Source organism: Pseudomonas paeninsulae (genome assembly GCF_035621475.1).
Lineage (GTDB): Bacteria > Pseudomonadota > Gammaproteobacteria > Pseudomonadales > Pseudomonadaceae > Aquipseudomonas > Aquipseudomonas paeninsulae.
The window spans coordinates 4,052,608-4,107,818 of sequence record NZ_CP141799.1 but is presented as its reverse complement, the minus strand read 5'-3'; the positions used below and the strand labels follow the sequence as shown (position 1 = coordinate 4,107,818).

56 protein-coding genes and 1 tRNA gene (2 of these 57 only partly in view) are annotated in these 55,211 nt (G+C 60.2%); 28 read left to right on the top strand and 29 right to left on the bottom strand.

The annotated features are described in order from the left end of the window. Positions 1 to 1,114, bottom strand: the 5' portion of a protein-coding gene (gene yjeH / locus VCJ09_RS18935) for an L-methionine/branched-chain amino acid transporter (protein WP_324731620.1). The gene continues 149 nt to the left of window position 1, outside the view; 1,114 of the gene's 1,263 nt are visible here — the first part of the coding sequence; the start codon lies at positions 1,112 to 1,114; its stop codon lies beyond the left edge, outside the window. Positions 1,115 to 1,243: 129 nt separating this feature from the next. Between yjeH and VCJ09_RS18930 the strand changes: the two genes are divergently transcribed. From VCJ09_RS18930 to VCJ09_RS18905, 6 genes are all read left to right on the top strand, one after another. Beyond that, positions 1,244 to 1,663, top strand: coding sequence for an Lrp/AsnC family transcriptional regulator (locus tag VCJ09_RS18930; protein ID WP_324731619.1), 420 nt, complete (start codon positions 1,244 to 1,246; stop codon positions 1,661 to 1,663). An 8-nt stretch (positions 1,664 to 1,671) separates the two neighbouring features. Continuing rightward, positions 1,672 to 2,892, top strand: a complete 1,221-nt coding sequence (gene sbcD, locus VCJ09_RS18925) for an exonuclease subunit SbcD (RefSeq protein ID WP_324734691.1) — start codon at positions 1,672 to 1,674, stop codon at positions 2,890 to 2,892. Positions 2,893 to 3,291: 399 nt separating this feature from the next. Further along, positions 3,292 to 3,603 carry a hypothetical protein gene (locus VCJ09_RS18920; protein ID WP_324731618.1) on the top strand — a complete coding sequence of 104 codons (312 nt, stop codon included), beginning with the start codon at positions 3,292 to 3,294 and terminating at the stop codon, positions 3,601 to 3,603. 564 nt (positions 3,604 to 4,167) lie between these two features. Then, complete coding sequence (locus VCJ09_RS18915; RefSeq protein ID WP_324730628.1) at positions 4,168 to 5,196, top strand: IS30 family transposase; 1,029 nt, start codon at positions 4,168 to 4,170, stop codon at positions 5,194 to 5,196. Positions 5,197 to 5,214: 18 nt separating this feature from the next. Beyond that, the gene (locus VCJ09_RS18910; RefSeq protein ID WP_324734690.1) at positions 5,215 to 5,616 is read left to right on the top strand and encodes a DUF4145 domain-containing protein; all 402 of its coding nucleotides are present in this window, start codon (positions 5,215 to 5,217) and stop codon (positions 5,614 to 5,616) included. Between the two features lie 298 nt (positions 5,617 to 5,914). Next, entirely contained in the window at positions 5,915 to 7,186 is a 1,272-nt protein-coding gene (locus tag VCJ09_RS18905; protein ID WP_324734608.1) for an IS4 family transposase, read from the top strand. Between the two features lie 253 nt (positions 7,187 to 7,439). On the opposite strand, the gene VCJ09_RS18900 is transcribed toward VCJ09_RS18905, so the two are convergent. Together VCJ09_RS18900 and VCJ09_RS18895 are read right to left on the bottom strand one after the other, a co-directional pair. Next, positions 7,440 to 8,992, bottom strand: a protein-coding gene (locus tag VCJ09_RS18900) for an IS3 family transposase (protein WP_324731617.1) whose coding sequence is annotated in 2 segments (ribosomal slippage) — positions 7,440 to 8,530 and positions 8,530 to 8,992 — 1,554 coding nt in all. Because the reading frame shifts where the segments join, the coding sequence is not laid out codon by codon here. A 376-nt stretch (positions 8,993 to 9,368) separates the two neighbouring features. Beyond that, positions 9,369 to 9,653 carry a hypothetical protein gene (locus tag VCJ09_RS18895; protein WP_324731616.1) on the bottom strand — a complete coding sequence of 95 codons (285 nt, stop codon included), beginning with the start codon at positions 9,651 to 9,653 and terminating at the stop codon, positions 9,369 to 9,371. Between the two features lie 195 nt (positions 9,654 to 9,848). Here VCJ09_RS18895 and VCJ09_RS18890 point away from each other — a divergent pair, with 195 nt between their 5' ends. The 7 genes from VCJ09_RS18890 to VCJ09_RS18860 all read left to right on the top strand — a co-directional run bounded on the left by VCJ09_RS18890 (position 9,849) and on the right by VCJ09_RS18860 (position 17,161). After that, on the top strand, positions 9,849 to 10,082 hold the full coding sequence (locus VCJ09_RS18890; protein ID WP_324731615.1) for a hypothetical protein: 234 nt from the start codon (positions 9,849 to 9,851) through the stop codon (positions 10,080 to 10,082). Positions 10,083 to 10,237: 155 nt separating this feature from the next. Continuing rightward, positions 10,238 to 10,648 carry an IS1096 element passenger TnpR family protein gene (locus tag VCJ09_RS18885; RefSeq protein WP_324731614.1) on the top strand — a complete coding sequence of 137 codons (411 nt, stop codon included), beginning with the start codon at positions 10,238 to 10,240 and terminating at the stop codon, positions 10,646 to 10,648. Positions 10,649 to 10,743: 95 nt separating this feature from the next. Continuing rightward, positions 10,744 to 11,010 (top strand): hypothetical protein, encoded by a 267-nt coding sequence (locus tag VCJ09_RS18880; RefSeq protein ID WP_324731613.1) that lies wholly within the window; start codon positions 10,744 to 10,746, stop codon positions 11,008 to 11,010. Between the two features lie 323 nt (positions 11,011 to 11,333). Further along, positions 11,334 to 12,362 (top strand): IS30 family transposase, encoded by a 1,029-nt coding sequence (locus VCJ09_RS18875; RefSeq protein ID WP_324731612.1) that lies wholly within the window; start codon positions 11,334 to 11,336, stop codon positions 12,360 to 12,362. A gap of 464 nt (positions 12,363 to 12,826) precedes the next feature. Beyond that, positions 12,827 to 16,246, top strand: a complete 3,420-nt coding sequence (locus VCJ09_RS18870; protein ID WP_324731611.1) for an AAA family ATPase — start codon at positions 12,827 to 12,829, stop codon at positions 16,244 to 16,246. Between the two features lie 177 nt (positions 16,247 to 16,423). Further along, positions 16,424 to 16,609 (top strand): hypothetical protein, encoded by a 186-nt coding sequence (locus VCJ09_RS18865; RefSeq protein ID WP_324731610.1) that lies wholly within the window; start codon positions 16,424 to 16,426, stop codon positions 16,607 to 16,609. 45 nt (positions 16,610 to 16,654) lie between these two features. Further along, positions 16,655 to 17,161: a hypothetical protein gene (locus tag VCJ09_RS18860; protein WP_324731609.1), complete on the top strand. Its 507-nt coding sequence runs from the start codon at positions 16,655 to 16,657 to the stop codon at positions 17,159 to 17,161. Positions 17,162 to 17,204: 43 nt separating this feature from the next. On the opposite strand, the gene VCJ09_RS18855 is transcribed toward VCJ09_RS18860, so the two are convergent. After that, entirely contained in the window at positions 17,205 to 18,113 is a 909-nt protein-coding gene (locus tag VCJ09_RS18855) for a haloalkane dehalogenase (RefSeq protein WP_324731608.1), read from the bottom strand. Between the two features lie 309 nt (positions 18,114 to 18,422). On the opposite strand from VCJ09_RS18855, the gene VCJ09_RS18850 reads away from it, so the two are divergent. Beyond that, positions 18,423 to 18,848 (top strand): potassium channel family protein, encoded by a 426-nt coding sequence (locus tag VCJ09_RS18850; protein WP_324731607.1) that lies wholly within the window; start codon positions 18,423 to 18,425, stop codon positions 18,846 to 18,848. Positions 18,849 to 18,949: 101 nt separating this feature from the next. Then, complete coding sequence (locus tag VCJ09_RS18845; RefSeq protein WP_324731606.1) at positions 18,950 to 20,245, top strand: ABC1 kinase family protein; 1,296 nt, start codon at positions 18,950 to 18,952, stop codon at positions 20,243 to 20,245. A 56-nt stretch (positions 20,246 to 20,301) separates the two neighbouring features. Here the strand turns inward: VCJ09_RS18845 and VCJ09_RS18840 are convergent, their stop codons facing one another. Further along, positions 20,302 to 21,114 carry a substrate-binding periplasmic protein gene (locus VCJ09_RS18840; protein ID WP_324731605.1) on the bottom strand — a complete coding sequence of 271 codons (813 nt, stop codon included), beginning with the start codon at positions 21,112 to 21,114 and terminating at the stop codon, positions 20,302 to 20,304. Positions 21,115 to 21,380: 266 nt separating this feature from the next. Here VCJ09_RS18840 and osmF point away from each other — a divergent pair, with 266 nt between their 5' ends. Genes osmF through VCJ09_RS18820 form a run of 4 tightly spaced genes read left to right on the top strand, consistent with a single transcriptional unit; the run spans position 21,381 to position 25,156 of the window. After that, positions 21,381 to 22,301, top strand: coding sequence for a glycine betaine ABC transporter substrate-binding protein OsmF (gene osmF, locus VCJ09_RS18835; protein ID WP_324731604.1), 921 nt, complete (start codon positions 21,381 to 21,383; stop codon positions 22,299 to 22,301). Between the two features lie 7 nt (positions 22,302 to 22,308). After that, on the top strand, positions 22,309 to 23,475 hold the full coding sequence (locus VCJ09_RS18830) for an ABC transporter permease (RefSeq protein ID WP_324731603.1): 1,167 nt from the start codon (positions 22,309 to 22,311) through the stop codon (positions 23,473 to 23,475). Beyond that, positions 23,472 to 24,416 (top strand): ABC transporter ATP-binding protein, encoded by a 945-nt coding sequence (locus VCJ09_RS18825; protein ID WP_324731602.1) that lies wholly within the window; start codon positions 23,472 to 23,474, stop codon positions 24,414 to 24,416. The genes VCJ09_RS18830 and VCJ09_RS18825 overlap by 4 nt, the downstream gene beginning before the upstream one ends. Further along, positions 24,413 to 25,156, top strand: coding sequence for an ABC transporter permease (locus VCJ09_RS18820; RefSeq protein ID WP_324731601.1), 744 nt, complete (start codon positions 24,413 to 24,415; stop codon positions 25,154 to 25,156). Before VCJ09_RS18825 ends, VCJ09_RS18820 begins: the two co-directional genes overlap by 4 nt. 210 nt (positions 25,157 to 25,366) lie before the next feature. On the opposite strand, the gene rlmF is transcribed toward VCJ09_RS18820, so the two are convergent. The 8 genes from rlmF to VCJ09_RS18780 all read right to left on the bottom strand — a co-directional run bounded on the left by rlmF (position 25,367) and on the right by VCJ09_RS18780 (position 34,546). Beyond that, entirely contained in the window at positions 25,367 to 26,401 is a 1,035-nt protein-coding gene (rlmF, locus tag VCJ09_RS18815) for a 23S rRNA (adenine(1618)-N(6))-methyltransferase RlmF (protein ID WP_324731600.1), read from the bottom strand. Positions 26,402 to 26,515: 114 nt separating this feature from the next. Further along, the gene (locus VCJ09_RS18810; RefSeq protein ID WP_324731599.1) at positions 26,516 to 27,076 is read right to left on the bottom strand and encodes a VTT domain-containing protein; all 561 of its coding nucleotides are present in this window, start codon (positions 27,074 to 27,076) and stop codon (positions 26,516 to 26,518) included. Between the two features lie 14 nt (positions 27,077 to 27,090). Further along, positions 27,091 to 27,387: a winged helix-turn-helix domain-containing protein gene (locus VCJ09_RS18805; RefSeq protein ID WP_324731598.1), complete on the bottom strand. Its 297-nt coding sequence runs from the start codon at positions 27,385 to 27,387 to the stop codon at positions 27,091 to 27,093. A 78-nt stretch (positions 27,388 to 27,465) separates the two neighbouring features. Then, a complete protein-coding gene (nhaD, locus tag VCJ09_RS18800; protein WP_324731597.1) occupies positions 27,466 to 28,830 on the bottom strand; it encodes a sodium:proton antiporter NhaD in 1,365 nt (454 codons plus the stop codon). Positions 28,831 to 29,150: 320 nt separating this feature from the next. Then, a complete protein-coding gene (locus VCJ09_RS18795) occupies positions 29,151 to 32,015 on the bottom strand; it encodes a valine--tRNA ligase (RefSeq protein ID WP_324731596.1) in 2,865 nt (954 codons plus the stop codon). Positions 32,016 to 32,159: 144 nt separating this feature from the next. Then, positions 32,160 to 32,549, bottom strand: coding sequence for a DNA polymerase III subunit chi (locus VCJ09_RS18790; protein ID WP_324731595.1), 390 nt, complete (start codon positions 32,547 to 32,549; stop codon positions 32,160 to 32,162). A gap of 10 nt (positions 32,550 to 32,559) precedes the next feature. Next, on the bottom strand, positions 32,560 to 32,979 hold the full coding sequence (locus VCJ09_RS18785; protein ID WP_324731594.1) for a DNA polymerase III subunit chi: 420 nt from the start codon (positions 32,977 to 32,979) through the stop codon (positions 32,560 to 32,562). A gap of 76 nt (positions 32,980 to 33,055) precedes the next feature. Next, positions 33,056 to 34,546: a leucyl aminopeptidase gene (locus tag VCJ09_RS18780; RefSeq protein ID WP_324731593.1), complete on the bottom strand. Its 1,491-nt coding sequence runs from the start codon at positions 34,544 to 34,546 to the stop codon at positions 33,056 to 33,058. Positions 34,547 to 34,689: 143 nt separating this feature from the next. Here VCJ09_RS18780 and lptF point away from each other — a divergent pair, with 143 nt between their 5' ends. Continuing rightward, entirely contained in the window at positions 34,690 to 35,811 is a 1,122-nt protein-coding gene (lptF, locus tag VCJ09_RS18775; RefSeq protein WP_324731592.1) for an LPS export ABC transporter permease LptF, read from the top strand. Continuing rightward, positions 35,804 to 36,865, top strand: coding sequence for an LPS export ABC transporter permease LptG (gene lptG, locus VCJ09_RS18770; protein WP_324731591.1), 1,062 nt, complete (start codon positions 35,804 to 35,806; stop codon positions 36,863 to 36,865). Before lptF ends, lptG begins: the two co-directional genes overlap by 8 nt. 47 nt (positions 36,866 to 36,912) lie before the next feature. On the opposite strand, the gene VCJ09_RS18765 is transcribed toward lptG, so the two are convergent. From VCJ09_RS18765 to VCJ09_RS18700, 14 genes are all read right to left on the bottom strand, one after another. Then, positions 36,913 to 37,413: an RDD family protein gene (locus VCJ09_RS18765; RefSeq protein WP_324731590.1), complete on the bottom strand. Its 501-nt coding sequence runs from the start codon at positions 37,411 to 37,413 to the stop codon at positions 36,913 to 36,915. A gap of 110 nt (positions 37,414 to 37,523) precedes the next feature. Next, positions 37,524 to 37,736 (bottom strand): cold-shock protein, encoded by a 213-nt coding sequence (locus tag VCJ09_RS18760; protein ID WP_324731589.1) that lies wholly within the window; start codon positions 37,734 to 37,736, stop codon positions 37,524 to 37,526. A gap of 1,796 nt (positions 37,737 to 39,532) precedes the next feature. After that, positions 39,533 to 40,135 carry a hypothetical protein gene (locus tag VCJ09_RS18755; RefSeq protein WP_324731588.1) on the bottom strand — a complete coding sequence of 201 codons (603 nt, stop codon included), beginning with the start codon at positions 40,133 to 40,135 and terminating at the stop codon, positions 39,533 to 39,535. Then, positions 40,132 to 40,506: a hypothetical protein gene (locus VCJ09_RS18750; RefSeq protein ID WP_324731587.1), complete on the bottom strand. Its 375-nt coding sequence runs from the start codon at positions 40,504 to 40,506 to the stop codon at positions 40,132 to 40,134. The genes VCJ09_RS18755 and VCJ09_RS18750 overlap by 4 nt, the downstream gene beginning before the upstream one ends. Further along, the gene (locus VCJ09_RS18745) at positions 40,503 to 42,221 is read right to left on the bottom strand and encodes a DUF3987 domain-containing protein (RefSeq protein ID WP_324731586.1); all 1,719 of its coding nucleotides are present in this window, start codon (positions 42,219 to 42,221) and stop codon (positions 40,503 to 40,505) included. The genes VCJ09_RS18750 and VCJ09_RS18745 overlap by 4 nt, the downstream gene beginning before the upstream one ends. After that, entirely contained in the window at positions 42,218 to 42,436 is a 219-nt protein-coding gene (locus VCJ09_RS18740) for a hypothetical protein (RefSeq protein ID WP_324731585.1), read from the bottom strand. The genes VCJ09_RS18745 and VCJ09_RS18740 overlap by 4 nt, the downstream gene beginning before the upstream one ends. Continuing rightward, positions 42,424 to 42,564, bottom strand: a complete 141-nt coding sequence (locus VCJ09_RS18735) for a hypothetical protein (protein WP_324731584.1) — start codon at positions 42,562 to 42,564, stop codon at positions 42,424 to 42,426. The genes VCJ09_RS18740 and VCJ09_RS18735 overlap by 13 nt, the downstream gene beginning before the upstream one ends. Before the next feature lie 2 nt (positions 42,565 to 42,566). Further along, positions 42,567 to 42,863 carry a hypothetical protein gene (locus VCJ09_RS18730; RefSeq protein WP_324731583.1) on the bottom strand — a complete coding sequence of 99 codons (297 nt, stop codon included), beginning with the start codon at positions 42,861 to 42,863 and terminating at the stop codon, positions 42,567 to 42,569. Further along, positions 42,860 to 43,030 (bottom strand): hypothetical protein, encoded by a 171-nt coding sequence (locus VCJ09_RS18725; RefSeq protein ID WP_324731582.1) that lies wholly within the window; start codon positions 43,028 to 43,030, stop codon positions 42,860 to 42,862. Before VCJ09_RS18725 ends, VCJ09_RS18730 begins: the two co-directional genes overlap by 4 nt. Continuing rightward, positions 43,027 to 43,359, bottom strand: a complete 333-nt coding sequence (locus VCJ09_RS18720) for a helix-turn-helix domain-containing protein (RefSeq protein ID WP_324731581.1) — start codon at positions 43,357 to 43,359, stop codon at positions 43,027 to 43,029. The genes VCJ09_RS18725 and VCJ09_RS18720 overlap by 4 nt, the downstream gene beginning before the upstream one ends. Before the next feature lies 1 nt (position 43,360). Next, positions 43,361 to 43,579 carry a helix-turn-helix transcriptional regulator gene (locus tag VCJ09_RS18715; RefSeq protein WP_324731580.1) on the bottom strand — a complete coding sequence of 73 codons (219 nt, stop codon included), beginning with the start codon at positions 43,577 to 43,579 and terminating at the stop codon, positions 43,361 to 43,363. Positions 43,580 to 43,693: 114 nt separating this feature from the next. Beyond that, on the bottom strand, positions 43,694 to 44,449 hold the full coding sequence (locus VCJ09_RS18710; RefSeq protein WP_324731579.1) for a hypothetical protein: 756 nt from the start codon (positions 44,447 to 44,449) through the stop codon (positions 43,694 to 43,696). A 99-nt stretch (positions 44,450 to 44,548) separates the two neighbouring features. After that, positions 44,549 to 45,757, bottom strand: coding sequence for a tyrosine-type recombinase/integrase (locus VCJ09_RS18705; protein WP_324731578.1), 1,209 nt, complete (start codon positions 45,755 to 45,757; stop codon positions 44,549 to 44,551). A gap of 207 nt (positions 45,758 to 45,964) precedes the next feature. Further along, positions 45,965 to 46,049, bottom strand: a tRNA-Leu gene (locus VCJ09_RS18700). 112 nt (positions 46,050 to 46,161) lie between these two features. Between VCJ09_RS18700 and queA the strand changes: the two genes are divergently transcribed. The 6 genes from queA (at position 46,162) to VCJ09_RS18670 (ending at position 52,208) form a co-directional block, all read left to right on the top strand. Further along, the gene (gene queA, locus VCJ09_RS18695) at positions 46,162 to 47,211 is read left to right on the top strand and encodes a tRNA preQ1(34) S-adenosylmethionine ribosyltransferase-isomerase QueA (protein ID WP_079203012.1); all 1,050 of its coding nucleotides are present in this window, start codon (positions 46,162 to 46,164) and stop codon (positions 47,209 to 47,211) included. Between the two features lie 14 nt (positions 47,212 to 47,225). Then, positions 47,226 to 48,341, top strand: coding sequence for a tRNA guanosine(34) transglycosylase Tgt (tgt, locus tag VCJ09_RS18690; protein ID WP_324734689.1), 1,116 nt, complete (start codon positions 47,226 to 47,228; stop codon positions 48,339 to 48,341). Positions 48,342 to 48,381: 40 nt separating this feature from the next. After that, positions 48,382 to 48,714, top strand: coding sequence for a preprotein translocase subunit YajC (gene yajC / locus VCJ09_RS18685; protein WP_324731577.1), 333 nt, complete (start codon positions 48,382 to 48,384; stop codon positions 48,712 to 48,714). A 62-nt stretch (positions 48,715 to 48,776) separates the two neighbouring features. After that, on the top strand, positions 48,777 to 50,645 hold the full coding sequence (gene secD / locus VCJ09_RS18680) for a protein translocase subunit SecD (protein WP_324731576.1): 1,869 nt from the start codon (positions 48,777 to 48,779) through the stop codon (positions 50,643 to 50,645). A 10-nt stretch (positions 50,646 to 50,655) separates the two neighbouring features. Further along, positions 50,656 to 51,561: a protein translocase subunit SecF gene (gene secF, locus VCJ09_RS18675; protein ID WP_079203008.1), complete on the top strand. Its 906-nt coding sequence runs from the start codon at positions 50,656 to 50,658 to the stop codon at positions 51,559 to 51,561. Between the two features lie 110 nt (positions 51,562 to 51,671). Beyond that, positions 51,672 to 52,208 carry a glycine zipper 2TM domain-containing protein gene (locus VCJ09_RS18670; protein WP_324731575.1) on the top strand — a complete coding sequence of 179 codons (537 nt, stop codon included), beginning with the start codon at positions 51,672 to 51,674 and terminating at the stop codon, positions 52,206 to 52,208. Between the two features lie 54 nt (positions 52,209 to 52,262). On the opposite strand, the gene VCJ09_RS18665 is transcribed toward VCJ09_RS18670, so the two are convergent. Further along, positions 52,263 to 53,228, bottom strand: a complete 966-nt coding sequence (locus VCJ09_RS18665) for an IS1595 family transposase (protein WP_324731573.1) — start codon at positions 53,226 to 53,228, stop codon at positions 52,263 to 52,265. 203 nt (positions 53,229 to 53,431) lie between these two features. Here VCJ09_RS18665 and VCJ09_RS18660 point away from each other — a divergent pair, with 203 nt between their 5' ends. After that, the gene (locus VCJ09_RS18660) at positions 53,432 to 54,826 is read left to right on the top strand and encodes an IS4 family transposase (protein ID WP_324731574.1); all 1,395 of its coding nucleotides are present in this window, start codon (positions 53,432 to 53,434) and stop codon (positions 54,824 to 54,826) included. A 71-nt stretch (positions 54,827 to 54,897) separates the two neighbouring features. Here VCJ09_RS18660 and VCJ09_RS18655 read toward each other — a convergent pair whose 3' ends face one another. Then, positions 54,898 to 55,211 carry the end of an IS1595 family transposase gene (locus VCJ09_RS18655; protein ID WP_324731573.1) on the bottom strand. Its footprint extends 652 nt past the window's final position, so only the last 314 of its 966 coding nucleotides appear in the window; the start codon falls outside the window, past its right edge; the stop codon is at positions 54,898 to 54,900.

The following is a 55,211-nucleotide window of genomic DNA, read 5'->3' as shown; positions in this document are numbered from 1 at the left end:
GCCAGACGCCGCGCAGCAGCACCCAGCCGGCGGCCATGCTCAGCAGGTAGATGACCACGAAGTTGCCGTTGGCGTAGCGGATCAAGTCGTCCACCGAGAGGTTGAACAGACCGGCCAGGCTGGCGCACAGGGCGCAGCTCAGAACCACCAGCAGCAGGGCGCGGGCCGGTACGCCGTGGTGATTGCGCTGGGCCAGGCGGGCTGGCAGCTTGCCTTCGTCGGCCAGGCTCCAGATCAGCCGGGAGAAGCCCTGGATATAGACGTTCATCGAGGCGAAGCAGGCCAGGTAGCCGACCAGCGCGATCAGCCAGCGCGCTTGCTCGCCCAGCAACAGGTCGAACAGGCGCGGCAGCGAGGCGGCGTCGCTGTGCACATTGCCGTACGCCTGAAAGCTCAGCACCGCGACCGAACAGGCCCAGTACACCAGGCCGGCGAGCAGTACGCCGAGCAGCAGGGCCAGGGGGAAGTCGCGCTCGGGGCGCTTGAATTCCTCGCCCATGTGGGTGAAAGCCTCGATGCCGACGAAACACCAGAACATCACCCCCAGCGCAGCGGGAAGCAGGTGCCAGGAGCCTTCGATGGGCGGCAGCAGCGGTTGGCTGGCACGCGGCAAGTCGCCGACCCACCAGATCAGGCCGACACTGCCGACGATAGCCACGGCGATCAGGCCTTGCACCAGCCCCGAGGCCTTGGCCGGACGCTGGCCGAGCAGCAGGATGGCGCCGAGGGTGGCGAGCTGGATCGCCAGCGCCTGGCCGCGATCCAAGTCGACCACCGCCTGCCAGAAACCGCTGGCGATATTCAGTGCCGCTGGCAAGCCGACTGGCAGCACGGCGAGGAACAGCCAGGCGCTGAGGCGCTCCATGCGCGGGCCGAAAGCGCGGCCGATCAGGTGCGGCGCACCGCCGGCATGGGGGTAGTGCCGGCCCAGTTGGGCGAAGGTGAAGGCGATCGGCAGGACCAGGGCGATGAGGATCATCCAGGCCCACAACGAAGCCTCGCCCGCCGCGGTGGCGGCCAGTGCCGGCACGACGAAAATACCGGTGCCCAGCAGCGAGGTGCTCAGCAGGCCAATGCCCTGCAGTAGGCCCAGTTCTTGGTTCAGGCGGCTCATGTTGTATGCTCTGAGGTTTTCTTCGCCATCATAATTCGCCCGCCTGCTGCTGGATGCTGGCGAAGCGTCGGTTTTGTCCGACGAACTGGCGGAATTGACCGTCAGATTGCCTTTTGCCCGAGAGCCCAAGTGGACAAGTTCGATCAGCAGATTCTCGCCCTGTTGCGCGCCGATGCGCGTGTGCCGGTGAGCCAGATTGCCCGTGAAGTCAACCTGTCGCGCTCCGCGGTGAGCGAGCGCATTCGCCAGCTGGAGCAAGGCGGCATCATCAGTGGCTATCACGCCCAGGTTGTCGCGCCGGGCGATGCCGGCATCAAGGCCTACCTGGAGTTGTTCTACCAGGGCGGGCGCTGCGAGCACTATGTCGAGCGCATGCGGGTATTTCCCGAGGTGCGCCGTTGCAGCGGCATCAGCGGCGAGACTGACATGCTGGTGTATATCGAGGCGCCGTCCATGCAGCGTTTCAGCGAGATCCGCGGCGAGATCGAAAACTTCCCCGGCATGCAAAAGGTCAAGACCCATATGGTGGTCAAGGATTGGATCCTGTGAGCCAGCCGATGCGCATCCTCCACACCTCCGACTGGCACCTTGGCCAGCACTTCATGGGCAAGACCCGCCAGGCCGAGCACCAGGCCTTCTGCGCCTGGCTGATCGAGCAGGTGCGCGCGCATGAGGTCGATGCGCTGCTGATCGCTGGCGATATCTTCGACACCGGGGCGCCGCCCAGCTACGCCCGCGAGCAGTACAACCGCTTTATCGCCGAGCTGCGCGGCAGCGGCTGCGAGCTGGTGGTGCTCGGTGGCAACCACGATTCGGTGGCCATGCTCGGCGAAAGCAAGACCCTGCTGGCGCAACTGGATACCCGGGTGATCCCTGGCGTGTGTGCGGATCTGCGCGAGCAACTGTTGGTGCTGCACCGGCGTAACGGCGCGCCCGGGGCGATTCTCTGCGGGATTCCCTTTATCCGCCCGCGCGATGTGCTGCAGAGCCAGGCCGGGCAGAGTGCGCAGGACAAGCAGTTGTCGTTGCAGCAGGCGATTCAGCAGCATTACCAGGATCTGTATGCCCTGGCCGAGGCCAGGCGCGATGAGCTGGGCGGCGAGTTGCCGATCATCGCCACGGGGCATTTGACCACGGTCGGCGCCAGCGCCAGCGAATCGGTGCGCGAGATCTACGTCGGCAGTCTGGAAGCCTTCCCCACCAGCGCCTTTCCGCCGGCCGCCTATATCGCCCTGGGGCATATCCATCGGCCGCAGAAGGTCGGCGGCCTGGAGCATATCCGCTACTGCGGTTCGCCGATCCCGTTGAGTTTCGACGAGGCCAGGCAGCAGAAGGAGGTGTTGCTGGTCGAACTCGATGGCAGTGGCTTGCGTGGTATCACGGCCTTGCCGGTGCCGCGTTTCCAGCCACTGCTGTCCGTACGCGGATCGCTCAAGGAGCTGGAGCAGGCGATTGTCGAGGCCGCACAGCAGGGCAGCCGCGAGTTACCGGTGTGGCTGGAAGTGCTGGTGAGCACCGATGACTACCTCAGCGACCTGCAACTGCGCATCGCCGCGCTGTGCGAGGGCCTGCCGGTCGAGGTGCTGCGCATCCGCCGTGAGCGCGGCAATGCCGTGGCCGCGTTGCAGGGTCGGGCCAGGGAAACCCTGGACGAACTGAGCGTCGAGGAGGTGTTCCTCCGGCGTCTGCAGCAAGAGCAACTGGACGAGGAAGACGCGCAGCGGCTACAGGGCGTTTATCGCCAAGTGCTGGAAGCTTTGCAGGCCGAGCGGGACTGAGCCGACAGGCTAGCCCAGCGGCGGCAAAGCTATGGCGGATGGTGCGATACGACTGCGAGAGGCGGGCGGATAAAGTCGCGAAGCCAGTGCCAACAGGGTTTCTCGGCGCAGATGCTGTAATGATGCAAGCGCATCACCGCCCTGATCTGCTCACACAGGCGGAGCTTGGCGGTTGGACTGTCCATATTGGCTGTTGGGTTCTGTTTTTTTATACAGGGCGTAATGGTCGGGCGAAATGCAGAAGCCAAGCGAATACGGATCTCGACTGACGCTACTGGTCTAACGCATTGATTGGTAGATGATTTTTATTTCAGAGCGGGTAGGGTGGTGCGGGATTATGCAGAATTCTCTACTATCGGATTAATGCAGCGGTCCATCTAATCACTGTTATAAGCACATATGAAAATTACAGTCACGCGCCAAGCCTGCTGCTCCCAAGATGACCAACTTGGGCCGCTAGAAATTTATATTGATCTACAAGAAGAATCTAAAATCTGGGAACTCGCGAGAGCAATAGGTGAGTCTAATTTTCTACAATTTAGTGGCTCTCACAATATTTTAAATGCTTTCTGTGCGGGCAAACTTCTTTTTAGTATTCCGCAAATTGGCTGCCACAAAAGCACTGTTGCATATGCAGTAGGAAGAGATGATCCTATCTCTATTCATCTAGCGGTACCGGAAATCGAGTTCATTTGGCCGAAGGGCTTATAACAATTGGTTCAAATCGTTCGCTGCGCTCACTGGGACGGGCTAAAGCCCGCCCCTTAACCAAACGTTAGATACCTACGAATAACACCAATTACACAAGGAATAAATGATGCCCAAAGAGGCCATCTGGAGTGACTGCAGATCATGCAAAAGAAATACAAAACACACTACTCTAGGGGAGGTTAGTCAACGCTCTGATCCAGATGGATATCACGATGAAACAAAATATTTTCTTTTAGAGTGCAATGGCTGCGAGACGATATAATTTCGAAAAGAATATCATGATTACGAGTCATGCTATCCAATTAGTCACGACGAGTACGAGCACGAAATCACAGTTGAAACTTTTCCTCATTACATAAAAGATCACAACCCAATTGAGTCTCTAACTGATATCCCAAGAATAGTAAAAAGGATTTATCAGGAGTCTGTTTTAGCAATACAAGAGGGAGCATTCACCCTAGCAGGGCTTGGGTTGAGAGCAACAATTGAAGCCATTTGTAATGATAAAGAGGCGGCCGCGGAAACTGAGTGCAACACCTGACCTTTCCGGTAAGGTGCGGCCCAATGGAATATCACGAACTCAGCATTGAAGAGCGCGCCACGATTCAAGTGGGTCGGTTGCATGGCATGAGCCAGCAAGCAATTGCCCAAGCACTTGGTCGCAACCGCTCCACGATCAGTCGTGAACTGCGACGTAACACCGGCTCCAACGGCATCTATCACGCACCTACGGCCCAGGGGCATATGCGTCAACGTCGAGAGGCGTGTCGCCCGCAAAAGAAGCTAGTGCCGGGCAGCGAACTGCTTGAGTTGGTGGTGGAGTTGCTGCGAAAAAACTTCTCTCCCGAACAGATTGCCGGCAAGCTGCGCAGCATGGATATTCCCAGTTTTGAAGATGCTTACGTTTGCCGCGAGACGATCTACAGCGCGGTCTATGCCCTGCCTGTGGGCGAGCTGCGCAAGGAGCTGATCCAGTGCCTGCGCCAGGGCAAGAGTACGCGTAGGCCGCGTGCAGGGGGCGTTGATCGGCGCAACCAGATCCCGGAGATGGTGAGCATCCATCTGCGTCCGCCAGAGATTGAAGACCGCTTGATGCCGGGGCACTGGGAAGGTGATCTGATCAAAGGCAAGGCCAACGCCTCTGCTGTGGGCACGCTGAACGAGCGCAGTAGCAATTACCTGATGCTGATCAAGATGAACGATGCAACGGCAACTTCGGCGGTTGAGGGTTTCAGTGCGGCCCTCAACCGGATGCCGCTGGCTGTGCGCAAGAGCATGACCTACGACCAGGGCAGGGAAATGACCCGGCATGCTGAGATCACCCAGAAAACAGGGGTGGCAATCTACTTCTGCGACCCGCACAGCCCCTGGCAGCGCGGCAGCAACGAGAACATCAATGGCCTGATTCGCCAGTATCTGCCCAAGGGCACGGACTTGTCTGTATGTAGCCAGGAACAGCTGGATGCCATCGCTTATGAGTTGAACATTCGTCCACGTAAGCGCTTCAACTGGAAGTGCCCAATTGAGGTGATGTCAGAGATGATGGAAAAAGCGATGACGATGCAACATGATGCGCCCGCTTCAATTCAATAACCGTGTTGCACTCAGCTCCTGCAACCGCCAGATGTTACCGGTAAAAATCTTCAAATTAGAATAAATGCAATGAGCCGCTCTGGCATGATCTCAAAGTCGGACGCAGAGCGCTTACACGCTATTGGATTTATGGGTAACGATGCAGCTCACGAAATAAAGAAGGCAAAAAAACAATCAGTTTTAATAGCCCTAAAAATAATCGAACATATACTACTCTCTGTTTATGTGTTTGAAGACGAAGTTAATCAATACCTAGAGAAACCTATCTCGACCCTTGACGACGCACTCCCAATACTCACGTCCAGCCTTAAGAAAATTGGCGACAACAGTACTTTTACTTATCAAATGGCTTGGTGCATCACGAAGAAGGGTACTGGAAAAAATAGAAGACATAGAAATAGAATTGAAAGCCAAAATTGAGAGCGGAAACTTTGAAGGTGTAGAGCTAATAGACACACCGGAAACAGAGGAGTCGTCTTCTCAGTGGTATAAAAAAACAGTAGCCACAGGTCCTGATGAAGACAAGTCCGAGGAGAACGGCATCTAACTAGTGGTTCAAATCGTTCGCTTCGCTCACTGGGACGGGCTAAAGCCCAATGTCATCAACTTAAGCAGTTTCTCTATAAATATCATATAATTAGCGCTCAAATTAGCGCATAGGAAAACTCCTTATGGCCTCTCATTCCACACCGTTTGACACCGCCCAGCAAACCCTGGCCTGAAAATTGTACAAAAAATAACCAGCTCGCTTGATTGTCCCGCTTTCATCGATACCCACCGCCAGCACCCTCAAGACTTTACCCGCCGACGTCAGCTGACCTTCAAGAACCTCGTCCTGTTCTTGCTCAATCAGCCGCGCACCGCCTTGCAGACCGAACTCGATCAGTTCTATCGCGTGCTAAATCAGGCCTCGGCCGAGACCCAGGTGGTTACCGCGCAAGCCTTCAGCAAGGCTCGCAGCAAGCTCAAGCCCGAGGTCTTCGAGAGCCTTAACCAAGTCCTTCAGCACCAGATCGACAGCCTCGGGCTGCGCCAGACGTGGTGCGGGCTACGCGTACTCGCCGTGGATGGCTCCACCGTACATTTACCACTGGAGCCGGCCATGACGCGCTTCTTTGGCAGCCACAGCGAGTTTCCCGTTGCCCGCCTGTCCATGCTCTACGACGTCACCGACGGTCAAACGCTGCACAGCCTGATCGTGCCATTCGAAGTCGGCGAGCGTGATTGCACCCACTTGCATCTCGCGCATCTGCCCCCTGACAGCCTGACGCTGTTTGATCGCGGCTATCCTGGGCACTGGTTGTTCGCGCTGTTCGAGCAGCAACGGCGGCATTTCCTGATGCGCCTGCCTTGTGGCTACAACGCGCAGGTCAAACAGTTTCTCCAGTCGGGTCAGGTCGAAGACACGCTGTTCTTCGCGGCCAGTCATCCAGAAGCGCGCTTGTTTTGTACCGAGGCCGGCGTCGATCCCGCAGGCCAGGTCGAATTACGCTTGGTTCGGGTCGAGCTGGCGAGCGGTGAAAGCGAAGTGTTGCTGACCTCTCTGCTGGACCGGCAGGCATTCCCGGCCGAGGTGTTTGCGGATCTCTACCACCGCCGATGGGGCATCGAGACGGACTACCGCCGCGTCAAGCAGACCCTGAGTCTGGACAACTTCAGCGGTCGCAGCGTGGTAGCGGTGAAGCAGGACTTTCATGCCGGGCAACTACTGAAGAATCTGGGGCTGCTGATGAACTACCTGCTGCAACCGGTCATCGAACAGCGCCACAAAGGCCGCAAGTTGCGCTGGAAGGTCAACTTCACCCAAGGGGTGTCGCGCCTCAAGAACACCTTGGTCGAGCTGCTGGTGCGCCCCTGTGCTCAGGGGCTGGCCAACGTGCTGGCGCTGATGACCAACAGTCTCAGCGCCGTGCGTCCAGGGCGCAGCTTCCCGCGTAAGTGTAAGCGCCCGGCCAGCCGCGGCTGCGAGGGGGCCAAACCGACGCGCTGAGAACCCGCACTACCGCCAAAACCGCCGTGCAAAAAAGCTGGCCAGAAGCGGTCGGTACGCGCTCGCCCGGAAAACGAGAAACCCGCTCGATAAAGCGAACCGGCGTCCATTAAGCTGCCGCCAAGATTAAATATGCGCTGAATCGGGGAGCAAAACCGGTGGCGGTGCTGCTGCAACCGAGCGCTCAAGCCCTGGATTTGCTTGCTCCAGACAGGCGGCGTTTTGCAAGGTAGTTGTCGCGTCAGCCGTGTTTTTAAGCTGCTATTTTCAGTGCCGGTTGCTCTCTGTCTGGATTGAGTGTGACAGCGCCGATAGGTTGCCAATTTCGAGTCGCGCCCGACCAGCGATGCGGGTGTTGATTGCGAGCATGCTGGTAAAGCGCATGACGCTTGGCCAGCACCTCTTGATCCTCGCCGCGATGCCGCTGCGCCGGGGTCACGAAGCGGATGCGGCTATGCCGGTGTTCGTGGTTGTACCAGCGGATAAAGTCGCGCACCCAGCTGCGTGCTGCATCCAAATCGGCAAAGCCATCCTGCGGCCATTGCGGGCAGTATTTCAGGGTTCTAAACAGCGATTCTGAGTAGGGGTTGTCGTTGCTCACCCGTGGTCTCCCGCGCGACGGCGTAATGCCCAGGTCGTACAGTTTGCTCAGCAGCGTCACTGATTTCATCGGTGCGCCGTTATCCGAGTGCAACACCAAGGGCCGGCCGGCGCAGCGCTCAGTCAGTACGGTGCGCTGCATCAGTTCGGCCGCCAGTTCGCCGCTTTCTTGTTCGTAGACTTCCCAGCCCACGCCCTTGCGGCTGTAGATATCCTCGATCAAATACAGGTAGTAATACTTCCCGCGCACCTTTGAAGCCAGGTAGGTGATGTCCCACGACCAGACCTGGTTGGCCTTCGTAGCGTTGTGCGTGGTCGGCGCGGCATGCTTGTGCGGTGTATGACTGCGGCCACGTCGATGCTGCTGATCGGCGGCTTTAAGGACGCGATAAAAGGTCGCCTCCGAGGCCAGGTAGCGGCCTTGATCGGCCAACCTTGGCACGACCTGGCTGGGCGGCAGGCTGGCGAATTCCGGGCTGTTGCAGGCAGCCAAGATCGCGCTGCGCTCGCACTCACTCAGGGCGTTCAACGGTCGTGGGCGTAGCGTGGTGGTGCGCACGTCAGCCTGCACCACCGGCGTAGACGCCCAGCGTTGCAGGCTGCGTAGCGACAGCCCGATCTCAGCGCAGGCAACCGCCTTGCGCGCACCCGAAACCACCGCATGGTTAAAACGCTCAACGAGTTGTTGCCGTTCTGGCAACGAGGTCAGACGTCCTCGCTGTCGTTTCCCCAGAAGGCATTCATCTTTTTTCGTAGCACCAAGATGGCGGCGGTCTCTGCCAGCGCCTTGTCCTTGCGCCGCAGTTCGCGCTCTAGCTCTGCGATGCGCTTCTTGTCGGCACGCGCTTGTTCGCGCTCGGCTTGACGCTGAGCCTGGGCCGACTGCTGGCCGCTGATGCACGCTTGGCGCCATGCGCTGATTTGCTCAGGGTACAAACCCTTGCTGCGGCAGTACTCACTGAGCTCAATCTCACTCAAGGACGCCGCGTGCAGCACCGCTGCAAACTTGGCTTCAGCCGGCCAATTATCGGTTTGTTTCTTGTCTCCAGGCACCACCGCACCTCCTGCTTTGAGCTTGGTTCGCCAAGCATACAGCGTCGCTTCGGGGATACCTTCTTGGCGCGACAACGCCGCCACAGACATGTTTTGTGGCGGGAGTAATTTGTTCAGCAGGGCAGCTTTACGCTCAGGTGAATAACTCGACATATCAGCTCTCTTTGACGCCCCCGATCTATCGTTTTGATAAATCAGCCGAGGCGACAACTAGCCTGACACCGGGGGCAGGGCTGGGAGCTTAAGTTGATGACATTGGGCTAAAGCCCGCCCTTTAACCAAGCGTTATGTTGTTGGGAAATATGATAGTCAGCTATGAAACTTGAAAGTATTGAGTTACTTATCGATGGCTCGGGCGAAATTTCTATCGGAAGGGCTGGGCCAGTTCGATGTGCTGCATGTGCGTCTGATGAGGATCAGTGTCTTGCAATGTTGGTCAGGCGGCCTGATGAGCCATTATCTGAGTTGCTAAAACGGCTTGATTCTGCAATAGAGGATGCGATTGAACGGCAAGTATTTGCGGATGAGATCAATGGATAGTGGCCAAGACGCTGTTCATGACTGTTACGGCATGCCAGATAACGGCGTGTCGATTAGGCTGGAAAAAAATTATGTAAGGCGCGAAAGTTTCGTATGGTGCCTGTTTATAGAAAGGCAAGCGACGGAAGGCGATTTGGAGGAGAACCATCATCTCGAGGAGGTTGGCGAGATGATTTGGACGACGGTTGTTGAAATTGGGTTCTGCCCATACTGCGGGCAAGAGCTTGCCGTTCCCGGCAGAAATAAGCCAGGTGATTTTGGTCGCTTTGCTCATTTTGACTGCTCAGCCTGGGCGAGCCGATGGTGCTGACCTCAACAAAACATAACCAGGCCATGCACCGGATGCCAAAACCTCCGCTTCACTGCGGTTTTGCCACCGTTGAGGCGGGCGTTAGGCGCAAAAGCAAAAACATCTGGAGCATGGAAGTTATGCAACCCAGTAACAAATGTCAGGCATAAACATTAAGATATGGCAAAGCCCAAGGAAAAGCTCACTCCAGCGCAAAAGCTAGCGAAGAAAGCCGCGAAGGCAGAGCGGAAAATGAAATATGAGTGGATATTTATGAACGGCAAACAAATAAGGATAAAGCGGCCACCAACCATGGATGGCATAGATGTAGGTCAGTTCGTTGCGGAAAACGCTGATTCAATCTGGCTTCATCAAAATGAACTGTGGGAATTGATTCCAGTTGAAGATCATTAGACAGTCGTTTTAGCTACTGTGTCGTATTCGGCCACAGCGTCCGGCTCAAGTTGCTGGCCTAGCAAACGGTTAAAATCGCTCGCAGAGACGTGCTAAAGTCCGCCCCTTAACCAGGCGTTACGCAATCAAGCAATGGTGATCGCATGATACTTGAGGTGAAAGTTGAATTAATATTCAATATTCATGAGGAAGTTGATCTATGGAAGGGAGTAATCGAAATAGACTCTTCGTCAACGCTAGAAGATTTTCATTTTGCGATTCAAGATGCTGTTGAGTTTGACGATGATCATCTTTACGAATTTTACGTGTCTAAGACGGTGCGAGGTCGTAATAGGGTAACTTTTGACGATGAAAATGAGAAAATATATGAAGTGACACTTGACGGTTTGTTCCCTCTTGATAAAGGGCATGGTCTTTACTATATGTTTGATTATGGGGATAGCTGGCTGTTCAAGATAACAAAGTCTAGAAAACATCCACGTCACTCAAGTGAAGGCATAGAGTACCCGAGACTTGTCAGTGAGTCAGGAAGAAGGCCGGAGCAATATCTGGTTGAGAATTGGTAGATTTCATAATAGCATGCCAGTCGGTCACAAAACCGCTGCGAGATTCCGCTCGGTTGAGCTTAAACGTTATATTTTTCATCGCGTACAGGTGCTAAATGAAAGATTCCGATATTAAGGCAGTTGCAGAAGTTTTGGAAAAATGGAACCCGTTGGGAGAGTACGCGGATTCGATCGCTGATTTAGAGGGTTACAAAACCGAGGCCATTGATATTGTTTCGATGCTGTCATTCTCGGCAGGAAAAATATCGACCGCGATGGCAATTGGCGAAGTTCTGTCTGAAGCATTTGAGTTGCCTCTGGATACGGCAGCCGTTCAAGCTGCGGCTAACGAAATTGATGGTATTTTAGGAACGAAACGCTGAGGCGATGAACCTAGCGGCTCGCTGCAGCACGGCTGGGGCATACGGCAGGCTACCCGCGCCTTCGGCCTCTTACCCAGAGCGTTATTAAGCTGATCGGTAACGATAAATGTCACATAGATACCACAAACAATTGCGTCGGTTCCTTGAGGATGTCAAAGATATTGAAGATGCTAAAAATGCAATATATGAGATGTCCGATGAAATAGATAATGCTGTAATAGTATCCGGTCAAATGGTCGGGGAAGATACCAATAAGATTATTATCGAGGGCGGCGGCAAGAACTGAGTGCAACACCTGACCTTTCCGGTACGGTGCTGCCCCTATGTCTTATTCCGAACTCAGCGTTGAAGAGCGCGCCACCATTCAAATCGGTCGTGCCCAAGGCTTCAGCCTGCGCAAGATTGCCTGCTTGATCACCCGATCCCCTTCGACCATCAGCCGTGAGCTGCGCCGCAATCGAGATGCCTGTGGCGGCTACTCGGCCCGCTTGGCCCAGCAGCAGATGCAGGACCGCCGTCAGGTTTGTCGACCGATGCGAAAACTGTTGCCGGGTAGCGAGCGCTTCGAGTTGGTGGCCCATATGCTGCGTGGGCGTTTGTCTCCAGAGCAGATTGCCGGCAAGCTGCGCAGCATGAACACTCCCAGCCTCAGAGATGCCTACGTCTGTCGCGAGACGATCTATAACGCGATCTATGCCTTGCCGGTCGGCGAGCTGCGTAAGGAGCTGATCATCTGCCTGCGCCAAAGCAAGACGACGCGCAGACCGCGTTCTGGCGGCGTGGATCGGCGCGGACAGATCCCCGAGATGGTCAGCATTCATGTGCGCCCGCCGGAGATCGAAGACCGGCTGATGCCGGGGCATTGGGAAGGCGACCTGATCAAGGGTAAGGCCAACGCCTCGTCTGTAGGCACGTTGGTGGAGCGCACCAGTGGCTACCTGATGCTGGTGAAGATGAATGACGCGACGGCAACCTCGGCGATGGAGGGCTTCAGTGCAGCGTTCAATGGCATGCCGTTGGCGATGCGCAAGAGCATGACCTACGACCAGGGTCGAGAAATGGCGCGGCATGCTGAAATCACCCAGCAGACCGGGGTGGCAATTTACTTCTGCGACCCACACAGTCCCTGGCAGCGCGGCAGCAACGAGAACATCAACGGCCTGATCCGGCAGTACCTGCCCAAAGGAACGGACTTGTCGGTGCATAGCCAGGAAACGTTGGATGCCATTGCCTTGCAAATGAATATGCGTCCCCGTAAACGCTTCGACTTTAAATGCCCGATCGAAGTTATTGGGGAAGTAATGCAAAAGGCCATGACAATGCAGCATGATGCTCCAGCCTCAATTCAATAACCCTGTTGCACTCAGCTCCTGCAACCGCCGAGATTGGGAAAAGGCATGGTCTTCTGGTTTTTTCATTTGGCTTGACTGTTTCATATCGAGCGCCATAAACATGTACTGAAATTATCGGTTGAACCGATGGTTATTCCGCTTTCAAAATAAGCGGCCGCCCTGTATTTACAGCGTCAAGGAACAGATTGATATTTGACCGTTCGGCGTAGCAGCCAGTTGTTGCGATTGTCGAAGTTTGGCGCAGAAGAAGCATAATCAGTGGCTGCACTGTGGCTATTTTTCCGTTGTTTAGCAGCGCCAAAGCGACGCGTGGGCCGGGCGACCGAAGCGCCTAACCAGCCGGATGCAGGCACCGGCCAATAGCGGCACTTGGTGGCCCTGCCAATTTCTCCGCTTATGAGTCGTCTGCACAACTCCGGCAACAATGTCAGAATGGCCGCTTCCCGACGACCACCGACCCTGATATGAAAATCCTCAGCCTGCGCCTGAAGAACCTCAATTCGCTGAAGGGCGAGTGGAAGATCGATTTCACCGCCGAGCCGTTCAAGGACAACGGCCTGTTCGCCATCACCGGGCCGACCGGCGCCGGCAAGACCACCTTGCTCGACGCCATCTGCCTGGCCCTGTACCACCGCACGCCGCGCATGAGCAGCGTGTCGGCCAGCGCCAACGAGCTGATGACCCGGCACACCGGCGATTGCCTGGCCGAGGTCGAATTCGAGGTCAAGGGCGCGCGGTACCGCGCGTTCTGGAGCCAGCGCCGCGCCCGCGACAAGGCCGGCGGCGCGCTGCAGGCGCCCAAGGTGGAGCTGGCTGCGGCCGACGGCACTATCCTCACCGACAAGATCAACGAGAAGCTGCGCGAGACCGAGCGCCTCACGGGCCTGGATTTCGAACGCTTCACCAAGTCCATGTTGCTGGCCCAGGGCGGTTTTGCCGCCTTCCTCGAAGCCAATGCCAACCAGCGCGCCGAGCTACTCGAAGAACTGACCGGCACCGACATCTACGGACAGATTTCCCAGCGCGTGTTCGAGCAGACCCGCGAGGTCAAGGGCGCACTCGATCAACTGCGTGCGCGCGCCGAAGGCGTCGAGTTGTTGGGCGACGAACAGCGTCGCGAGCTGCAGCTCGAAGCCGAACGCCTGGGCGCCGAAGACACCCGCCTGAATGCCGAGCAGGTCGAACTGCAACGCCAGCGCCAGTGGCGCGATGACCTGGGCAAAGCGCAGAGCCAGCAACACAGCACGGCGCTGGCCGAGCAGCGGGCCCAGGACGAATTGCAGGCCGCCCAGGCGCAGCTGGCGCAACTGGCCGCCAGCGAACCAGCGGCAAAGTTGCAGCCGATTTATCGCGACTGGCAGCAGGCGCAGCAGGCCGTGCACCAGGCTGAGCAGGCCTTGCAGCAGACCCGGATCGAGCAGCAGCAGGCCGCGCAGCGCAGCAGCGCCTGCCTGTGGCAGGCGCACCAGTTCAGCCAGCAACTGCTTGGCGAGCGGCAGCATGCGTACGATCAGCTGGCCGCGCAGCGCCAGCAGCTGGAAACCCGCCTGGTCGAGCACGCACAGCACGCTCGGCTCGGTGAGCAACTGGTGGCTTGGCGCAGCCAGTTCGCGGCACGCCAACAGTTGGGCGTGGACATCGACCAGCTCGGCAGCCGCCAGCAGCAGACCGCGCAGGCCGTGCAGGTGCTGGATCGGCAGTTGACCGAGCAGGCCGCGCAGTTGAGCGCCGAGCAGGCGCACCTGCTTGCGGCGCAACGGGTGGAAGGCGAGCAACAGCGGCTACTCGATGGCCTGTTGGCCGGGGGCAGCGAAGCCGCCCTGCGTGAGCACTGGCAGCTGCAGCACCGCCGCAGCGGCCTGCTGGGCCAGCTCAAGCAGCTGGCCAGCACGCGCCAGCAGTTGGCCGAACAACAGACGCAGCTGGACGGAAAACTGAGCGAATTGCACGGCCAGCACGCCGCCAAGGATGCCGAAGTGCTCGCCTTGCGCGCGCGCTACAAGGACGTGCAGCAACAGCTGCGCGACCAGGAAAAACTGCTGGAGCAGGAGCAACGCATCCAGGCCCTGGAGACTTACCGCGCGCAGCTGCAGGAGGGCCAAGCCTGCCCGTTGTGCGGTGCCCACGAACACCCGGCGATTGCCGCCTACCAGGCACTGGACGTTTCCGCGACCCAGCAGACCTTGCTGGCGAAGAAGGCCGAACTGGAAAACCTGACCGGCAGCGGTCAGCGCCTGGCCAGCGAGCTGGCGACCTTGACCACCCAGCTTGAGCAGCAGCGGCAGCAGTTGCAACGTACCCATCAGGAGCACACTCAGCAGGAGCAACGCTGGCAGCAGTTGACCGAGCAGCTCGGCACCGTGCTGGCCGATGCTGCCGCCCTGGCCGCGTATGAGCAGCAGCAGGCGGGTGAGCTGGATGCCATCCAGCGCAGTCTGGATCAGCTCGAACTCGTGAAGAGCGCCCACGACGGCGCGCGCACGGCTCGTCAGCAGCTCGAACAGGCGTGCATCGCCAGGCAGCAACAGCTGGCTCTGAGCAGTCAGCAGCGCCAGCATCAGGACAGCCAGGTGGCGGAGCTCGCCACCCGTCTCGAGCAATTGCAGGGCCAGAGCCGCGAGCGCGACAGCGTCCTCGGCGCAGAGCTGGGCGCCCTCGGCTATAACCTGCCAGTCGATGGTGATGCCTGGCTGCGCGAGCGCGAAGTCGAGTGGCATAGCTGGCAGCAGGCGCAACAACGGCGTCAGCAACTGGAGGGTGAGCAGCGTGAGCTGGAACATGCCCTCAGCGTTGCCCGCGAACTGCACGGCAACTGGCTCCAGCGCTGGGCGGCAGAGCAGCAGGAACAGCCGCCGGCACTGGCGGCGGTTGCCGATGCGCGGGCCGCCCTGCAGCAAAGCGAGGCGCAGCTAAGCCATGAGCAACGCCGCCATCAGCAATTGCACGGTACCCAACAGACCCAGGCGCAGCGGCTGATTGATGATCAGCACGACCTGCAGGCCAAGGTACAGCAATGGACGGCGGCCCTGGCCGCCAGCCCGTTCGGCGACGAGGGCGCATTCCAGGCTGCGCTGCTTGACGATCAGCAGCGTGCTGCGCTGTCCCGGCTCAAGCAACGCCTGGACAAATCCCTGGCCGAGGCCCAGGCGCTGAAAACCGCCGCCGAGCAACAGTTGGCGACCTTGCAGGCCAATCCGGCCAGTGAACTCGAGCGCGAACAGCTTGAACAACGCCTGCTGCTACTGACTGCCGAGCTGAAAACCCTGACCCAGCGCCAGGGCGAAATCCGCGCCCAGTTGCAGGGCGACGATGCGCGGCGGCAGAATCTGCAGAGTCTGTTCGCCGGGATCCAAGCCAAGCAGGTCGAGTACGATCTCTGGCAGCAACTCAACAGCCTGATCGGCTCGGCCGACGGCGCCAAGTACCGCAAATTTGCCCAGGGCCTGACCCTCGATCACCTGGTCTACCTGGCCAACCAGCAACTCGAACGCCTGCATGGCCGCTACCAGCTGGCGCGGCGTAGCAGCGGCGAACTGGAACTGGAAGTGATCGACACCTGGCAGGCCGATGTCGCCCGCGACACCAAGACCCTGTCCGGCGGCGAAAGCTTCCTGGTCAGCCTGGCCCTGGCGTTAGCCCTGTCCGACCTGGTCAGCCACAAGACCAGCATCGACTCGCTGTTTCTCGACGAAGGCTTCGGCACCCTCGACGGCGAAACCCTGGAAATCGCCCTGGATGCCCTCGATAGCCTGAATGCCAGCGGCAAGATGATCGGCGTGATCAGCCACGTCGATGCCATGAAGGAGCGGATTCCGGTGCAACTGAAAGTGCACAAGAGCGTGGGCATGGGCTACAGCGCCCTGGACCGCCGTTATGCCCTGTGACTCGCTGCAACCAACTGGCGCGCCGCGTCTTTACCTATACTGGCCAGGGCGCTGACCAGGCGCATTGATACATGTTGTGACCATGGACGTGATGCCCAACCAGGGCCGGGGGAGGAACACACTTTGCTCAGGTTGTTCATTTGTACTGCTTTGGTGTTTTTTTGCCCCGCCGTGGTTATGGCGGAGCAAACAGCGGCACAGCAGCTGACTTTTTGCCATGAGGACCAGGATGCCTATCCCTGGGTCATGACTGACAACACCGGACTCAACCTGCAGTTGCTCTGTTTGGTCGAGCAGAGCCTGCCGGTGACATTCACCTATGTTGCCGTGCCCTGGAAGCGTTGCCTGTCCGGGCTGGAGTAGGGCACTTAAGACGGCGCCTTCGCCTCCAGCTTCAAGGTCGAGCGCATGAGCGCCGGGCGCTATCCCGTGGCGGCAGATGGTCAGCCTGATGCGAGCAAGCGCCTGCACATGTCGCGTTACGCGCTATACCGCCGCCGGGGCGACTCGGTGACCTGGGACGGTTCGGCGTTCCGCCAGCTGAATGGTCGAATCGGTTCCCTGAGCGGGTTTTCCATTGTGGCTTTTCTGCGTGAGCAGGGCGCCGAGGTGGATGAAACCAGCCGCGACCCCTTGGCGCTGCTGCGGATGCTCCAGTACGGACGTATCGAGGCGGCGGCGCTGCAGAGTCAACGCGCCGACTTCGTCCTGCAGGCCAATCCGCAACTGGCCGAATTGATCGAGAAGGTCGAGATGCTGCTGGAGGAAAAACCTTACTACCTGATGTTGTCCAAGACCCTGGTCGCGGACCATGCCGCCCTGACAGAGGCCATCTGGAGCGCCATCGCGTTGCAGCGCGAGTCAGCGACCTATCAGCAACGTATGCGTGTGTTCCTGAGCAGTGCCACACCGTGAGGCGTGCCGCTGGCGGCCGACGAATCCATGCAGGGACAGGCTGCTAGGGCGTGGCGACGATAAAGCGCAGCACCACGGCGGCCAGCTCTTCGCCCTGGTCTTCCTGGAGGAAATGCCCGGCACCGACGATGGTGGTATGGGCCTGGCCCTGGGTGCCGGGAATCAGCTTTTGCATCAGTTTGTCGCCGCCGGCGGTGATCGGGTCGCTGTCGCTGAAGGCGGTCAGGAACGGCTTGCACCAATTCGCCAGCACCGTCCAGGCCGCGCGGTTGGCCGCCGCGGCCGGGTCGTCCGGGGTGGTCGGCACTAGCAGGGGAAACTGACGGGCACCTTCCTTGTAGCGCTCGTCCGGGTAGGGCGCGTCGTAGGCGTCAATCACCGTTTGCGGCAAGGTCGTCACGGTGCCGCCCTTGATCACCCCGCCGGCAGGAAATACCGGCACCTCCTGGGAGAATTTCTGCCAGTTACTGAAGGCTTCGCCGGGAGTGTGATCGCCGGTTGGCAGCATGGTGTTGGCGGCAACTACCCGAGCGAAGCGCTGCGGGTTTTCCGCGACCAGGCGCAGGCCGATCAGGCCGCCCCAGTCCTGGCAGACCAGGGTGACGCGCTTGAGGTCGAGCTGCTCGAGTACCGCGTGCATCCAATCAACGTGACGTTGATAGCTGTAGTCCTGGCGTTGAGTCGGCTTGTCGGATCGGCCAAAACCGATCAGGTCGGGGGCGATCACCCGATGCCCGGCGGCGACGAGTAGAGGGATCATCTTGCGATACAGGTAACTCCAGGACGGTTCGCCATGCATCAGCAGCACGGGAGCGGCTGCGGCCGGCCCCTCGTCGAGGTAGTGCACGCGCAACTGGCCGCCCTCGCGGTCATCCACCTGCAGGTAGTGGGGCGCGAACGCATAGCCCGGCAGATTGGTAAAGCAGCTGTCAGGGGTGCGTAAAAACTCCATGGGGTTGTTCCTCTCGGTGGCCAAGCAGGTAAATTGTGCTGTGCCGGTGCCGCTGTACAGTGAGTTGGCTGTCATGAATATAGCTGCATCAGCGGGCAGGGGCCGCGTCCAGCGCTTGAACCCCAGGCATACGCGTGCATGATGGCCTCGCAAAACTACCCGGCTGCCCCGTCGCCGTAGGGGCCGCCACAAGCCAACCGAGGCACGGTGCCAGTAGCCAGCCTGCGACTCTTTGTCGAGACTATGCTCGACGTGGGTGCAGCGAAGCAGAATTGCTCCCCATCAAAACCCTCCACAGCAGGATCGCCAGTGATCGCCGTATTTCTAGTCAACAGCCTGATCGTGATAGCCGCCGTCATCATCCACTACGAATTCCTCTATCGGCTGACGCTGCTGTTGCCGCACATTCAGGTGCGCCATCGCTTTCGCATCGTGTTGGGGGTCGGTGGCGCTCTGCTGGCGCATGCGGTCGAGGTGTGGATCTTCGCGTTCGCCTACTATTTGATGCACCGCGCCGGTGGCTGGGGCTACCTGGAAGGCAACTTCAACGGCAGTTTGATGGACTCGGTGTATTTCTCCTTCACGACCTTCACCACCCTTGGCTTTGGCGATATCCAGCCGCACGGCGATCTGCGCTTCCTGACCGGAATTGAATCGCTCACCGGATTGGTGTTGATTACCTGGACCGCGACTTTTCTCTTCGTGGAAATGCAGCGGTTCTGGAATACGCGATAGCCCGGGGCGTTGCCGCGCGGTCATCGTTGCTGACCGGCTTGGCCGTTGGTAACTGTCCCGAGCAGGCGCATGATCACTGTAAGTTCTGAAGAGCATCGCCAATGGCCAAGCCCCCGCTAATTCCATCCTCAGCCTCCGCGCTCGGGCGTTTTTTCAAACTGGCCGGCACTGCGACACGCATCGGTGGCGGACTGCTCGGACAGCAGCTCAGCCTGGGCCGCTCGGCCATCGATTGGCAGCCGGTGGCCGAGCAACTGGGCACTGTGCTCGGCGAGATGAAAGGCCCGGTGCTCAAGCTTGGGCAGATGGCTTCGCAATGGCACGAAGTGCTCCCGGAACCTGTGGCGCAGGCCTTGAACAAACTGCAAAACCGGGTGCCGGCGTTGCCCTTCAGCGCCCTGCAAGGGCATTTGCAGCAGGTCTATGGCGATGATTTAAGCCAGTTCTTCCAGAGTATCGAGGAGCAGCCGTTTGCCGCCGCTTCGCTTGGCCAGGTGCATCGGGCGGTGGCGCTGGATGGGCGGGCGCTGGTACTCAAGGTGCAGTACCCCGGTATCGCCGAGATCTGCGCAGCGGATTTGCGCCAGTTGCGTCGTCTGCTGCCGCTCGGGCGCTTGTTCCGCGCGCCAGCCGAACAGTTGGAAGGGGTCTATCAAGAACTGGCGGCGGTGATCGCGGCCGAGCTGGATTACCCGGCGGAGATGCGCCGCCTGCAGCAGTTTCGCGCGCACTTTGCCGACTGGCCGGGGTTGCGCCTGCCGCAGCCGCAGGAAGATCTGTGCCGGCCGGGCGTACTGGCGTTGAGCGAAGAGCCCGGGTTGCCCTTTGCCGAAGTCGCTCAGGCCAGTGCTGAGGTGCGCGAACGCCTGGCCCTGACTCTGGTGCGCTGGTTGAGTACGCAGGCCTTCGAGCTGGGGTTGCTGCATGCCGACCCGCATCCGGGTAATTTCGCCTACACCGCCACCGGCGAATTGGTGGTGTATGACTTCGGCTGCGTTCAGGCATTGTCGCCCGCGTTGCTGGGCGCCTATGTGCAAACCTACCGGGCGCTGCAGGCGCGCGATGGCGAACAGCTGGAGCGGGCTTTCCAGGCACTGGGCACACGCCAGCCGCAATCGACCACCCCTTATGGCCTGTATCGCCAGTTGCATGGATTACTCGGGCCGTTGTTGCAGCGGGGCAAGTGCTGGGATTTCGCCGCCACGCCGCTGCACCAAAAGGTGCAGGCGCTGTTGCCGGATGTATTGGGCGCGCTTGGCAGCCTGCAGCCGGCGCCGGCCACCCTGCTGGTCAACCGCACTCTGGAAGGGCATTACTGGAATCTCAGCCGGCTGGGTGTGGCCTTGCCGCTGGCGGATCTGCTGCATGAGCAGATGGCGCTGGTGCAGAGCCACTAGCCGGTCGGGAGTAGGGGCGGCGTAAACCTGCGCGCACCAGCCCAGGCACGACCGGATTATGGCTCTACTAAATCGGCTTCGAGGTCGACCGTCTGGCCGGGTGTCTGTTGGTATTTGCCTAGCTGCAGGTCGCGAAAATACTGCTGGTAGCGGCCGCTGTCGCGATACTGCTGCAGGCGCCGGTTGAAGCGCTCGCGCAGCGCCTGGCTGCCTTCGAGCTGCGTGGGGAACAGCAGGTAGCTGAAGTTGTTGAGCAGTGGTTTGCGGTGGTGGGTAATTTTGCCGATGTCGGCTGCGGTGAAATGGCTGTGCAGTGCGGTGTAGCCGACGCTGATCTCCTGCGGGTAGAGCGCCACGCGATTTTTCAGCAGTTTCTCGAAGTTCTGCATGTCGCTGGAGACCCGCTCCATGCGCACGTTGCCGGTGCCCAGCAATTCATCGAATTTGGCGCCATAGCTGTATCCCAGACCGCCGCCCAGGGTCATGCCGGTCAAGTCGTAGGGGCTCTGCCAATCGAACGGAAAGTCTTTCAGGTGGAAAAACACGAACTGTTCATCGAGGATCGGCGCGCTATAGAGGAAATCCGCCTCGCGCTCGTTCTTGTGCATCCATATCGCGCTGGCGGCGAATCTGCCAGCGGCGGTTGCCGCATAGGCGCGCGGCCAAGGCAGGAATTGGAAGCTGACGCGATAGCCTTCATCGGCGAACAGGTCGCTGATCAGGTGGGCAATCACGCCGTTGTGCTTGAGGTCGGTAGACAGGTAGGGCGGCCAGTCGCCGACGCTGATGCTCAGCGCCTGCCGTTCGGCGGCCTGAGTGTTCAGGCACAGCAGCAGGCAAAGGCTGGTGCATAGTCGTCTTGCATTCATTTGCGCTACTCGCTTGGCACTGCAGCCATAGTGGCACGTTGGCCAATTTTTGCTCAATGCGCATTGTGCTGTATCGCACGCAGGTCAGTGCTTGAGGATTCGGCGCATGCCCTGGACGCTTAAAAAACGCGGCGATGACGACGATTTGATCTGTGAATGTTGCGTGCCTATGGTCATAAACAGCAAGCCAGTTAACCTTAAGGGGCTGCTCGGCCGTATTGCCGAGTCGAGCGTTTTTGGTCATCAACCAACAGGGTGGAAAAACCATGTCTTTATTAGGCAAGCTACTGGGTCGTGTGCTGTCAGTGCTGGCGCTGTGGGGCGTAATGGCTGCTGCCCAGGCGCAGCCAAACGTGGTGGTCGCCTCCAAGATCGACACCGAGGGCGCGGTGCTGGGACAGTTGATCTATCAGGCGCTCAAGCGTGGCGGGGTGCCGGTTGAAGATCGCACCCAGCTCGGCGCCACCAATATCGTGCGCAGTGCGCTGATCGCCGGTGAGGTCGGTATCTACCCGGAGTACACCGGCAATGGCGCGTTCTTTTTCGACAGCGCCGACAGCGGCCTGTGGAAAGACGCCGAGCAGGGCTACGCCAAGGTCAAGGAATTGGATCTTGCCGCCAACCAGCTGGTCTGGCTCCAGCCTGCCAATGCCAACAACACCTGGGCGATGAGTGTGCGCGGCGACCTGGCACGCGCCCACGATCTGAAGACGCTGGATGATCTGGCCCGCTACCTGACAGAGGGCGGCGACTTCAAGTTCGCCGCCAGCGCCGAGTTCGTCGAGTCACCAACGGCGCTCCCGGCGTTCCAGGAGGCCTATGGCTTCAAACTTGCGTCCGAGCAGCTGCTGATCCTCGCTGGCGGCAATACCGCGGCGACCATCCGCGCCGCGTCGTTGCAGACCAACGGCGTCAATGCGGCCATGACCTACGGCACCGATGGTGGGTTGAACGCCTTGGATCTGCTGGTACTGGACGACACCCGCGGCGTGCAGCCGGTCTATCAGCCAGCGCCCGTGGTGCGCGCGGATGTACTCGAGGCCTATCCGCAGATCGCCGCACTGCTCCAGCCGGTCTTCGCCGCCCTGGATCTGCAGACCCTGCAGCGGCTCAATGGCGAGGTGGCGGTGCAGGGCGCCGAGCCGGCGCAAGTGGCGGCAGCGTTCCTCGACAACCTGGGCCAATGATCTCGGCATGATGCTGCCACTGTGGGGCAATAGAGTCATTCCTGTGCTGGCGCTGATGGCGCTGGCACTGCTGTGGAGCCTGGATTTCGTCAGCATTCAGCCCAACCGCATCGCCCCGGGCAATGGCCTGGGGCTGCTGGCGGCTGTGGGGCTGACGTGGGCGTTGTCGCTAACGGCGGCGTTGCTGGCGTGTGCGTTGCTGGCGCTGCGCCCGCAGTATCCGGCCTACTGGCCGATCCTGATGATGGTGTTGCTGCTGTTGCTGCAATTACCCCTGAGCCTGGCCTGGAGCATCGAGCGCCATATCGGTGCGGACATGCCCTATGCGCGGGTTGGTCTAGGCGCGGGTTACTGGAGCCTGCTGTTCCTGCTGGGGTTGCTGTTGATCGAGCTGCAACAGCGCCTGCGTCTCGCGCGTGCCTGGCTGCTCGGCAGCGGCGTCGCCCTGGCCCTGCTGCTGTGGTTGCTGGCCCCGCCGGATTGGCTGGAGCCGTTGGCGTTGTTGCGTGAGTACCGCTCACGCCGCAGCCAATTTGCCGCGGCCTTGTCTAGCCATCTGGGCCTGGTCGGTGGAGCCGTGGGGCTGAGCTTGCTCTTGGGCAGTGTCATCGCCCTGTTGCTGCAACGTTATCCCGGGGCGCAAAAGGGCAGTATCGGCCTGCTGAGTTTTATCCAGACCATTCCCAGCCTGGCCCTGTTTGGCCTGCTGATCGCGCCGCTGAGCTACCTGTCTGCGCAGTTTCCCTTGCTGCAGCAGCTGAATATCCGCGGGATCGGCTGGGCGCCGGCACTGCTTGCCTTGATCGCCTACAGCCTGCTGCCGATTGTGCGCAATACCTGCGTCGCCCTGCAGGAAGTCGAGGCTGCTGTCATCGAGTCCGCCCGCGGCATGGGCATGAGCCCCACCCAGGTGTTCCTGCAGGTACGCCTGCCACTGGCCATGCCACTGATCATCGAAGGCGTGCGGGTTACCAGCATCCAGGCAATCGGCCTGACGGCAGTCGCCGCGCTGATAGGCGCGGGCGGTTTTGGCACCTTTATCTTCCAGGGCCTGGGGCAGTCGGCGATGGATCTGATCATCCTCGGCGCCTTGCCCATCATCGTCCTGGCGCTGCTGGCGGACAGCCTGTTCAGTCTGTTGGCAGAACGCTTTTCCACTGGAGTGAGTCGATGATCGAGCTGAGTAATGTCAGCAAGCTGTTTGGCCAGACCCAGGCGGTGGACGATATCTCCCTGACCGTGCAAACCGGCGAACTGTGTGTGCTGGTCGGTACCTCGGGCTGTGGCAAGTCGACCACCTTGCGCATGATCAATCGCCTGATCGCGCATTCGGCTGGCAGCATCCGCATCGATGGCCGGGACATCGAGCAGATCGATCCGCAACAGCTACGCCGCGGCATCGGCTATGCGATCCAGAGCACCGGCCTGTTTCCACACTGGACGGTGGCGCGCAACATCGCCGTGGTGCCGCGCCTGCTCGGTTGGCCGGCCGAACGGGTGCGTCAGCGGGTCGAGGAGTTGCTGCAGTTGCTCGAGCTGACTCCGGCCGAGTTTGCCGACAAGTACCCCAGCCAGCTGTCCGGCGGCCAGGCCCAGCGGGTCGGCGTGGCCCGCGCCCTGGCCGGCGACCCGGACATCCTGCTGATGGACGAACCCTTCGGCGCACTCGACCCGATTACCCGTGAAAGCCTGCAGAACGAGCTGTTGCGCATCCAGCAGCAGGTGCGCAAGACCATCGTCTTCGTCACCCATGACATGGACGAGGCGCTCAAGTTGGCCAACCGTATCGTGGTGATGGACAAGGGCCGGATCGTCCAGCAGGACAGTCCGCAGGCGCTGCTGGGCAAACCGGCCAATGCCTTTGTCGAGAACCTGCTCGGCGGCCAGGAGCGCGGCCTGAAGCAGGCCGGGCTGTTGCGCGTCGATACCCTGATGCAGGCGCTGGCCACGCCTGTCGTGCCCGCCGCTGGGCCCACGCTCAAAGACTCGGACAGCCTGCGCCAGGCGTTGTCGCTGATGCTCTGGCATCGCTGCAGCAGCTTGCCGGTGGTCGATACGCAGGGTCTGCAGGTCGGTGTGCTGCAGCTGGATGCGCTGATGAACCGAGCCCAGTGAGCACACTCGGACTGCTACGTGGTGGCGGCTGGCAGCCGTTGCTGTGGCTGGCCTTGTTGCTGGCGGCGGCACTGGGGCTGGCCGAGCTGGAGGGATTGTTTCGCCTGATCGAGCCGGACAGCCGCACGGTGATCTACGGCCGCGCCGCCTTCATCGACCTGCTTGGCAGCCATCTACTGCTGGTGGCGCTGGCGGCCGGCGTCTCCAGCCTGGTCGGGGTGGGCGCGGCGATCATGGTGACCCGGCGCTGGGGCGCGGATTTTCTGCCGCTGGTCAGCCAGCTCGCCTCGATCGGCCAGACCATACCGCCGGTAGCGGTGCTGGCCCTGGCGGTGCCGGCGCTCGGCTTCGGCAGCGGGCCGACGTTGTTCGCCCTGATGCTCTATGGCCTGCTGCCGATTCTGCGCAACAGCCTGGCGGGCTTGCGCGGCATCGATCCGGCGGTGCTGGAGGCGGCGCGCGGTATGGGCATGGCGCCGCTGCAGGTGCTCTGGCAGGTGGAGTTGCCGTTGGCCTTGAACGTTATCCTGGCCGGTATTCGCACCTCGGTGACTATCAACATCGCCACCGCGGCCATCGGCTCCACTATCGGCGCCAGCACCCTGGGTGATCCGGTGATCTCGGGGCTGGTCATCGGCAATACGGCCTTTATTCTACAGGGTGCCATCCTGATCGGCCTGCTGGCCGTGGCGGTCGACAGCCTGTTCGAGCAGCTGCAACGCTGTACGCCTGGAGCCTAGCGGGCTGCCGACGTCCGGTGTTTTTGCCCCTTGCGGCGCTACGCGCTGCTCTCGACGCCCGCGTGCTTGGCACCAGCAGAACCGTAGGTGGGGTTAGCCGCTGCAACGATATTCAGGCCGCTTGGCCTGTCCGGGAGCGGCATAACCCAGCATCGCAATTGAGCGATAGAGACCGCCTGCGGTGGTCTTTATTCACGGCTAAGGCCGCGTCTACGCACCGCTGGTTATTGGTGTCCACCGGGCTTTTCGCCAGCTCTGCTGCTGTGCGGCGGTTAGAAAGGTCCAGGCGACGAAGCGGCTCTGCTTCTGCCCCTGGGCCATTTCCACGGTGCGCACTTCGAGCGCGCCGGCTTGTTTCAAGGCGCTGTAAACGCCGGGCAGGTTGCTCGCCTTGGAAATCAGGCTGGTGAACCACAATACCTGCTGGGCATGCTGGGCACTTTCCTTGATCAAACGGCTGACAAAGCCTGCTTCGCCGCCCTGGCACCACAACTCCGCCGCCTGACCGCCAAAATTCAATACGGGCAGTTTGCGCTTTGGGTCGAGCTTGCCCAGGTTGCGCCATTTGCGCGTGCTGCTGCTGCTGGCTTCCTCGGCGTTGGCGTGGAACGGCGGATTGCACAGACTCAGGTCGAAGCGTTCGTCGGCTTGCAGCAGGCCCTGGAGAATATGCGCGCCATCGGTCTGCTGGCGCAGTTCGATGGCATCTCTGAGCCCCGGGTTGGCTTGCACGATGGTCTTGGCCGCAGCAATAGCGTTGCTGTCGATGTCCGAACCGAGAAACTGCCAGGCATATTCGCGGTTGCCCAGCAGTGGGTAGATGCAGTTGGCGCCGACGCCGATGTCCAGTGCGCGCACCTGGGCGCCCCGCGGTATCTCGCCGCCATTGCTGCTCGCCAGCAGATCGGCCAGGTAATGCAGATAGTCGGCGCGCCCAGGAATCGGCGGGCACAGGTAATCCGCCGGGATATCCCAATGGCTGATGCCGTAGAACTGTTTGAGCAGCGCCCGATTGAACACCCTGACCGCCGCCGGGTTGGCGAAGTCGATGCTCTCCTTGCCATAGGGGTTGATGATCACGAATGCCGCCAGCTCCGGGCTGGCCTTGATCAGTGCGGGAAAGTCGTAGCGACCCTGGTGGCGGTTGCGCGGGTGCAACTGGCCCTTGGCGGCATCGGGCCTGGCCGGCAAAGGAGGGCGCGGCGTGGATGGTTTACGGCTGGGGCGTTTGGTCGGCGATGTCATGCTGGCGCTATCGGCAGGGGCTGAGCGCGGCATTTTCCCATAGCTGCTGCGGCTGTGCTGGAAAAGAGTGTGCTTGATGGTTTGCTTTCAGCTCTGCGCAGCGTTAGTTGCCGACTAAGCGATATTCAGCCACATCGCCAGGTAATCGAAAAACAGGCAGTACAGTGCGATCGGCAGTGGCAGGCCAAGCAGGGTGCCGAGCAGGTAGGTACGAAAAGGCACGCCGGACAGGGCGAGGGTGTAGTTCAGCGCCGGCACCGTCTGGAACAGCGTGCGCAGGGCGATGATGCTCCACAACGGATGCCGATCCAGGCCGGCCAGTAGGCGTTGTGCCAGGCGGTTATCCAGTTCACGCAGGGCGTTGCCGCCCAGGTAGCGAATGGTCAGGAAGGTCAGCACGCAGGAAACGATGGCGGCCAGGTAGGTGGCAATGCCGCCATAGACCCGCCCGAGCGCCAGCACCGCGGCGGCGAGGAAGATCCAGCCGGGAATCTGGATCAGGTTGCCCAGGGCGAACAGCAGGATGAACAGCAGCAGGCCGATGACTGGGTGCATCAGAATCAAGTTCTGTAGGGCTTCCAGGCTGAACTGCGCACGGATGCCCAGTGCTTCGAACAGCAGGAACAGGCCCAGGAGAAACCCGATTACGCCTAACAGTCGGTGGGAGCTGCGCATGGCGAGTCTCTTGCTCAGGGATAACCGAGTATGCCCTTGATCTGCGCCAGGTTGGTCGCGATCCATTGTGGGTTGATCGCGCCCCAGTCACGAATGAGGTAATGCCCGGCGTTGTTGCGCTCGCCCTCTTGCTGGACGAAGACGCAGTCGATATCCAGATCGGCGAGTGCCGCCAGCGTGTCCTGGGCGGTACGCCGAGGCATGCCGGTGGCCTCCATCAAGGCCGGCACGCTGCAGGCCGTGTCACTATCGATCAGCCAGGCCACATAGAGGCGGCGGTAGAAGCTGGTTTTGGTCTTGCTGACATCCATCCCAGGGAACTCCTGCGGCAAGGGCAGGCTGCGCTGCTACGCGCGCACAGCCTGCCGTAAGCGATTGCTGATGGCCTGTCAGGCCAGGGTGGCGATACCGATATAGGTCGCCGCACCTGCCAGGTAGCCGATCAGGGCCAGCCAGCTGATCTTCTTCAGGTACCAGATGAAGTTGATCTTTTCCATGCCCATGGCTGCCACGCCGGCCGCCGAGCCGATGATCAGGCAGCTACCGCCGGTACCCGCACAGTAGGCCAGCATTTCCCAGAAGGTGCCATTCACCACGAAGTTGCCGAGCCAGCCGCTGTCGCCGCCGGCCACCGCCAGAGTATCGGGGCTGATCAGCGGGTACATCTTCATGGCGCCCGCCACCAGCGGCACGTTGTCGACCACCGAGGACAGCAGGCCGATGGCGATGTTGATGGCGTAGACATTGCCCAGACTATCTTTCAGCGCGGTGGCGACCTGGGTCAGATGACCGGCGGTGGCCAGGCTGGAGACGGCGAGCAGGATGCCGAGGAAGAACAGCACGCTGGTGGTGTCGATCTTGCGCAGTACGCCGACTACCGACAGAGGATGTTTGTCCTCTTCGTTCTTGCCGCGGTGCAGCACTTCGGTGACCACCCAGAGAATGCCGAGGCCGAACAGGATGCCCATATACGGCGGCAGGTGGGTGACGGTCTTGAATACCGGCACGAATACCAGGGCGCCGATACCGAGGATGAACACCAGGTTACGCTCGAATGCGGTGGTCGGGTCGCGACGTTCTTCCTTGGTTGGTTTCACCAGCGGGCGTTCGAATTCGCCCTTCATGGTCAGGCTCACCGCCAGCAGCGGTACCAGCAGACAGACCAGGCTGGGGATGAACAATTGGGCGACGATGCCGCTGGCGGTGATCTGGTTGCCGATCCACAACATGGTGGTGGTCACGTCGCCGATTGGCGACCAGGCGCCGCCGGCGTTGGCGGCGACCACTACGATGCCGAGGAAGAACCAGCGCTCGTGCTTGTCCTTGATCAGCTTGCGCAGCAGGGAAACCATGACGATGGTGGTGGTCAGGTTGTCCAGCGCGGCGGAGAGGAAGAAGGTGATGAAGCCAACCATCCACAGCAGGTGGATGCGCTTATTGGTGCGGATGCGGTCGGTGATGACCTTGAAGCCTTCATGGGCGTCGATCAGCTCGACGATGGTCATGGCGCCCATCAGGAAGAACAGGATCTCCGATATTTCGCCGAGGTGATGGCGCAGTTCGGTTGTGACTTCGTGGGACGCGCCTTCCGCCAACGCGGGGAGGATGCTCTCGGCACCCAGTACCAGTACCGTCCAACAGATGACGGCGGTAAGGATGGCCGAGGCGGCTTTGTCGATTTTAAGTGGGTGTTCGAGGGCGATGCATAAATAGCCGAGCACGAAGATCAAGGCCATAAGCATGTAAGCATACATAGGCGAGGTTTCCAGTCAGAGGTTTAAGGTTAGAAATAATTAGAAAAATAATGGGCGGCAGGATGCACCAATAGACCGGTGACTGGAAGGCATTGGGTGCGACACAGGCATAGATCGTGACTAAATGTCGCGGTGCCTTGACGGCAGACAAGAAGGGATTATTGGCTTGCCGTGGGCCGTTCTGGTTTGCGGCTGGGCGCAGGGCGCTGCAGGCAGCGCACCCTGGTTTATCGGCGTGGCACAAAAGCTGGCGGGCTGTCGCCAAGGAAAAGCCCGCGGTCTGGCGACGGCGGGCTTGGGATTTGACGCTTGTTTACGGCTTACAGACTGGCGATGCGCTCGCGCTGCTCGGCGAGCCTGCCGAGGGCCTGCTCGGCCTCGGCCAGTTTGGCGCGCTCCTTGTCGAGCACCTCGGCGGGCGCCTTGGCGACGAAACCTTGGTTGCTCAGCTTGCCGCCGACTCGCTTGACTTCACCGTCCAGGCGCTGGATTTCCTTGTCCAGGCGCGCCAGTTCGGCGTCCTTGTCGATCAGTCCGGCCATCGGCACCAGTACTTGCATGTCGCCGACCAGGGCGGTGGCGGACATCGGCGCCTCTTCGGAGGCGCCCAGCACGCGGACCGATTCCAGCTTGGCCAGCTTGTTCAGCAGCGGCAGGTTGTCGGCCAGGCGCCGTTGATCTTCGTCACTGGCGTTCTGCAGGATGATGTCGATGCGCTTGGCCATGGAGATTTTCATCTCGCCACGGATCTGCCGCAGGCCGAGCATCAGCTGCTTGACCCACTCGATATCGCCTTCGGCGGCGGCGTCGATGCGACTCTCGTTGGCTACCGGCCAGGCTTGCAGCATGAGGGTCTCAGCGCGCTCGCCACCTTGGGAGCGGCCAGCCTGGAGCTTGATCCGCTGCCAGATTTCTTCGGTGATAAAGGGCATGAACGGGTGGGCCAGACGCATGGCCACCTCCAGCACGCGGATCAGGGTGCGGCGGGTGCCGCGCTGGCGTTCGACCGACGCGTTCTCGTCCCACAGCACCGGCTTGACCAGCTCCAGGTACCAGGCGCAGTACTCGTCCCAGATGAACTCGTACAGCGCTTGCGCGGCCAGGTCGAAGCGGAAGGCGTCGAGCTGGCGAGTGACTTCGACTTCGGTGCGCTGCAGGGCGGAGATGATCCAGCGGTCCACCGAGGACAGCTCGACTGATTCGTCGTTGATCCCGGTGTCCTGGCCATCGGTGTTCTCGAGGACGAAGTTGGCGGCGTTCCAGATCTTGTTGCAGAAGTTGCGGTAACCCTCGACCCGGCCCATGTCGAACTTGATGTCGCGGCCGGTGGAAGCCAGCGCCAGGTTGGTGAAGCGCAGGGCGTCGGTGCCGTAGGCGGCGATGCCCTCGGGGAATTCGGCGCGGGTCTGCTTGGCGATTTTCTCCGCCAGTTTGGGCTGCATCATGCCGCTGGTGCGTTTGACCAGCAGGCTGTCGAGGTCGATGCCGTCGATGATGTCCAGCGGGTCGAGCACGTTGCCCTTCGACTTGGACATTTTCTGGCCCTGGCCATCACGCACCAGGCCATGCACGTAGACGGTCTTGAACGGGACTTGCGGCGTGCCGTCGTCGTTCTTCACCAGGTGCATGGTCAGCATGATCATCCGCGCGACCCAGAAGAAGATGATGTCGAAACCGGTGACCAGCACGTCGGTGGGGTGGAAGGTCTTGAGGAATTCGGTCTGCTGCGGCCAGCCGAGGGTGGAGAAGGTCCACAGGCCGGAACTGAACCAGGTGTCGAGGACGTCTTCGTCCTGGCGCAACTTGACCTCGCCGAGGTTGTGCTTGGCGCGCACTTCGGCTTCGTCGCGGCCGACGTAAACCTTGCCGGCTTCGTCGTACCAGGCCGGGATGCGGTGGCCCCACCACAGCTGGCGGCTGATGCACCAGTCCTGGATGTCGCGCATCCAGCTGAAGTACATGTTCTCGTACTGCTTTGGCACGAACTGGATCGCGCCGTCTTCCACGGCTTTTATCGCAGGCTCGGCCAGCGGCTTGGTGGAGACGTACCACTGGTCGGTCAGCCAAGGCTCGATGATGGTGCCGGAGCGGTCGCCTTTCGGCACTTTCAGCGCATGGTCGTCGATGCTTTCCAGCAGGCCGAGGGATTCAAACGCAGTGACTATCTGTTTGCGCGCGACAAAGCGATCCAGGCCGGCGTATTCGGCGGGCAGGCTGCCATCGACTTCGCTGTTGACGCTGCCGTCGACATTGAACACCTGGGCCGTCGCGAGCACGGCGGCGTCTTTGTCGAAGATGTTGAGCAGCGGCAGGTTGTGACGCTTGCCGACTTCGTAGTCGTTGAAATCATGGGACGGGGTGATTTTCACGCAGCCGGTGCCGAACTCTGGATCGCAATAGTCGTCGGCGATAATCGGGATGCGTCGGCCAACCAATGGCAGCTCGACGAAGGTGCCGATCAGCGCCTGATAGCGTTCGTCGTTGGGATTTACCGCGACGGCGCTGTCGCCGAGCATGGTTTCCGGGCGGGTGGTGGCGACGATCAGGTAGTCCTTGCCGTCAACCGTGGTGTTGCCGTCCGCCAGCGGGTAGCGCAGGTTCCACAGCTTGCCTTTCTCGTCGTGGTTTTCCACTTCCAGGTCGGAAATCGCCGTGTGCAGCTTGGTGTCCCAGTTGACCAGGCGCTTGCCGCGATAGATCAGGCCGTCTTCGTGCAGGCGCACGAAGGCCTCCTTGACCGCTTCGGACAGGCCGTCGTCCATGGTGAAGCGCTCGCGCGACCAGTCCACCGAACTTCCCAGGCGGCGGATCTGCCGGGTGATGTTGCCGCCGGACTCTTCCTTCCATTCCCAGACTTTTTCGAGGAATTTGTCCCGGCCCAGGTCGTGGCGGCTGATGCCCTCTGCGGCCAGTTGCCGCTCGACCACCATCTGGGTGGCGATGCCGGCATGGTCGGTGCCTGGTTGCCACAGGGTTTTGCGACCCTGCATGCGGCGGAAACGGATCAGCGCATCCATGATCGAGTTATTGAAACCATGGCCCATGTGCAGGCTGCCGGTGACGTTCGGCGGCGGGATCATGATGGTGTAAGGCTGGCCCGAACCCTGTGGGGCGAAATAATTGTTCGCCTCCCAGTTTTGGTACAGGGCGGTTTCAATGGCGTGCGGCTGGTAGGTCTTGTCCATGCGCGGCGGGACCCTTATGACGGCTGATCGGAAAAGCCGACAAGTATAGCGGGCTGGCACTTGAGGCGTAAGGCCGGCGAGGGGCGGCTGACTGACGGGGCGGGTCAAGCCTGCCCGGATTGCATCCGGGCTACAGGTGATTTTCTATTTACGCGGCGGCAGCAGGCGACTCAGGCGGGCTTGCAGGCGGCGCTTGAGCTCGGCCTCGATCTGCGGCACGAAGTCGTCGATTACATCCTGCAGAATCAGCTCGGCGGCGGCGCGCAGTTCGTTATCCAGGCGGTTCATGTCGCTGTCGCGGCTGAAGGTTTGCTCGATGCTGCTGTGCAGGGTCGCGGCCTGCGGCAGCGGAACGGGCTCGGCGACTGGTGCGGGCGGCGGGGTGACGATGTCCGAGAGCAGGGGGATGCTGTCCGGATCGATCGTATCGGTCAGCAGTGGCGGATCGAGGTTTTCGTCGCCCAGCAGCTGGCGGATCGACTCGAGGTCGTCCAGCAGGTGGGTGGGTTTTTGCGGTGGTTTTGGCGTGTCCATGGTGCAGAACTTAAAGTTCGACTCGTTTCGGATCATAGCCGCGCTGGCGGTAGCTGCGGAAATTTTCCCGGCAGGCGGTCAATAGATCGGGTTGTTGGTTGACGATCTCGATCACCCGGCTGAAGCGTTCGACAAAGGGCGAAAGGGTCGGGTTGAGGTTGATCAGCACGCCTTGCTGGGTGTTCGGCTCTTCATCCAGGCCAATCACCACCGGCGCTTGCGGGTCGTCCTGGTGCAAATTGTGCGGTACGAATGCTTCGGCCTTGAAACGCCACAGAAGTTCGTCGAGCGCCGCGCATTGCTCTGTATCGCAACCGCGCAGGAACACCGGCAGGCCATGGCGCCAGGCTTTCATCGCCAGCTGGCAGGCGGCCCGCAGGCGGTCTGCCGGGGCGGCGGAGGACAGTACATAAAATTCTATTCGGGGCATGGTGATTTCGTTATGTGGGCAGCTGCAGGCGCGGCAGAGGCGAAAAAGCGCTCGGCCGCTCCTGCAATAATCGTCATCAGGCGTTAGCGCGATCCAGCAGGTACTGGGTCAGCAATGGCACCGGTCGACCGGTTGCGCCTTTCTCCTTGCCACCACTGATCCAGGCGGTGCCGGCGATGTCCAGGTGCGCCCAGTGATACTTCTTGGCGAAGCGCGAGAGGAAGCAGCCAGCGGTGATGCTGCCGGCTTTCGGTCCGCCGATATTGGCAATGTCGGCAAATGGACTGTCGAGCTGTTCCTGGTATTCGTCGAACAACGGCAACTGCCAGGCGCGGTCGTCGGCGCTCTGGCCGGCTTTGAGGATCTGTTGCAGCAGTTCCTCGTTGTTACCCATCAGGCCCGAGGTATGGGCGCCCAAGGCGACGATGCAGGCGCCGGTCAGGGTGGCGATATCGATAACGGCCTGGGGCTTGAAGCGTTCGGCGTAGGTCAGGGTGTCGCACAGCACCAGGCGGCCTTCGGCGTCGGTGTTGAGGATTTCCACGGTCTGCCCGCTCATGCTGGTGACGATATCGCCGGGGCGGGTGGCGCCACCGCTGGGCATGTTCTCGGCGCAGGCCAGCAGGCACACCAGGTTGATCGGCAGTTGCAGTTCCAGCACGGCCTTGAGCGTGCCGAATACACTGGCGGCGCCGCACATGTCGTACTTCATCTCATCCATGCCGGACGCCGGTTTGATGCTGATGCCGCCGGTATCGAAGGTAACGCCTTTGCCAACCAGGACGAAGGGCTTGTCGGTTTTCTTGCTGCCCTGGTAGTTGAGCACGATCATCCGCGGCGGCTGGTCGCTGCCTTGGGCCACGGCGAGGAAGGCGCCGGCACCGAGTTCCTTGAGTTTTTTCTCGTCGAGAATCTCGACCTTGAGGTTCTTGTAGGTCTTGCCCAGGGTCTTGGCCTCTTCAGCCAGGTAGCTGGGGTGGCAGAGGTTCGGCGGCATGTTGCCGAGATCACGGGTGAATGCCATGCCGCTGGCAATCGCCTGGGCATGCTTGGCCGCGCGCTGGACGTCGGCCAAATCGGACTTGTCGCAGAGCAGGGTCAGCTTCTTCAAGGCCTTGGCGTCGGCCTTCTCGCTCTTGAACTGGTCGAACTGATAGCCGCCATCGGCCAGGTTTTCCACCATCAGGCGCGCCTTGCCGTAGGCGCCACGGCCTTTGACCTGAATTTCGCCCAGCGCGAGCACTGCATCGCTGCCGCCCAGGGTGTTCAATACGCCACGCACGGCATTGAGCATGCTGTGCAGCTGGCGGTCTGATAGTTCAGCCTCCTTGCCGCTACCGACCAGCAGCACCCGCTCGGCCTTGAGGTTGGGCAGGTTATACGCGAGCAGGGTCTGGCCAAGTTTGCCGGCCAGGTCGCCGCGCTTGAGCAAGGCGCTGATCGCACCGGCACAGACGTTATCAATTGCTTTCGCCGTTTCACCGAGCTTGTGGCCTTCGCCGACGGCAATGACCAGCGTGGCGGTTTTCAGGGTTTCCGGGCGAGCGCTTTTGACAATATATTCCATGGCGTAGTGTCCCCAAGACAATGAGTCGTTATTGCAGGATAATGCCGGTTATTTTTTCGATGGTTCGTCTGTATGCGAACCGGCAAACAGTGCGGCTAGTGTGATCGTAGCCGCCTGAGCCTGACAACCCTGGAGTGTCTGGTTTGATCGTGTTCCGTTATTTGTCTCGTGAAGTCCTGGTTACCTTGAGTGCGATGAGTGCCGTGCTCCTGGTGATCATAATGAGTGGCCGTTTTATCAAGTACCTGGCGCAGGCGGCCCAGGGATTGCTGGATCCGGGTGTGTTGTTCATGATCATGGGCTTTCGCCTGCCGGGGTTCCTCCAGCTGATCCTGCCGTTGGGGCTCTTCCTCGGCATCCTGATGGCCTATGGCCGGCTCTATCTCGACAGCGAGATGACGGTGCTCTCGGCCACGGGTATGAGTCAGCAGCGTTTGCTGGTCTACACCATGGCGCCGGCCTTGTTGGTGGCCCTGTTGGTGGCCTGGTTGAGCATGGGCCTGGCGCCGCAGGGTGTGGCGCAGGTGGCGAAAATTCTCAATGAGCAGGATGCCCTGACCGAGTTCGATACCCTGGTGCCCGGGCGTTTCCAGGCCATGAAGGATGGTTCGCGGGTGACCTATACCAAGGAGTTGTCGGCAGATCGCGCCGAGTTGGCCGGCATCTTCATCTCCGAGAAGCGTTTTTCTAGTGCGGGCGACAAGGAGCGCGGAATCACCGTGCTGGTGGCGGAAAGCGGGCGTCAGGAAATTCAGGCCGATGGCAGTCGCTATCTGATTCTGCAGAACGGTTACCGTTACGACGGCAATCCAGGTCAGGCCGACTACCGGGCGATTCAGTACGACACCTATGGCGTGCTGTTACCCAAGCCATCGGTCAGTGGCGAGATCAGTGAGCGTGAGGCCGTGCCGACTGCAGAGTTGATCGGCAGTGACAATCCGCGCTTGCAGTCCGAGTTGCAGTGGCGTCTGTCGCTGCCGCTGCTGGTGTTCATCGTGACCCTGCTGGCAGTGCCGTTGTCGCGGGTCAATCCACGGCAAGGGCGCTTTCTCAAGCTGCTGCCGGCAATCCTCTTGTATATGACTTACCTGACGCTGTTGATCGCTGCGCGCAGCGCTCTGGATAAAGGGCGAATCCCTCCGGCGTTAGGGTTGTGGTGGGTGCATGGAGTATTTCTGTTGATTGGTATTGTGCTGCTGTATTGGGAGCCGTTGCGCCTGAAATGGGCGAGTCGCCGTGCCGGGTCGGAGGTGGCTCATGCTTAGACTGGATCGCTACATCGGCACCCAGGTATTTTTCGCGATTCTCACCGTATTGGGCGTCCTCGTCGGGCTGGCCATGCTGTTCGCCTTTATCGATGAGATGGGCGATGTCGAGGGTGGTTACGGTTTGCCGGAGGCCGCCTGGTATGTCTTTTTGACCCTGCCGCGGCGCCTCTACGAGATGCTGCCGGTGGCGGCCTTGATCGGTTGTCTGATCGGCCTGGGCAGCCTGGCCAGCAACAGCGAACTGACCATCATGCGCGCCGCCGGGGTTTCGATCGGGCGCATTGTCTGGGCGGTGATGAAGCCGATGCTGGTGTTGATGCTGGCCGGCATTCTGATTGGCGAGTACCTGGCGCCCTGGGGCGAAAACCAGGCCCAGGCCGATCGCGCCATGGCGATGGGCAGTGGCGAGGCGCAGAGCTCCAAGCGTGGGTTGTGGCATCGTCAGGGCGACGAGTTCGTGCACATCAATGCGGTGCAGCCCGATGGCGTCTTGTTCGGTGTGACCCGTTATCGCTTCGATGATCAGCGCCATATGCTGTCTTCCAGCTTCGCCCGGCGCGCGCAGTATCAGGGTGATCACTGGCTACTGGAGAATGTGGCGACCACGCATTTCGGTGAGCGCAGCACTGAGGTGGTAAAAGCCCCGAATGAACGCTGGGATGTCGAGTTGAATCCGCAGTTGCTCGGAACCGTGGTACTGGAGCCTGAGGCATTATCGGTAACCGGGTTGTGGCGCTATATCCATTACCTGGCCGAGCAGGGCTTGAATAATGGTCAGTATTGGCTGGCGTTCTGGAGCAAGATCTTGCAGCCGGTGGTGACTGCCGCGCTGGTGCTGATGGCGATCTCTTTCGTCTTTGGCCCGTTGCGCTCGGTGACCTTGGGTCAGCGGGTCTTCACCGGCGTGGTCGTGGGCTTCGTGTTCCGCATCGCCCAGGACCTGCTCGGGCCTTCCAGCCTGGTGTTCGGTTTCTCGCCGCTGTTTGCCGTGCTGATTCCTGCAGCGATTAGCGCTTTGATCGGTGTCTGGCTGTTGCGGCGCGCGGGATAGCTTCTGCAGTCGATAAAAAGCCGGCGTTGAGCCGGCTTTTTGGTTTTCTACTGCTTGTCTTTGTGGATGTTCTTCGGCAGTTGTACGGTGCTGCTGTCGGAATAGATGTCATGCCAGCTGCGCTTGTCTTTGTCCCAGAGTACCCAGAAAAACCCCAGGCCCAGGCACAGCCAGGAAGCAAAGGCGACCAGAAAACGCAGCAATGCCTGCCATAGACTGATGGCCGTGCCGTCGACGTTCTGGATGCGAATACCCCAGACCTGCATGCCCAGCGTCTGGCCGCTGTGTGTCCAGAATTTGCTGAAGAAGCCAAACAGGCTGAGTACCAGCAGGGTGGACAGTACGGGGTCGCCATCCAGTGCGCCGGCATCGGAGAGCTGTTTGAGCTGCGCTTCGCCGTAGAAGCCCATCAGAATCAGCTTGTAGGCAAAGGTCACGACGATCAGCAGGGCCAGGCACAACAGCAAGTCATAGAACATGGCGGCCAAGCGGCGAATCAATCCTGCAGAGGGGAAATCACCTTGCGGGCGCAGCAGGTGTTTGGGCATGTTGGGCTCGATATGCAATAAGGCGCTAAGTCTTGAGGGTGCGATTCACGGTATTCGGGAGCATAAAAAACCCCCGACGTTACCATCAGGGGTTCTTCAAGGCAGCAGGGTTATTCCTGGACTTGAACCTGGTCGGCCTGCATGCCTTTTTGACCTTGTACGGCAACGAAGCTGACTTTCTGGCCTTCTTTCAGGCTCTTGAAGCTGTTGCCCTCGATCGCGCGAAAGTGCACGAAAAGATCCGGACCGCTTTCTGGCGTGATGAAGCCAAAACCTTTCTCGTCGTTAAACCACTTAACGGTACCGCTCTGACGATTCGACATGTCTGAATATCCTTGAAACCATGGCTAATGACAGCCTCTACTCGATAGAGGGCTGAGACTGGTTGCAAGGAGTAATGCGACGTCGAACGGGATGTAGCGGACCTGGACGATCTACTGCACCAGGCCACGAATTACGGCGACCCATGCAAACACAGTGGAAAGCACTCTACGCTAACTAAAAGGCAAATACCAACCCCCGCCGGGCCTGTGTTTCCGGGGTGATTAGGCAAATTTATGGGCTGCTGTGCAAGCGTGTTGGCGGTGTTTGCCGGTGCGTGAGGGTGCACCGCAAGCCGTTGTTTGAATCGCCTCCGGTGAGAGTGGATTATTAGACCGAACTCAATCTACTCACGGATACATTCTTATTCCGGCGGGCTCGCCAGGACGAACGGGGAGCCGTAGGCAATAAAAAACCGGCTCAGATGGCCGGTTCTCTAGGGTTTCAGGTCGTTTCGATACGTCCTGAGGTATTTGTATGGTGCCCGAGGGAGACTCGAACCAGGCGCTACAGGTCGCGCCATTCATGGGTTTGCGTTCTGTGTTGTTTTAGATCTACTCACAAATCTACTCACTATTTATTTTGTGCCCTCCTAAAACACGAATTTTGGGGAAGTAAGAAAGTAGCTCCCCCCGTCGTTCGGGCGAAGGCAGCCACTAGACTTTTGCCCACCCCCTCCCCCTGAGCGACGGCACACCCAAAATTGTTGCGGTTATTGAAAGATCGGCACCCCCCGTCGTTCGAGCATCGGATTGCTCAGACTTTTGACCTACCCCCACCATGCCCGCTCGGTTCCGGTCTGTGATGCTGGCCAGGTGTTGCAGCGGCGGGGCTTTCAGGGCAAGCCGGAACCGGAAGCGCACCCGTCGGGAAAGGGCCATACCAAGCGAATTGTCGGGCCTCGAATTACCCTCAGGGGCCACCCCCTCCGGGAGTACCTTTTGGGTGGGGTGGCGGGCATAGCTAAACCCAGTGGGTTAACGGTGGCTATGCCGCGCCATGGGCACTGTTAACGCCATGGTTAACGCGACTCGTTAACGGTGGAAAATCTGTCGAAGGGAGATGGCGGGGTTTCCGCTGGCCACTGGGTCGGAGGTGTTGCCCACCCCCTCACCATGCCGCCGGGTGGGTGCTGGCTTGGATGATCGGCAATGCCCTAAGTTGTCAGGGTATCTATGTCGGCGGCTTGGCTGGTGTCGAACTGGGTACGCTTGGTGCGGGATCATCAGCGGCGCGGTGCCACTCAGGATGCAACAGGCGGTAGCGCTTAACATCTTGGCGGGTGCGCTCTAGCAGTTCAGCCAGGGCGACGGGGTCTGGTCTTGTGGTCTTGGTCATGTGCGCGGCCTCCTGCCTATCCATTGCATGGCCACAGTGTAGCCATGGCTGGTGCCAGCTAAATACCCCCCAAGGGTGGGAATATCACGCCTTTCCTTAACCCCCCGGTTTAGCTGGCAACCTCTCTGGAAACCTCACAAATGGAAACCGGCGCTGCCTAATAGCGTGCGGGCTGGTTACCGTTCATGGTCACCCTTGGCGGTCACCGCTCTGGTCACCAAACGCTAACCTTGCAAGTGATCCCGGCTCACCTGTAATGCCTCATTCATGGGATGTTTTCACAACGGGCCATTCAATGCCTGTTGTGGTCATTCATGGGGTTATTTCGCAAACACGTCGTTCGTGTGTTTTTAGCCTCATTCATGGGGTTAATTTCGCAGAACGATTCATTCATGGGGTTTGTTTTCGCAAACACGCCATTCGGCTGAATACCACAGTGGATACCAGCCGTTTGGATACCTCAGACCACGCGAAGTTGTGGCGGTAGCTTCGGGCCGAACATCTCCCCAGGTGCGAACGGGTCAGGTAGCAGGTGCTCAGGGCAGGTGCGGATAAAGTCCACCATAACCGCATGGCACGCCTCATACATTGGGCCGCCTTTGCCCCACTCGTCGCCGTAGTCGGTCGCGCTGTCTTCCATGCGGGCGATGTATGCCAGCCCTTGCAGCGTTTCGCCACCGTCGCGCCTGGCCTGCTCACGATGTGCCGGGTTGATGCTCAGCAGGTCGGCCAGTTGGTCGAAGCCCAGGGCGTCCGCTATGCCGTCGCTGTCGTGAATGATCGTCTGGCCATACACGACCAACACGCGGCGCAGTGTGTCCAGCTCCGGGGTGCGGTGGTCGCTGGCTTGCTGCTCCAGATCGGCCACGGCTTGAGCGGTGAACGGCAGGAACTGGCGCAGCTTGCCGACTTGCCTGCTCAGCGCACGCCGCTCTGCGTGAATCTCGCGCCTGGCCTGGCACACATGGCGCAGCGCACGCCGGGCAATGGTCAGGGTGTCGCGCTTGGTGGTGCCCGGCTTCTCGGCAATGTCCGCCAGGATCGGTATAAGGTTGTGAGTCATTGGACGCGCTCCATAGGGGTTGAATTGTAAGTGGTGCGCAGATCGGCACCAGCGGCGCAGTACCGCCCCGTTGGTGCGTAGCAGGCGCGGCACGGCATCAGGTGGTTGTGGTATTGGTCACGGGCCTGGCGCCACTCTGGCGAGGCCGTGACGGCGGTCAGGATGAAGTGCTGCGGTTGGTCGGCTGCCTGTTCGGTCTGCGGATCATTGGCCGCACCCAAGGCGGCGATGATTTCCAGGCGGTGCGCCTTGATGCCGCTCAGCAGGTCAACGGGCGGTTGGTGGTCTGCCCTCCAGGTCAGGCGGTCGCCAGTCAGCACCAGCGCCACACCTTCGGCCTTGGCCATGCTCAACACTTCGGCGGCGCTCATATCTCACCGCCGAACATTGCAGGTGCTGCTTTAGTGGCGACAGCGGCGACAAGGCCTGTCGTTGCTGGCGTTGCGACTGGCGACAGGTTGGCGACACGTGGCGACAAACCGAACCCCTCCCCGCATTTGTCGCCACGTGTCGCCACGGTGTCGCCATAGCTCAAGCCTTGTCGGGCGCTGCTTGTCGCCGTTGTCGCCGTTGTCGCCAATGGGTTGGTGGTGAATTGCTTCCCGTCGTTGCTCAGCAATTGGTGATGCTCCACCAACACGGTAAGCAGTTGGTCGCGCTGCTTGGCGCTTTTGCGGATAAAGCGCGGGCCCTCTCGCTGCAATGCGCGGGCGTCGAATACCGTCCAATGGTTCACTTGCAGCCACTCCAGAAGCGCGGCAGCCTGCTGTAGCTTGGGGTTTACCGCTTCGCTGTCGGTGTAGCGCGCCCATTCCCCCACGGAGTACCGCACCAGCGCCGCGGCTCGACACATGCAATCGCTGTCGATTTGCGTCTGACCTTCAAAGCAGGCGAGCACGGCAGCCAAGCGGCGGGCGATCTCACCCGCGCGGCCTGCGAATGGCCGCAGGTTGGCGAATTTGCCCAAGGGCGACTGCTCCCCCTCCACCTCGTTATAGAACTCCAGCCAGTCAGCGGCGGCGGCTGGACTCAGCTCCAAGGCGTGCGGCCTTACCTCCCCCGTTTCTGGATTGATTGCTTGGGCGGTTGCGCTGATTTCCTCGCAGCGCGCCCAGTAGCGTTGCAGGCGCGGGTCAGCATAGGCTTTGCGGTTCAGTTGCTCGGCAGTGAGAAAACGCGTCCCGGCGATGCTGGCAGGGCTGGCAAACAGGAAGCGCGGCAGAAAGCCCTGGCCACGCAATAGCGGGTCATCCAGCGCGCCCCCCACCGTCACGGCTTGCGCCAGCAGGTGAACGCTCAGGCGGCGGTTGTAGGCAAAGCCAGAGCCTTCAAGGTTGCCGTGCGAGCGGGTGCGCTCGAATGCGCCCGTGTCGAACGCCTTGACCAGCCCGCCCAGAGTCGCGGCGCGGGTGTCTGCCTTGAGTGATGCGCCGCCCAGCACTTGCCCGCCTTCGTCGGTGTCCCATGATGCCGCCGACGTGCCCCGGATCATGTCGCCGGCGATGCGCTCAAAGGTGGCGTCGGCGTATTGGGTGCGCGGGTCAGTCGGCAGCGGGTGTTCAGCAGTGAACTGCTCAAGCGCTTTGCCTTTCAGTCCGGACGCCATCGCCGTGATTTCAGCGCAGGCTTGCCGGTGATCGGTGCGGGCCTTTTCCTCGGCTTCGTCGGCGGTCTTGAATGCCAGGCGCCGGCATTCGCTTTTGCGGTCGCCAGAGTCGGCCAGGGTCAGCAGGAACAGCGAGCACGGCATACCGTCCTGGCGGTGTATGTGGGGTGCGTTCACTCGCGTTTGTGCCAGGTATGCGGTGGCGCCAATCACGCACTGAGCAGCGAGCGCAGGCGGCGCCTGTACATGCTCGGCAATTGCTTGTGCTGCGTCACGCATAAGCGGCGGCAGCGCCTCGACGGGGTAAGGAGCGGCGGCTTCCACCTCTGGCAGTAGCGGCAGCGGCGCCGGTACCGGCATTCGTCCGCGCTCTTCCAGCAGTTGGCGGTAGGCCTCGCTTTCGGCAATCAGTGCTTGGGCGTGCGCGTCGTCGCGGATCACGTCCGACAGGTCGGGGTTGTGTTCAAGAATGCTCATCATGCGGCCCCCTTCGGCGTGTCGAACCGCTGCAACAGGTTGTTGAGCTGGGCGGTGATGCGTTGCAGGTCGGCGCGGTGGCGGGTGTGCTCCGCTCCCGCCTGACACGCGGCCAGGTCGGCGGACAATTCCACCAGCAGGCGCCAGCTTGTCGCGTCGATATGAGGCGGGTCTACCGGCTCCCGCTTGCGGCTGTGAATGTCGGTCACGCGATCCATAGCAACACCTCCAGGGCGATCAGCAGCACCAGGTCAGCGCCAGCAGGCGCCAGGGTGAACAGGTAACGGCGGGCGGAATTTGGGCAAGCCGATCCCGTCGGCGCGAAGGCGCCATTTTGACTACTCATGGTTAAACCCCTTTGCGCTTGCGGCTGTCGGCTATGCCGCGTTGGGTATCGGACAGTTTGGCGGACAGGGTGCCCAGCGATTGCAACAGCCAGCCCAGGTCGGTCAAGGCGTCCATAGAAATGCCGTGGTCTTCGTTCTGCGCGGCCCCTGCCAGGATTTGCCCGACTGCGGCAATGCCGAAGCCGAGTGCGATTTCTTGGTCATGGGCGGCCATGTTGGCGCTCGCTAACTGCTCGGGAGTCATGGCCTCAATTTGCGCCACGGTCGGCAACAGATCATTCCAGGTCTGGGCGGTCATACGGCTTCCCCTTGAGTTTCCAGAGCGCGGGCACGGGCCATGGCGGCGTTGTACCGGGACAGGCGGACGGACAAAGAGGAATCAGCGCGCAGGGCGGCCATAGCGCGGGCTTTCCAGGCGGCGGCGTGATGCTTGGCAATGCTCGGAAAGGTGCGGGCGGTATTCATGCGGCCACCTTCTTGGCCTTGCGCCCCATCGTCACCAGCACGTCCCGAGCGTGGTAGCGGGCGGCCCCGGCGATGCTGTAGCGGGTGACAGGCTGGCGGCACTTGCCTACTCGCTCCTTGGTGCGTGTGATGGTGATGCCGTAGTCGTTTGCCAGGCTTGAAATGGTGCTGTGCAAACTCCAGTCGCCAAGCTCTCGGGCGGCCTCGTATTTGTTCAGCGATGCCGTGAACACAAGGTGTTCTAGTACGGCGGCAATCAAGGTTGGCTCGGTGATAATCTGGCCGTGCGACTGGCTGCCTTGTTCTTCGGAACGGGTGGCCTTTTTCATATCAGGCGGCCTTGCGCTGTGCGACCAGCGAATCACACCAGGCCAGCACCTCGGCCTCGATCCATGCAACAGACTTTGGGCCAAGGGTGACTTGTGCGGGGAAGGTGCCGGCAGCAATGCGCCGGTAAATCTCGGACGTGGAAAGGCTGGTGTAGTCCTTCACCTTGGTCAGCTTGATAAAGCGGCGGGGGAGGTTGTCGGGGCTGGTTTGCATTGCCATGGTCGTGTGCCTCTTGGGCTTTGTTGAACACGACTGGCATTCAATACAACGGGGCTTGGCTCTTACAGTCCGGTCTGCGCGCAAACCGTACAGTCTGCGCGCAGCCCGTAAGGGTCAGGCTTTAGATTTTTCATGCGAGGCTATCCAGTCGTACAGCGTGCGCTCTTTGATTCCGTCCCGCTTGCCGATGATTCGGGAAAAGTCGGCGCGGCTTTCGTAATCGCTCGACGTGGCGTCCCATTCGGTCAAAGTGGCGGCTTTCTGCTGGTTGGTGGGTGCGTGGCGCAGTGCCGCCCGCTCCCTAGCCTCGTGTGACGTACGCCAATCGCGGCTGTGCCTCTCCTCGCAGTGTGTAAGCGTTTCTCTGGTTACTGCTATCGCTTCAAATACGGATAAAGCACTTTCAAAATTGCCGGCCTGATGCAACGAGCAAAGGGCGTCGTACTGATAAATCAGAAGGCAGACCATGGGGGCGTAGGCTGGCACCAAATCCTGAGCCTGAGACGCAAAGCCAAGGAAGGCTTCCAGCGCCCCAGGGTTTAGCGGCGCGTCAGCCAATGGCGCGGAGATGGCTTTGCCCCACTCATATTTGGCAGTGTCGCGCTCTATTTCACACTCAAGACCTTCCAGCTCGCTTTCGATTAGATCCCCCACTTCTGCGGCAACCGCTATGGGCTCAAAACCCTGCCATTTTTTGGCGTACTCATAATCACAAACAGCCTCAGCCATCTCTACGAAGTAGGGTGCCAGGGTGTCGCAGAGGGGCGGGGGAATGTTTGCAAGCCTCGGCTTAATTTTGCCAGGTTCGTATGCAGGGAGTTGTTCGTAAACGGCCAGCAAGTCGATATGCCTAAGATAATGACAAAGCATCCAGCACCCTCCCGAGCGCGCCCACTGTGCAAATAGATCGGCTGACCAGGCGGGTGGGTGTCCGCTTTTCGCCCCGTCGGGCTAGGCCAGCCAAAACCGTTAAGCCTTGCGCTTGATGCTCACCACGTTGGCGCCAGCGCACAGGGCGTCTATTGAGTCAGCCCATGCTTGCATCATGGTTACGCGCTGGGGCAGGTAGGTGGCGTGGTTGTAGGTGTCGCGGATTTCGTCGTCGTCACCGTGGGCTAGCTGGCGTTCGATCCAGTCGCGGTTATAGCCGCGCCCGTTGAGTTCGGTGCTCAGTAGGTGGCGGAAGCCATGGCCGGTTTGTCGGCCTTTATAGCCAGCGTCTGCCAAAGCCTTGTTGATGGTGTTTTCGCTCATGGGGCGGGCGGTGTTGTTGCGGCCTGCAAATGCCAAGGCGTAGCCCCCGGTCACTTCTTGGAGCTGGCGCAGGATGGTCACGGCCTGGCGTGGCAGCGGCACGATATGCGGGCGGCGGGCTTTCATGCGCTCTTTCGGAATCGTCCAGGTGGCGGCCTCAAGGTCGAACTCGGCCCAGGGCGCGGCGCGCAACTCACCAGGGCGCACGGCAGTCAGCACCAGCAGGCGGATGGCGTGGCGGGTCAGGGTATTGATCTTGGCGGCCTCGATCTTGCCCAGCAGTTCTGGCAGCTCGGCACAGGTGACGTGCGGGTGGTGGCGGGTTGTCGGGGCGTGGGCGGCGATCACGTCCAGGTCGGTCGCCGGGTTTGCCTCGACAGCCCCTTGTGCCAGGCCAAAGCGGAAAATCTGGCTCAGCCATTGGCGGGTTTTCTTGGCGACGTTGTGCGCGCCGCGTGATTCGATTTTGCGGATCAGTGCCACCAGTTCGGGGCGGGTAATGGCTTTGGCTGGCCGGTGGCCAAGTGCGGGCAGTAAATCCGACTCCAGGTAGGCGGCGACTTTGTCGGCGGTGGACTTCGCCCAGCGTGGCAGGCGGTAGGCGTGCCACTCCCTGGCCAGTGTCTCGAATGACAACGACTCAAGCGCTTGCGCCTGCTTGGTAGCTTGCCGTTCTGCGCCCGGGTCTACGCCTTCATCCAGCAGAAGGCGGGCGTCGTCACGCTTGCGGCGTGCGCCAGCTAAAGGCACGGCAGGGTATGCGCCCAGGGACAGCATTTTGGCTTTGCCGTCGAAGCGGTAGCGGTAGCGCCACAGCTTGGAGCCGGTCGGGGCGACCTCCAGGCACAGCCCGTTGCTATCGGCCAAACGATACAGCTTGGCCTTTGGCTTGGCGGTGACTATGGCTTGATTGGTCAGCGGCATGGTGCCCCCGTGTGAGTCGCGCCGGGTGGCGTTTGGCGGCTCAGGTGTGAGTAGATTTATCGACCAAACTCGATCTACTCACAAATCTACTCACAATCCTATGGGCTTACAAGGGAGGGGTAGGGAACTGCGGACAATAAAAAACCGGCTCAAGTGGCCGGTTTTCTAGGGTTTCAGGTCGTTTCGGTACGTCCTGAGATGTTTGTATGGTGCCCCGAGGGAGACTCGAACTCCCACTTCTCTCGAAAACGGATTTTGAATCCGCCGCGTCTACCGGTTCCGCCATCGGGGCACAATGGCGGCGAAGTATAGGGATGCCATTGGCCTTGGTCAATCCACTTGCGTGGCTAGATTGCACTATTTCCGGTAAGCTTTGCCGCCCTGCTAGATGACCTCCTCCGAACATGCGCGTTGCCGACTTTGATTTCGAGCTGCCTGACGCTCTTATTGCCCGCCATCCGCTCGCAGAGCGGCGTGCCAGCCGTTTGCTCGTGCTGGATGGGCCAAGTGGTGCGCTGGCGCATCGTCAGTTCAGTGATCTGCTGGAGTATTTACGCCCCGGCGACTTGATGGTGTTCAATAACACGCGGGTGATTCCTGCGCGTCTATTCGGCCAGAAGGCTTCGGGCGGCAAGCTCGAAGTGTTGGTCGAGCGGGTGCTGGACAGCCACCGCGTCCTGGCCCATGTGCGTTCGAGCAAATCACCCAAGCCGGGTTCGACGATTCTGATCGATGGCGGCGGTGAGGCGCAGATGCTGGCACGGCATGACGCGCTGTTCGAGTTGCGCTTTGCCGAAGAGGTCTTGCCGCTGCTCGAGCGGGTTGGTCATATGCCGCTGCCTCCTTATATAGACCGCCCGGACGATGCCGCCGATCGTGAGCGTTATCAGACCGTCTATGCCGCGCGCTCCGGTGCAGTGGCGGCGCCTACCGCGGGCTTGCACTTCGATCAGGCATTGCTGGCGAGCATTGCCGGGATGGGGGTGGAGAGTGCCTTCGTGACCCTGCATGTCGGGGCCGGGACTTTTCAGCCGGTGCGGGTCGAGCGCATCGAAGATCATCCGATGCACAGCGAGTGGCTGGAGGTCGGCCAGGATGTGGTCGATGCTGTGGCGGCCTGCCGTGCCCGTGGCGGGCGTGTGGTAGCGGTGGGTACCACCAGTGTGCGTTCGCTGGAGAGTGCGGCGCGCGACGGCGAGCTCAAGGCGTTCAGCGGCGACACCGACATCTTTATCTACCCGGGCCGTCCGCTGCATGTGGTCGATGCTCTGGTGACCAATTTCCATTTGCCGGAATCGACCCTGCTGATGCTGGTCTCTGCGTTTGCCGGCTACCCCGAAACCATGGCGGCCTATAAAAGCGCGATCGCCGAGGGTTATCGCTTCTTCAGTTATGGCGATGCCATGTTCATCACCCGCAACCCCGCACCGCGCGGGCCAGAGGATCACGTATGACGCGCACCTGCCGGATGGCTTTCGAATTGCTGGCGACCGATGGTAAGGCGCGGCGTGGACGCATTACCTTTCCGCGTGGGGTGGTCGAGACGCCGGCGTTCATGCCGGTGGGCACCTATGGCACGGTCAAGGGCATGTTGCCGCGCGACATCGAGGCGACTGGCGCGCAGATGATCCTCGGCAATACCTTTCATCTGTGGTTGCGTCCCGGCACCGAGGTGATCAAACGTCACGGCGATCTGCACGACTTCATGCAGTGGCAGGGGCCGATCCTCACCGATTCGGGTGGCTTTCAGGTGTTCAGCCTGGGTGCGATGCGCAAGATCAAGGAGGAGGGGGTGTATTTCGCTTCGCCGGTCGATGGCGCCAAGGTGTTCATGGGGCCGGAAGAGTCGATGCAGGTGCAGCGCGACCTGGGCTCGGACATCGTGATGATTTTCGACGAGTGCACGCCTTATCCGGCCGAATTCGATGTGGCCAAGCGCTCCATGGAGCTTTCGCTGCGTTGGGCCAAGCGTTCGAAGGAGGCGCACGGCGATAGCTCTGCGGCGCTGTTCGGTATCGTTCAGGGTGGCATGCATGAAGAGCTGCGCATGCGTTCGCTGGAAGGCTTGAATGCACTGGATTTTGACGGTTTGGCGATTGGCGGCCTGTCGGTCGGTGAGCCAAAGGAAGAAATGATCCGCGTGCTGGATTATCTGCCAGCCCTGCTGCCCGCCGATAAACCGCGCTACTTGATGGGGGTTGGCAAGCCAGAGGACTTGGTCGAGGGCGTACGCCGCGGTGTGGACATGTTCGACTGTGTGATGCCGACGCGCAATGCGCGAAATGGCCATCTGTTTGTCGATACCGGCGTGCTGAAAATTCGTAATGCGGTGCATCGACATGATGATTCGCCACTCGATGCAACCTGTGATTGTTATACCTGCCAGCATTTCTCCCGTGCCTACCTGCACCATTTGGATAAGTGTGGCGAAATGTTGGGCAGTATGCTGAATACAATCCATAACTTACGGCACTATCAGTTGCTGATGGCTGGTTTGCGCGAGTCTATTCAACAGGGTACATTGGCCGCCTTTGTCGATGCCTTCTATACCCGTCGTGGCCTGCCGGTCCCGGCGCTGAGCTGATAAATCAACGTTTTTGAGTAGTTTCTAACAGGAGTGTTAAATGAGCTTTTTGATCCCTGCGGCATTTGCCGATGCCGCTGCCCCAACGGGTGCTGTTGGTTCTGGTTTCGAATGGGTGTTTCTGGTCGGCTTTCTGGTCATCTTCTATCTGATGATCTGGCGTCCCCAGGCCAAGCGTGCGAAAGAGCACAAGAACCTGCTCGGCACCTTGCAGAAGGGTGACGAAGTCGTGACCAGCGGCGGTATCGCCGGCAAGGTGACCAAGGTCAGCGATGACTTCGTGGTGCTGGAAGTGTCCGACACCGTCGAGCTGAAGATTCAGAAGGTGGCCATCGCCGCGACCCTGCCCAAGGGCACGTTGAAAGCTATTTAAGCTTCACACTCTTACCATCCGACGGGGCGCTTAAGGCGCCCCGCGTCATAACGGGCGGCGTCATGCTCAACAAATTCCCCCTCTGGAAGTACCTGCTGATCCTGGCTGTGCTGGCGATCGGTTTTCTTTATTCCGCGCCCAACCTGTATCCAGATGATCCGGCAATCCAGGTGAGCGGTAACAGTACGGCCATGCAGGTCGAGCAAGCTGATCTGGAGCGCGCCACGCGTGCCTTGCAGGCAGCAGGTATTGAGGTCAAGGCTTCGAGTCTGGCTGCGCAAGGCCGTGCCGGCCTGCTCCGTTTGACCAAGCAGGCCGATCAGCTGCCAGCCAAGGATGTGGTGCGCAAGACCTTGGGCGAAGAGTTCGTGGTTGCCTTGAACCTCGCGCAGACTACCCCTGATTGGCTACGTAACCTGGGTGCGGGTCCGATGAAACTGGGCCTGGACTTGTCCGGTGGTGTGCACTTCCTGCTGGAAGTGGATATGGACAAGGCGCTGGACGCGCGGCGCAAGGTCTACGAGGGGGAGGTCAAGAGCATGCTGCGCAAGGAGCGCGTGCGCTACCGGAGCCTGCCCGAATTCAACGGCGCGATTCAGTTGGGTTTCGTCGACGAGGCGACTCTGGAAAAGGCCCAGAGCCTGATTCGCAAGGAATTCTCCGATTTCGAGTTGAGTTCGATCGAACGTAGCGATTTGCAGGTGCTGCGCTTGAGCCTGACTCAGGCCAAGCTGGCGGACATTCGCGAATACTCGATCAAGCAGAACCTGACTACCGTGCGTAACCGGGTCAATGAGTTGGGCGTGGCCGAGCCGCTGGTTCAGCGTCAGGGTGCCAACCGGATCGTGGTTGAACTACCCGGTGTGCAGGACACCGCCGAGGCCAAGCGCATTCTGGGCAAGACGGCCAACCTCGAGTTTCGTCTGGCTGCCGATGCCGATGCATCGAGAACCACGACCGAGGCCTTCGAGTTCCGTGAGGAGGGGCGTCCGCCCGCGCAGTTGGAGCGTGAGCTGATCATCACGGGCGATCAGGTAACCGACGCCCAGGCCAGCTTCGATGAGAATGGCAGCCCGCAGGTGAACATTCGTCTGGATGGTCATGGCGGCGAGTTGATGAACCGTGCGACGCGCAGCAATGTCGGGCGCAGCATGGCGGTGATCTTTATCGAGCAGAAGCCGACCGTGCGTTACCTGCGCCAGGTTGTCGATGGTGTCGAGAAGGAAGTCGCGGTCCAGAGTTTCGTCGAAGAGAAAAAGATCATCAGCCTGGCGACCATTCAGTCGCCACTGGGTAGCCAGTTCCGAATTACCGGCCTCGATGGTCCAGGCGAGTCGACCGAGCTGGCGTTGTTGCTGCGTGCCGGTGGTTTGGCTGCGCCAATGTACTTCGCCGAAGAACGCACCATCGGCCCGAGCCTGGGTGCCGACAACATTGCCAAGGGTGTTGATGCCGCGCTCTGGGGCATGTTGTTCGTGTCACTGTTCATCATCGTCATCTACCGCTTCTTTGGTGTGTTGGCGACCCTGGCCCTGGGGCTCAACATGGTGCTGCTGTTGGCGCTGATGTCGCTGCTGAGTGCCACCCTGACGTTGCCGGGTATCGCCGGTATCGTACTGACCATGGGGATGGCGGTGGATGCCAACGTGCTGATCTTCTCGCGAATTCGCGAGGAAATCGCCAATGGCATGTCGGTGCAGCGGGCCATTCATGAGGGCTTCGACCGCGCTTACTCGGCGATTATCGACGGCAACCTGACCACGTTATTGGTGGGTGGGATTCTTTTCGCCATGGGTACCGGTCCGGTCAAAGGCTTTGCGGTGACACTGTCGCTGGGCATTCTCACCTCGATGTTCACCGCTATCCTGGTGACGCGAGCCATGGTCAACCTGAGCTTCGGCGGGCGTGACCTGAAGAAGTTGTGGATTTGAGGGGGCTGAGATGAATCGTGTAATCAACTTCATGGGCGTGCGCAAGATTGCGCTCGTCCTCACCCTGATCGTGACCTTTATTGCGCTGGGTAGTCTGGTAGTTAAAGGCCTGAATTTCGGTCTGGATTTTACCGGCGGTACGCAGATCGAGCTGGCTTATGAGCAGCCTGCGGACCTCAGCAGTATTCGTCAGAACCTGGCGGACGCCGGTTATGGCAATGCCGTGGTGCAGAGCTTTGGTGCAACTACCGACGTGGTCGTGCGGATGCAGGGCGATGATGCGGACTTGGGGGATAAGGTTGCCTCTGTGTTGCAGCAGGCGGGCGACAAGCTCCAGGTGAAGAAGGTCGAGTTCGTCGGCCCGCAGGTCGGAGAGGAGTTGCGTGACCAAGGCGGCCTGGGCATGCTCCTGGCGCTGGGCGGCGTCATGCTCTATCTGGCCTTCCGCTTTCAGTGGAAGTTCTCTATGGGCGCGTTCATCTCGCTGGTGCATGACGTCATCGTCACCCTGGGCATTCTGTCGTTCTTTCAGGTCACTTTCGACCTGACCGTGCTGGCGGCGCTGCTGGCGATCATCGGTTATTCGTTGAATGACACCATCGTGGTCTTCGATCGGGTTCGCGAGAATTTCCGGGTGCTGCGCAAGGCCAGTTTGATCGAAAACATCAATATCTCTACCACGCAAACCCTGTTGCGCACTCTGGCCACGTCGATCTCGACCTTGCTGGCGATTGGTGCCTTGCTGGTCTTTGGCGGCGATAATCTGTTCGGCTTTGCCATCGCGTTGTTCGTGGGGGTGCTGGTGGGTACTTATTCGTCGATTTATATCTCCAACGCGACGCTGATCTGGCTCGATCTGACCGTCGAAGATCTGATTCCGCCAGTGCCGACCGAAGAGGTTGATGAGCGTCCCTGAATCTGCGCGCTTCTGCGTGGGGTCACTTGTTGAACTTGCTGCGAGTTGCTCCAGTCCAATTATGCTAGATCGGGCGCCATGCGCCGAATAAGCGAAAACCAGGAGTTCTTATGAACAAGTCAATGCTCGTTGGTGCTGTGCTGGGTGCTGTCGGTGTGACGGCAGGCGGTGCAGTGGCCACTTATAATCTGATGAGTGGTTCCGAGTACGCGGAAGTTCTAGCTGTGCAGCCGATCAAGGAGGCGATCAAAACCCCGCGTGAGGTCTGTGAGGATGTCACCGTGACCCGGCAGAAGCCGGTAAAGGACCAGCATCAGATTGCCGGTACGGCGATCGGTGCGGTTGTTGGCGGTTTGCTGGGTAACCAGGTTGGTGGCGGTTCTGGCAAGAAGATTGCCACCGTAGCTGGTGCCGTTGGTGGCGGTTACGCCGGCAACAAAGTGCAGGAAAACATGCAGGCGGGTGCCACCTATACCACCACTGAAAACCGCTGTCGCACCGTGACCGATACCAGCGAGAAAGTGGTCGGTTATGACGTGAAGTATCAGTTGGATGGTAAAGAAGGGCGGGTGCGTATGGACAATGATCCGGGTAGTCGGATTCCGGTCAAGGATGGGCAGTTGGTCATGGCCGAAACGGCCGAGTAACCCTGCAAATGAAAAAGCGCCCTACGGGGCGCTTTTTTGTGGGCATTAAAAAGGCTATGTACCCTTTAACTGTTGCATGGGCCGGCCCACCGCCTCCTGCAGACAAAACTCTGGCTGAATGCGCTTTGTGTACCGCTCCAACATGCGGCGCCAACCCAGGTAGTTAACGAGGTACTTGGTCGCAACCCCATGAAAGCGCGCCATCCAGCCCTTCAGCCGACTGTGATAAGCGTTGACGTTCTGGATATGAAAAGCCGCTTCCTGGACGCGTAACCCCGGCCTCGCATACACCACCTTGTGGGTGATCCCGTTGCGGCGTGCAAATGCCGCATAGATTGCTGCGCCATCAGTACAGAGCACCGACGCTTTATCCACCAAAGGCCTTAGCGCGGCACTTACATGGGCGGCGTCGAGCTTCTCCAACTGAAAGTCAGCGGTATGTCCTTCACGGTCGCGAACAACCAAAACGGGTATCTGATCCGGCCCCGTTCCGCGTGTCTTGCCCACACCCCCGCGTTTACGGGGTGGGCGCGGCATCTCGCGCTGACCTTTGAATGACTCGAGAAAGAACGTTTCGTCGGCCTCGACAATGCCGCTTTCACGCGCATCGTGATGCGCCGCCACATCATGCAAAAACCGATGTCGCCAGCGAAATGAAGTGTTCTTGCTGACGCTGCAGTGTCGGGCCGCCGCTCTCACGGTCAATCCAGCAATGAGGGCTTGGGCATAATCCAGCCAGCAGTCCTTTTTGCGTAGGCGCGCCAAGGGTGTTCCAGTCAATGCATTGCACGTGCGCCGACAGACCTTGCAGCGATAGCGCTGCAAGCCACCACTGCGGCCCCATGAGGCCAGTTGCGCGGCGTCGGCGGCACAGTGCGGGCAGGCTTTCAGATCAGGGATGAGCTCTTCAAAGCCATCTCGCTGCACGTTGATCTGGAGAAAATGCTGAACGATGGACTTCTGTTTGATCGTGAGGCGATCAAGCCGAGCCAGTAGGTGTTGAAAGGGTTGGGCATCCATAACGGCACTCCTTGATGAGCACACGTCTTCAGTCTAGGCCTTGCAACAGTTAACGAGTACATAGCCATTAAAAAGGCTATGTACCGAATGGCACTGAGTTAAACCCAAGCCATTGATTTTCAGGGGAAGTAGAGGGCTGGCCGCCCCGGATAGTAGGCTGGAGGTTGCGAAATCCACAGCAACCATCCGAGGAGCCAGCCTACATGCATCCTAGCCATCGCCCAACGACGGGGCAACAACAGCGTGTACGCCACTATGCAAGCAGCGCGGACAGCTATTCCCTGTTCAATCTACTGACCGGCCCAGAGTTGTTCGACCGTATTGAGGCGTTGCTACCGGAGCACCGCGAACGATTGTTTCCGCCGACGGAAACCTTGTCGATGTTTCTCTCCCAGGCGTTGTCGGCGGACGGCAGCTGTCAAGCGGTGGTCAACGACGCCATGGTCAAACGGGTGATTGGGGGGCTCAAGCCTGGGAGTACGGATACCGGTGGATACTGCAAGGCGCGCTCGCGTCTGCCGCAGTCAATGATCTCGTCGCTGGCACGCCAAACCGGGGAGATCATCGCCGAAGGTGCCGCCTCCTGGTGGCACTGGCGGGGCCGGCGGGTGCGCCTGGTCGACGGGGCCACTGTTACGCTGGCGGACACCGAAGAGAATCAGGCCGCCTATCCGCAGCCGGGTAGTCAAAAGGCGGGATTGGGATTTCCGCAGTGTCGGATCGTGGCGCTGCTGTGCCTGGGTAGCGGCGCGTTGCTCGATGCCGCTACGGGCCCCTGCAAAGGCAAGGGCAGCGACGAGCAAAGCCTGTTGCGCGAGATGCTCGACTTGCTCGACGGCGATGACATCTTGCTCGGCGATGCCTTCTACGCGACCTACTTTCTGCTCTGGGAACTGAACCGCAGAGGTGTCGACGGCGTGTTCGAGCAGTATGGGGCACGCAAGCGCAGCACCGACTTCGCCAAGGGCGAGAAACAGGGGGTGCGCGACCACCTCATCGTACTGAGCAAGCCGCCGCGCTGTCCGCACTGGATGAGCCCCGCGGAGTACGAGGAGGCACCCGAGACGCTGACGGTGCGCGAGTTCCAAGCGGGTGGAAAGATCATGGTCACGACCTTCCTGTGCCCCAAGGAGACTCCCAAGCATGTGCTCAAAGCGCTGTATCGGTGCCGCTGGAACGTGGAGCTGGATCTGCGCAACATCAAGACGACACTCGGCATGGAGCACCTGCGCTGCAAGTGCCCAGAGATGGCCATGAAAGAGCTATGGGTCTACCTGCTCGCCTACAACCTGATCCGACTGTTGATGGCCCAGGCTGCCTTGCTGGCCGATCAAATCCCGCGCCAGCTCAGCTTCAAACATACGATCCAAATTTGGATGGCTTGGCAGCAACGCGGCGCCCCGGCCCACTCGGCCCACTCGGCCGCCATCAACGCCTTGCTGGTGCTGATTGCAGAACCACGGGTAGGTTTACGCCCCGGTCGAATCGAACCACGTGCGGTGAAACGACGACCGAAGCCCTTCCCCTTGCTCACCAAGCCGCGGCATATCGCCAAAGAAGATGTCAGGAAAAATGGACATCCGAAAAAACAGCGCTGAGGCGCGGCGCGCAAACGCACTCTAACTGCACCATCTTACGATGAGCCAACGCTTAACTCAGTGCCATTCGGCTATGTACCCTTTAACTGTTGCATGGGCCGGCCCACCGCCTCCTGCAGACAAAACTCTGGCTGAATGCGCTTTGTGTACCGCTCCAACATGCGGCGCCAACCCAGGTAGTTAACGAGGTACTTGGTCGCAACCCCATGAAAGCGCGCCATCCAGCCCTTCAGCCGACTGTGATAAGCGTTGACGTTCTGGATATGAAAAGCCGCTTCCTGGACGCGTAACCCCGGCCTCGCATACACCACCTTGTGGGTGATCCCGTTGCGGCGTGCAAATGCCGCATAGATTGCTGCGCCATCAGTACAGAGCACCGACGCTT

Excerpts from the sequence above, each read along its gene's own strand:
- VCJ09_RS18755 (WP_324731588.1), bottom strand. The coding sequence starts at position 40,135 with ATGACTCACAACCTTATACCGATCCTGGCGGACATTGCCGAGAAGCCG.
- VCJ09_RS18890 (WP_324731615.1), top strand. The coding sequence starts at position 9,849 with ATGGCAAAGCCCAAGGAAAAGCTCACTCCAGCGCAAAAGCTAGCGAAG.
- VCJ09_RS18845 (WP_324731606.1), top strand. The coding sequence starts at position 18,950 with ATGGCCAAGCCCCCGCTAATTCCATCCTCAGCCTCCGCGCTCGGGCGT.
- yajC (WP_324731577.1), top strand. The coding sequence starts at position 48,382 with ATGAGCTTTTTGATCCCTGCGGCATTTGCCGATGCCGCTGCCCCAACG.
- VCJ09_RS18780 (WP_324731593.1), bottom strand. The coding sequence starts at position 34,546 with ATGGAATATATTGTCAAAAGCGCTCGCCCGGAAACCCTGAAAACCGCC.
- VCJ09_RS18760 (WP_324731589.1), bottom strand. The coding sequence starts at position 37,736 with ATGTCGAATCGTCAGAGCGGTACCGTTAAGTGGTTTAACGACGAGAAA.
- VCJ09_RS18795 (WP_324731596.1), bottom strand. The coding sequence starts at position 32,015 with ATGGACAAGACCTACCAGCCGCACGCCATTGAAACCGCCCTGTACCAA.
- VCJ09_RS18715 (WP_324731580.1), bottom strand. The coding sequence starts at position 43,579 with ATGGCAATGCAAACCAGCCCCGACAACCTCCCCCGCCGCTTTATCAAG.
- VCJ09_RS18660 (WP_324731574.1), top strand. The coding sequence starts at position 53,432 with ATGCATCCTAGCCATCGCCCAACGACGGGGCAACAACAGCGTGTACGC.
- VCJ09_RS18730 (WP_324731583.1), bottom strand. The coding sequence starts at position 42,863 with ATGACCGCCCAGACCTGGAATGATCTGTTGCCGACCGTGGCGCAAATT.
- VCJ09_RS18855 (WP_324731608.1), bottom strand. The coding sequence starts at position 18,113 with ATGGAGTTTTTACGCACCCCTGACAGCTGCTTTACCAATCTGCCGGGC.
- VCJ09_RS18865 (WP_324731610.1), top strand. The coding sequence starts at position 16,424 with ATGGCGGAGCAAACAGCGGCACAGCAGCTGACTTTTTGCCATGAGGAC.
- VCJ09_RS18915 (WP_324730628.1), top strand. The coding sequence starts at position 4,168 with ATGGAATATCACGAACTCAGCATTGAAGAGCGCGCCACGATTCAAGTG.
- VCJ09_RS18745 (WP_324731586.1), bottom strand. The coding sequence starts at position 42,221 with ATGATGAGCATTCTTGAACACAACCCCGACCTGTCGGACGTGATCCGC.
- VCJ09_RS18825 (WP_324731602.1), top strand. The coding sequence starts at position 23,472 with ATGATCGAGCTGAGTAATGTCAGCAAGCTGTTTGGCCAGACCCAGGCG.
- nhaD (WP_324731597.1), bottom strand. The coding sequence starts at position 28,830 with ATGTATGCTTACATGCTTATGGCCTTGATCTTCGTGCTCGGCTATTTA.
- VCJ09_RS18705 (WP_324731578.1), bottom strand. The coding sequence starts at position 45,757 with ATGCCGCTGACCAATCAAGCCATAGTCACCGCCAAGCCAAAGGCCAAG.
- VCJ09_RS18750 (WP_324731587.1), bottom strand. The coding sequence starts at position 40,506 with ATGAGCGCCGCCGAAGTGTTGAGCATGGCCAAGGCCGAAGGTGTGGCG.
- VCJ09_RS18880 (WP_324731613.1), top strand. The coding sequence starts at position 10,744 with ATGAAAGATTCCGATATTAAGGCAGTTGCAGAAGTTTTGGAAAAATGG.
- VCJ09_RS18805 (WP_324731598.1), bottom strand. The coding sequence starts at position 27,387 with ATGGATGTCAGCAAGACCAAAACCAGCTTCTACCGCCGCCTCTATGTG.
- VCJ09_RS18840 (WP_324731605.1), bottom strand. The coding sequence starts at position 21,114 with ATGAATGCAAGACGACTATGCACCAGCCTTTGCCTGCTGCTGTGCCTG.
- osmF (WP_324731604.1), top strand. The coding sequence starts at position 21,381 with ATGTCTTTATTAGGCAAGCTACTGGGTCGTGTGCTGTCAGTGCTGGCG.
- VCJ09_RS18710 (WP_324731579.1), bottom strand. The coding sequence starts at position 44,449 with ATGCTTTGTCATTATCTTAGGCATATCGACTTGCTGGCCGTTTACGAA.
- VCJ09_RS18670 (WP_324731575.1), top strand. The coding sequence starts at position 51,672 with ATGAACAAGTCAATGCTCGTTGGTGCTGTGCTGGGTGCTGTCGGTGTG.
- VCJ09_RS18720 (WP_324731581.1), bottom strand. The coding sequence starts at position 43,359 with ATGAAAAAGGCCACCCGTTCCGAAGAACAAGGCAGCCAGTCGCACGGC.
- VCJ09_RS18735 (WP_324731584.1), bottom strand. The coding sequence starts at position 42,564 with ATGAGTAGTCAAAATGGCGCCTTCGCGCCGACGGGATCGGCTTGCCCA.
- VCJ09_RS18810 (WP_324731599.1), bottom strand. The coding sequence starts at position 27,076 with ATGCGCAGCTCCCACCGACTGTTAGGCGTAATCGGGTTTCTCCTGGGC.
- VCJ09_RS18895 (WP_324731616.1), bottom strand. The coding sequence starts at position 9,653 with ATGAGCAAAGCGACCAAAATCACCTGGCTTATTTCTGCCGGGAACGGC.
- VCJ09_RS18765 (WP_324731590.1), bottom strand. The coding sequence starts at position 37,413 with ATGCCCAAACACCTGCTGCGCCCGCAAGGTGATTTCCCCTCTGCAGGA.
- rlmF (WP_324731600.1), bottom strand. The coding sequence starts at position 26,401 with ATGACATCGCCGACCAAACGCCCCAGCCGTAAACCATCCACGCCGCGC.
- VCJ09_RS18665 (WP_324731573.1), bottom strand. The coding sequence starts at position 53,228 with ATGGATGCCCAACCCTTTCAACACCTACTGGCTCGGCTTGATCGCCTC.
- VCJ09_RS18790 (WP_324731595.1), bottom strand. The coding sequence starts at position 32,549 with ATGGACACGCCAAAACCACCGCAAAAACCCACCCACCTGCTGGACGAC.
- lptG (WP_324731591.1), top strand. The coding sequence starts at position 35,804 with ATGCTTAGACTGGATCGCTACATCGGCACCCAGGTATTTTTCGCGATT.
- secD (WP_324731576.1), top strand. The coding sequence starts at position 48,777 with ATGCTCAACAAATTCCCCCTCTGGAAGTACCTGCTGATCCTGGCTGTG.
- VCJ09_RS18830 (WP_324731603.1), top strand. The coding sequence starts at position 22,309 with ATGATGCTGCCACTGTGGGGCAATAGAGTCATTCCTGTGCTGGCGCTG.
- queA (WP_079203012.1), top strand. The coding sequence starts at position 46,162 with ATGCGCGTTGCCGACTTTGATTTCGAGCTGCCTGACGCTCTTATTGCC.
- secF (WP_079203008.1), top strand. The coding sequence starts at position 50,656 with ATGAATCGTGTAATCAACTTCATGGGCGTGCGCAAGATTGCGCTCGTC.
- VCJ09_RS18870 (WP_324731611.1), top strand. The coding sequence starts at position 12,827 with ATGAAAATCCTCAGCCTGCGCCTGAAGAACCTCAATTCGCTGAAGGGC.
- VCJ09_RS18860 (WP_324731609.1), top strand. The coding sequence starts at position 16,655 with ATGAGCGCCGGGCGCTATCCCGTGGCGGCAGATGGTCAGCCTGATGCG.
- VCJ09_RS18740 (WP_324731585.1), bottom strand. The coding sequence starts at position 42,436 with ATGGATCGCGTGACCGACATTCACAGCCGCAAGCGGGAGCCGGTAGAC.
- tgt (WP_324734689.1), top strand. The coding sequence starts at position 47,226 with ATGGCTTTCGAATTGCTGGCGACCGATGGTAAGGCGCGGCGTGGACGC.
- VCJ09_RS18920 (WP_324731618.1), top strand. The coding sequence starts at position 3,292 with ATGAAAATTACAGTCACGCGCCAAGCCTGCTGCTCCCAAGATGACCAA.
- VCJ09_RS18875 (WP_324731612.1), top strand. The coding sequence starts at position 11,334 with ATGTCTTATTCCGAACTCAGCGTTGAAGAGCGCGCCACCATTCAAATC.
- sbcD (WP_324734691.1), top strand. The coding sequence starts at position 1,672 with ATGCGCATCCTCCACACCTCCGACTGGCACCTTGGCCAGCACTTCATG.
- VCJ09_RS18785 (WP_324731594.1), bottom strand. The coding sequence starts at position 32,979 with ATGCCCCGAATAGAATTTTATGTACTGTCCTCCGCCGCCCCGGCAGAC.
- VCJ09_RS18725 (WP_324731582.1), bottom strand. The coding sequence starts at position 43,030 with ATGAATACCGCCCGCACCTTTCCGAGCATTGCCAAGCATCACGCCGCC.